57 protein-coding genes and 1 pseudogene (1 of these 58 running past the window's edge) are annotated in these 54,098 nt (G+C 66.9%); 30 read left to right on the top strand and 28 right to left on the bottom strand.

Annotated elements, in window-relative coordinates:
• The 4 genes from fabG to ACN6PJ_RS16255 all read left to right on the top strand — a co-directional run.
• Positions 1–9, top strand: partial view of a 3-oxoacyl-ACP reductase FabG gene (gene fabG, locus ACN6PJ_RS16270; protein WP_427996879.1) — the 3' portion only. The gene continues 723 nt to the left of window position 1, outside the view; only the last 9 of its 732 coding nucleotides appear in the window; its start codon lies off the left edge, out of view; the stop codon is at positions 7–9.
• The gene (locus ACN6PJ_RS16265) at positions 9–1,232 is read left to right on the top strand and encodes a beta-ketoacyl-ACP synthase (RefSeq protein WP_427996878.1); all 1,224 of its coding nucleotides are present in this window, start codon (positions 9–11) and stop codon (positions 1,230–1,232) included. Before fabG ends, ACN6PJ_RS16265 begins: the two co-directional genes overlap by 1 nt.
• Before the next feature lie 48 nt (positions 1,233–1,280).
• On the top strand, positions 1,281–1,721 hold the full coding sequence (locus ACN6PJ_RS16260) for an excinuclease (RefSeq protein WP_427996877.1): 441 nt from the start codon (positions 1,281–1,283) through the stop codon (positions 1,719–1,721).
• A gap of 95 nt (positions 1,722–1,816) precedes the next feature.
• Positions 1,817–2,278 (top strand): GatB/YqeY domain-containing protein, encoded by a 462-nt coding sequence (locus tag ACN6PJ_RS16255; RefSeq protein WP_427996876.1) that lies wholly within the window; start codon positions 1,817–1,819, stop codon positions 2,276–2,278.
• Between the two features lie 66 nt (positions 2,279–2,344).
• Here the strand turns inward: ACN6PJ_RS16255 and dinB are convergent, their stop codons facing one another.
• Positions 2,345–3,424 carry a DNA polymerase IV gene (gene dinB, locus ACN6PJ_RS16250; RefSeq protein ID WP_427996875.1) on the bottom strand — a complete coding sequence of 360 codons (1,080 nt, stop codon included), beginning with the start codon at positions 3,422–3,424 and terminating at the stop codon, positions 2,345–2,347.
• A 134-nt stretch (positions 3,425–3,558) separates the two neighbouring features.
• On the opposite strand from dinB, the gene ACN6PJ_RS16245 reads away from it, so the two are divergent.
• A complete protein-coding gene (locus ACN6PJ_RS16245) occupies positions 3,559–3,981 on the top strand; it encodes a PaaI family thioesterase (RefSeq protein ID WP_427996874.1) in 423 nt (140 codons plus the stop codon).
• A 27-nt stretch (positions 3,982–4,008) separates the two neighbouring features.
• On the opposite strand, the gene ACN6PJ_RS16240 is transcribed toward ACN6PJ_RS16245, so the two are convergent.
• The gene (locus ACN6PJ_RS16240; protein ID WP_427996873.1) at positions 4,009–4,464 is read right to left on the bottom strand and encodes a BPTD_2524 family lipoprotein; all 456 of its coding nucleotides are present in this window, start codon (positions 4,462–4,464) and stop codon (positions 4,009–4,011) included.
• Between the two features lie 188 nt (positions 4,465–4,652).
• Between ACN6PJ_RS16240 and ACN6PJ_RS16235 the strand changes: the two genes are divergently transcribed.
• Positions 4,653–6,569, top strand: coding sequence for an alpha/beta fold hydrolase (locus tag ACN6PJ_RS16235; protein ID WP_427996872.1), 1,917 nt, complete (start codon positions 4,653–4,655; stop codon positions 6,567–6,569).
• Here the strand turns inward: ACN6PJ_RS16235 and ACN6PJ_RS16230 are convergent.
• Complete coding sequence (locus ACN6PJ_RS16230; RefSeq protein WP_427996871.1) at positions 6,559–7,803, bottom strand: GGDEF domain-containing protein; 1,245 nt, start codon at positions 7,801–7,803, stop codon at positions 6,559–6,561. The two genes, ACN6PJ_RS16235 and ACN6PJ_RS16230, sit on opposite strands and share 11 nt — an antisense overlap.
• 512 nt (positions 7,804–8,315) lie before the next feature.
• Here ACN6PJ_RS16230 and pgaA point away from each other — a divergent pair.
• Genes pgaA through pgaD form a run of 4 tightly spaced genes read left to right on the top strand, consistent with a single transcriptional unit; the run spans position 8,316 to position 14,569 of the window.
• Positions 8,316–10,745: a poly-beta-1,6 N-acetyl-D-glucosamine export porin PgaA gene (pgaA, locus tag ACN6PJ_RS16225; protein ID WP_427996870.1), complete on the top strand. Its 2,430-nt coding sequence runs from the start codon at positions 8,316–8,318 to the stop codon at positions 10,743–10,745.
• 10 nt (positions 10,746–10,755) lie between these two features.
• Entirely contained in the window at positions 10,756–12,792 is a 2,037-nt protein-coding gene (gene pgaB, locus ACN6PJ_RS16220; RefSeq protein WP_427996869.1) for a poly-beta-1,6-N-acetyl-D-glucosamine N-deacetylase PgaB, read from the top strand.
• The gene (gene pgaC, locus ACN6PJ_RS16215; protein WP_427996868.1) at positions 12,789–14,126 is read left to right on the top strand and encodes a poly-beta-1,6-N-acetyl-D-glucosamine synthase; all 1,338 of its coding nucleotides are present in this window, start codon (positions 12,789–12,791) and stop codon (positions 14,124–14,126) included. The genes pgaB and pgaC overlap by 4 nt, the downstream gene beginning before the upstream one ends.
• Positions 14,123–14,569, top strand: a complete 447-nt coding sequence (pgaD, locus tag ACN6PJ_RS16210; protein ID WP_427996867.1) for a poly-beta-1,6-N-acetyl-D-glucosamine biosynthesis protein PgaD — start codon at positions 14,123–14,125, stop codon at positions 14,567–14,569. Before pgaC ends, pgaD begins: the two co-directional genes overlap by 4 nt.
• Positions 14,570–14,605: 36 nt before the next feature.
• Here pgaD and ACN6PJ_RS16205 read toward each other — a convergent pair whose 3' ends face one another.
• Positions 14,606–15,841, bottom strand: coding sequence for an MFS transporter (locus tag ACN6PJ_RS16205; protein ID WP_427996866.1), 1,236 nt, complete (start codon positions 15,839–15,841; stop codon positions 14,606–14,608).
• A gap of 166 nt (positions 15,842–16,007) precedes the next feature.
• Here ACN6PJ_RS16205 and ACN6PJ_RS16200 point away from each other — a divergent pair, with 166 nt between their 5' ends.
• Positions 16,008–16,817 carry an AraC family transcriptional regulator gene (locus ACN6PJ_RS16200; protein WP_427996865.1) on the top strand — a complete coding sequence of 270 codons (810 nt, stop codon included), beginning with the start codon at positions 16,008–16,010 and terminating at the stop codon, positions 16,815–16,817.
• Between the two features lie 221 nt (positions 16,818–17,038).
• Positions 17,039–19,633 carry a PBP1A family penicillin-binding protein gene (locus ACN6PJ_RS16195; protein WP_427996864.1) on the top strand — a complete coding sequence of 865 codons (2,595 nt, stop codon included), beginning with the start codon at positions 17,039–17,041 and terminating at the stop codon, positions 19,631–19,633.
• A 31-nt stretch (positions 19,634–19,664) separates the two neighbouring features.
• Here the strand turns inward: ACN6PJ_RS16195 and ACN6PJ_RS16190 are convergent, their stop codons facing one another.
• Complete coding sequence (locus tag ACN6PJ_RS16190) at positions 19,665–20,366, bottom strand: metallophosphoesterase (protein ID WP_427996863.1); 702 nt, start codon at positions 20,364–20,366, stop codon at positions 19,665–19,667.
• A 189-nt stretch (positions 20,367–20,555) separates the two neighbouring features.
• On the opposite strand from ACN6PJ_RS16190, the gene ACN6PJ_RS16185 reads away from it, so the two are divergent.
• Both ACN6PJ_RS16185 and ACN6PJ_RS16180 read left to right on the top strand, forming a co-directional pair.
• Positions 20,556–21,731 carry a PepSY-associated TM helix domain-containing protein gene (locus ACN6PJ_RS16185; protein WP_427996862.1) on the top strand — a complete coding sequence of 392 codons (1,176 nt, stop codon included), beginning with the start codon at positions 20,556–20,558 and terminating at the stop codon, positions 21,729–21,731.
• A complete protein-coding gene (locus ACN6PJ_RS16180) occupies positions 21,728–21,910 on the top strand; it encodes a hypothetical protein (protein WP_427996861.1) in 183 nt (60 codons plus the stop codon). Before ACN6PJ_RS16185 ends, ACN6PJ_RS16180 begins: the two co-directional genes overlap by 4 nt.
• 100 nt (positions 21,911–22,010) lie before the next feature.
• Here the strand turns inward: ACN6PJ_RS16180 and ACN6PJ_RS16175 are convergent, their stop codons facing one another.
• Positions 22,011–22,835 carry an aldo/keto reductase gene (locus tag ACN6PJ_RS16175; protein ID WP_427996860.1) on the bottom strand — a complete coding sequence of 275 codons (825 nt, stop codon included), beginning with the start codon at positions 22,833–22,835 and terminating at the stop codon, positions 22,011–22,013.
• A 320-nt stretch (positions 22,836–23,155) separates the two neighbouring features.
• Here ACN6PJ_RS16175 and ACN6PJ_RS16170 point away from each other — a divergent pair, with 320 nt between their 5' ends.
• A complete protein-coding gene (locus ACN6PJ_RS16170) occupies positions 23,156–24,961 on the top strand; it encodes an ABCB family ABC transporter ATP-binding protein/permease (protein ID WP_427996859.1) in 1,806 nt (601 codons plus the stop codon).
• A 51-nt stretch (positions 24,962–25,012) separates the two neighbouring features.
• Complete coding sequence (locus ACN6PJ_RS16165; RefSeq protein WP_427996858.1) at positions 25,013–25,402, top strand: Rieske (2Fe-2S) protein; 390 nt, start codon at positions 25,013–25,015, stop codon at positions 25,400–25,402.
• Here the strand turns inward: ACN6PJ_RS16165 and ACN6PJ_RS16160 are convergent.
• On the bottom strand, positions 25,351–26,361 hold the full coding sequence (locus tag ACN6PJ_RS16160; protein WP_427996857.1) for a bile acid:sodium symporter family protein: 1,011 nt from the start codon (positions 26,359–26,361) through the stop codon (positions 25,351–25,353). The genes ACN6PJ_RS16165 and ACN6PJ_RS16160 overlap by 52 nt on opposite strands.
• Before the next feature lie 106 nt (positions 26,362–26,467).
• Here ACN6PJ_RS16160 and ACN6PJ_RS16155 point away from each other — a divergent pair, with 106 nt between their 5' ends.
• On the top strand, positions 26,468–27,310 hold the full coding sequence (locus tag ACN6PJ_RS16155) for a LysR family transcriptional regulator (RefSeq protein WP_427996939.1): 843 nt from the start codon (positions 26,468–26,470) through the stop codon (positions 27,308–27,310).
• Between the two features lie 48 nt (positions 27,311–27,358).
• Here the strand turns inward: ACN6PJ_RS16155 and ACN6PJ_RS16150 are convergent, their stop codons facing one another.
• The 3 genes from ACN6PJ_RS16150 to ACN6PJ_RS16140 form a co-directional block, all read right to left on the bottom strand.
• Positions 27,359–27,646: a hypothetical protein gene (locus ACN6PJ_RS16150; RefSeq protein ID WP_427996856.1), complete on the bottom strand. Its 288-nt coding sequence runs from the start codon at positions 27,644–27,646 to the stop codon at positions 27,359–27,361.
• A gap of 71 nt (positions 27,647–27,717) precedes the next feature.
• On the bottom strand, positions 27,718–28,587 hold the full coding sequence (locus ACN6PJ_RS16145; RefSeq protein WP_427996855.1) for an N-formylglutamate amidohydrolase: 870 nt from the start codon (positions 28,585–28,587) through the stop codon (positions 27,718–27,720).
• 2 nt (positions 28,588–28,589) lie between these two features.
• Positions 28,590–29,579, bottom strand: a complete 990-nt coding sequence (locus ACN6PJ_RS16140) for a Bug family tripartite tricarboxylate transporter substrate binding protein (RefSeq protein WP_427996854.1) — start codon at positions 29,577–29,579, stop codon at positions 28,590–28,592.
• Between the two features lie 114 nt (positions 29,580–29,693).
• On the opposite strand from ACN6PJ_RS16140, the gene ACN6PJ_RS16135 reads away from it, so the two are divergent.
• A complete protein-coding gene (locus ACN6PJ_RS16135) occupies positions 29,694–30,629 on the top strand; it encodes a LysR substrate-binding domain-containing protein (RefSeq protein WP_427996938.1) in 936 nt (311 codons plus the stop codon).
• A gap of 112 nt (positions 30,630–30,741) precedes the next feature.
• Here ACN6PJ_RS16135 and ACN6PJ_RS16130 read toward each other — a convergent pair whose 3' ends face one another.
• The 6 genes and pseudogenes from ACN6PJ_RS16130 to ACN6PJ_RS16105 all read right to left on the bottom strand — a co-directional run bounded on the left by ACN6PJ_RS16130 (position 30,742) and on the right by ACN6PJ_RS16105 (position 34,577).
• Complete coding sequence (locus ACN6PJ_RS16130) at positions 30,742–30,957, bottom strand: hypothetical protein (protein ID WP_102771612.1); 216 nt, start codon at positions 30,955–30,957, stop codon at positions 30,742–30,744.
• Between the two features lie 103 nt (positions 30,958–31,060).
• Positions 31,061–32,167, bottom strand: a complete 1,107-nt coding sequence (locus ACN6PJ_RS16125) for an AGE family epimerase/isomerase (RefSeq protein ID WP_427996853.1) — start codon at positions 32,165–32,167, stop codon at positions 31,061–31,063.
• A gap of 148 nt (positions 32,168–32,315) precedes the next feature.
• Positions 32,316–32,528 carry a hypothetical protein gene (locus tag ACN6PJ_RS16120; RefSeq protein WP_006218759.1) on the bottom strand — a complete coding sequence of 71 codons (213 nt, stop codon included), beginning with the start codon at positions 32,526–32,528 and terminating at the stop codon, positions 32,316–32,318.
• A gap of 350 nt (positions 32,529–32,878) precedes the next feature.
• Positions 32,879–33,103 carry a hypothetical protein gene (locus tag ACN6PJ_RS16115; protein WP_427996852.1) on the bottom strand — a complete coding sequence of 75 codons (225 nt, stop codon included), beginning with the start codon at positions 33,101–33,103 and terminating at the stop codon, positions 32,879–32,881.
• 53 nt (positions 33,104–33,156) lie between these two features.
• A pseudogene (locus tag ACN6PJ_RS16110) lies at positions 33,157–33,568 on the bottom strand (sulfite exporter TauE/SafE family protein); the annotation flags it as partial.
• A 97-nt stretch (positions 33,569–33,665) separates the two neighbouring features.
• Positions 33,666–34,577: a DMT family transporter gene (locus ACN6PJ_RS16105; protein WP_427996851.1), complete on the bottom strand. Its 912-nt coding sequence runs from the start codon at positions 34,575–34,577 to the stop codon at positions 33,666–33,668.
• Between the two features lie 160 nt (positions 34,578–34,737).
• Here ACN6PJ_RS16105 and ACN6PJ_RS16100 point away from each other — a divergent pair, with 160 nt between their 5' ends.
• Both ACN6PJ_RS16100 and ACN6PJ_RS16095 read left to right on the top strand, forming a co-directional pair.
• Positions 34,738–35,208 (top strand): Lrp/AsnC family transcriptional regulator, encoded by a 471-nt coding sequence (locus ACN6PJ_RS16100; protein WP_043545250.1) that lies wholly within the window; start codon positions 34,738–34,740, stop codon positions 35,206–35,208.
• Positions 35,209–35,328: 120 nt separating this feature from the next.
• On the top strand, positions 35,329–35,562 hold the full coding sequence (locus tag ACN6PJ_RS16095; RefSeq protein ID WP_427996850.1) for a hypothetical protein: 234 nt from the start codon (positions 35,329–35,331) through the stop codon (positions 35,560–35,562).
• Between the two features lie 75 nt (positions 35,563–35,637).
• Here the strand turns inward: ACN6PJ_RS16095 and ACN6PJ_RS16090 are convergent, their stop codons facing one another.
• A complete protein-coding gene (locus tag ACN6PJ_RS16090) occupies positions 35,638–36,231 on the bottom strand; it encodes a BPSL1445 family SYLF domain-containing lipoprotein (protein ID WP_427996849.1) in 594 nt (197 codons plus the stop codon).
• 113 nt (positions 36,232–36,344) lie between these two features.
• A complete protein-coding gene (locus ACN6PJ_RS16085; protein ID WP_427996848.1) occupies positions 36,345–37,211 on the bottom strand; it encodes a MurR/RpiR family transcriptional regulator in 867 nt (288 codons plus the stop codon).
• Between the two features lie 137 nt (positions 37,212–37,348).
• Between ACN6PJ_RS16085 and ACN6PJ_RS16080 the strand changes: the two genes are divergently transcribed.
• Positions 37,349–38,347 (top strand): Bug family tripartite tricarboxylate transporter substrate binding protein, encoded by a 999-nt coding sequence (locus ACN6PJ_RS16080; RefSeq protein ID WP_427996847.1) that lies wholly within the window; start codon positions 37,349–37,351, stop codon positions 38,345–38,347.
• Between the two features lie 10 nt (positions 38,348–38,357).
• Positions 38,358–39,311: a succinylglutamate desuccinylase gene (locus ACN6PJ_RS16075; protein ID WP_427996846.1), complete on the top strand. Its 954-nt coding sequence runs from the start codon at positions 38,358–38,360 to the stop codon at positions 39,309–39,311.
• Between the two features lie 31 nt (positions 39,312–39,342).
• On the opposite strand, the gene ACN6PJ_RS16070 is transcribed toward ACN6PJ_RS16075, so the two are convergent.
• On the bottom strand, positions 39,343–39,777 hold the full coding sequence (locus tag ACN6PJ_RS16070) for a GNAT family acetyltransferase (RefSeq protein WP_427996845.1): 435 nt from the start codon (positions 39,775–39,777) through the stop codon (positions 39,343–39,345).
• A 263-nt stretch (positions 39,778–40,040) separates the two neighbouring features.
• A complete protein-coding gene (locus ACN6PJ_RS16065; RefSeq protein ID WP_427996844.1) occupies positions 40,041–40,943 on the bottom strand; it encodes a PhzF family phenazine biosynthesis protein in 903 nt (300 codons plus the stop codon).
• A gap of 251 nt (positions 40,944–41,194) precedes the next feature.
• Between ACN6PJ_RS16065 and ACN6PJ_RS16060 the strand changes: the two genes are divergently transcribed.
• Positions 41,195–42,187, top strand: a complete 993-nt coding sequence (locus ACN6PJ_RS16060; protein WP_427996843.1) for a Bug family tripartite tricarboxylate transporter substrate binding protein — start codon at positions 41,195–41,197, stop codon at positions 42,185–42,187.
• 63 nt (positions 42,188–42,250) lie between these two features.
• Here ACN6PJ_RS16060 and ACN6PJ_RS16055 read toward each other — a convergent pair whose 3' ends face one another.
• The 8 genes from ACN6PJ_RS16055 to ACN6PJ_RS16020 all read right to left on the bottom strand — a co-directional run bounded on the left by ACN6PJ_RS16055 (position 42,251) and on the right by ACN6PJ_RS16020 (position 48,814).
• Positions 42,251–43,228 (bottom strand): 2-hydroxyacid dehydrogenase, encoded by a 978-nt coding sequence (locus ACN6PJ_RS16055; RefSeq protein WP_427996842.1) that lies wholly within the window; start codon positions 43,226–43,228, stop codon positions 42,251–42,253.
• A 16-nt stretch (positions 43,229–43,244) separates the two neighbouring features.
• Positions 43,245–43,454, bottom strand: coding sequence for a hypothetical protein (locus tag ACN6PJ_RS16050; RefSeq protein WP_043545242.1), 210 nt, complete (start codon positions 43,452–43,454; stop codon positions 43,245–43,247).
• 27 nt (positions 43,455–43,481) lie between these two features.
• Complete coding sequence (locus tag ACN6PJ_RS16045; RefSeq protein ID WP_427996841.1) at positions 43,482–43,808, bottom strand: 2Fe-2S iron-sulfur cluster-binding protein; 327 nt, start codon at positions 43,806–43,808, stop codon at positions 43,482–43,484.
• A 14-nt stretch (positions 43,809–43,822) separates the two neighbouring features.
• Entirely contained in the window at positions 43,823–45,007 is a 1,185-nt protein-coding gene (locus tag ACN6PJ_RS16040) for an NAD(P)/FAD-dependent oxidoreductase (RefSeq protein ID WP_427996840.1), read from the bottom strand.
• Between the two features lie 5 nt (positions 45,008–45,012).
• A complete protein-coding gene (locus tag ACN6PJ_RS16035) occupies positions 45,013–46,005 on the bottom strand; it encodes a Bug family tripartite tricarboxylate transporter substrate binding protein (RefSeq protein WP_427996839.1) in 993 nt (330 codons plus the stop codon).
• Positions 46,006–46,111: 106 nt separating this feature from the next.
• The gene (locus ACN6PJ_RS16030) at positions 46,112–46,681 is read right to left on the bottom strand and encodes a 3-phenylpropionate/cinnamic acid dioxygenase subunit beta (RefSeq protein ID WP_427996838.1); all 570 of its coding nucleotides are present in this window, start codon (positions 46,679–46,681) and stop codon (positions 46,112–46,114) included.
• On the bottom strand, positions 46,678–48,039 hold the full coding sequence (locus ACN6PJ_RS16025) for an aromatic ring-hydroxylating oxygenase subunit alpha (RefSeq protein WP_427996837.1): 1,362 nt from the start codon (positions 48,037–48,039) through the stop codon (positions 46,678–46,680). Before ACN6PJ_RS16025 ends, ACN6PJ_RS16030 begins: the two co-directional genes overlap by 4 nt.
• A 37-nt stretch (positions 48,040–48,076) precedes the next feature.
• Positions 48,077–48,814 (bottom strand): FadR/GntR family transcriptional regulator, encoded by a 738-nt coding sequence (locus ACN6PJ_RS16020; protein ID WP_427996836.1) that lies wholly within the window; start codon positions 48,812–48,814, stop codon positions 48,077–48,079.
• 263 nt (positions 48,815–49,077) lie between these two features.
• Between ACN6PJ_RS16020 and ACN6PJ_RS16015 the strand changes: the two genes are divergently transcribed.
• The 7 genes from ACN6PJ_RS16015 (at position 49,078) to ACN6PJ_RS15985 (ending at position 53,895) form a co-directional block, all read left to right on the top strand.
• Positions 49,078–49,437, top strand: a complete 360-nt coding sequence (locus ACN6PJ_RS16015; RefSeq protein WP_427996835.1) for a hypothetical protein — start codon at positions 49,078–49,080, stop codon at positions 49,435–49,437.
• Positions 49,438–49,499: 62 nt separating this feature from the next.
• Positions 49,500–50,138 (top strand): hypothetical protein, encoded by a 639-nt coding sequence (locus ACN6PJ_RS16010; RefSeq protein WP_427996834.1) that lies wholly within the window; start codon positions 49,500–49,502, stop codon positions 50,136–50,138.
• A 381-nt stretch (positions 50,139–50,519) separates the two neighbouring features.
• Positions 50,520–52,001, top strand: coding sequence for a SulP family inorganic anion transporter (locus ACN6PJ_RS16005; RefSeq protein WP_427996833.1), 1,482 nt, complete (start codon positions 50,520–50,522; stop codon positions 51,999–52,001).
• Positions 52,002–52,400: 399 nt separating this feature from the next.
• The gene (locus ACN6PJ_RS16000; RefSeq protein ID WP_427996832.1) at positions 52,401–52,559 is read left to right on the top strand and encodes a hypothetical protein; all 159 of its coding nucleotides are present in this window, start codon (positions 52,401–52,403) and stop codon (positions 52,557–52,559) included.
• A 32-nt stretch (positions 52,560–52,591) separates the two neighbouring features.
• Entirely contained in the window at positions 52,592–53,266 is a 675-nt protein-coding gene (locus ACN6PJ_RS15995) for an SOS response-associated peptidase (RefSeq protein WP_427996831.1), read from the top strand.
• Positions 53,267–53,313: 47 nt separating this feature from the next.
• Entirely contained in the window at positions 53,314–53,634 is a 321-nt protein-coding gene (locus tag ACN6PJ_RS15990) for a hypothetical protein (RefSeq protein ID WP_427996830.1), read from the top strand.
• Positions 53,635–53,664: 30 nt separating this feature from the next.
• Positions 53,665–53,895, top strand: coding sequence for a hypothetical protein (locus ACN6PJ_RS15985; protein ID WP_427996829.1), 231 nt, complete (start codon positions 53,665–53,667; stop codon positions 53,893–53,895).
• The last annotated feature ends 203 nt before the right edge of the window (positions 53,896–54,098 follow it).

The raw sequence follows: 54,098 nt of genomic DNA, 5'->3' as shown, positions 1-54,098 counted from the left end.
CTGTGCTGATGAAGCGGGTCGTCGTTACCGGCATGGCCGGCATCAGCGCGCTCGGTTCCGACTGGGCCACCGTGCAGGACGCGCTGCAATCCGGCCGAAGCGCCATCCGGACCATGCCGGACTGGTCGCGCTACGCCGAACTGAATACCCGCCTGGCGGGCCCCATCGATGATTTCCACCCGCCCGCCCACTGGACCCGGAAACAGCTGCGCAGCATGGGACGCGTGTCGCAGCTGGCGGTGCGGGCCGCGGAGCTCGCCCTGGCAGACGCCGCGCTGCTGGGCGACCGCGCCATCACGGACGGGCGCATGGGCGTGGCCTGCGGATCGTCGGTGGGCAGCACCGCCGAAATCCGCGCCTTCGGCAACATGCTGCTCAATGGCGTCACGGACGACCTGAACGCCAACTCCTACGTCCGCATGATGCCGCACACCACGGCGGCCAATGTGGGCATTTTCTTCGAACTGAAGGGCCGCATCATCCCGACCTCCAGCGCCTGCACCTCGGGCAGCCAGGGCATCGGCTATGCCTACGAGGCCATCCGCTACGGGCGCCAGGACCTGATGCTGGCAGGCGGCTCGGAGGAACTGTGCGCGAGCGAAGCCCTGGTGTTCGACGCGCTCTACGCCACCAGCCAGAAGAACGACACGCCCGAGCTCACTCCCCGCCCCTACGACCGCGACCGCGACGGCCTCGTGATCGGCGAAGGCGCAGGCATGCTGGTGCTGGAATCGCTGGACCACGCGCTGGCCCGCGGCGCCCGCATCCATGCGGAAGTCGTGGGCTTCGGCAGCAATTCCGACGGCACGCACATTACGCGCCCGGAAGCCAGGACGATGCGCATCGCCATGGAAATGGCGCTGGCGGACGCCAACCTGCCGCCGCAGGCCATCGGCTACGTGAACGGCCACGGCACCGCGACCGAACAGGGCGACATCGCCGAAACGCAGGCGACCCATGGCCTCTTCGGCAGCAGCATGCCCATCAGCTCGCAGAAGAGCTATCTCGGCCATACCCTGGGCGCCTGCGGCGTGCTGGAATCGTGGTTCAGCATCGAAATGCTCAACCGCGACTGGTACGCCCCCACGCTGAACCTGCGCAATGTCGACCCGCGCTGCGGCGAGCTGGACTATCTGCGCGAAGGCCGCCGCATGAGCAACGAATATGTGATGAACAACAATTTCGCCTTCGGCGGAATCAATACGTCGCTGATTTTCCGCCGCTGGCGCTAGATCCGGCGGCTGCGTCGCCCTTTCCGTTTCACTCCCTTGGAACCCACCATGAACCTGTCTCGCAAGCTGTTTGGAACCCTGGCCCTGTCGCTCGTCTGCTCCGCCCCGGCCGTCGCCGCGGACCGCACCGTCCACCTGCCGCTCCAGCCGGCGATCGAAGCCGCGCAGGCCGCCGGCAAGATCGACGGCAGCGTCCGCTTCTACCTGGCGGGCACCGGCCCCAAGGGGCAGGTGCTGCAGGCCGATGTCGTCACCAATCGCAAGACCAACGCGTTCGCCAAGAAAGATGAAGAGGCGTGCCTGTGGGTGGCCCAGTCCGCCGTCATCGCGCTGCACGAGGCGGCGAAGAAGGCGGGCGCCAACGCGGTGACCAATATCGTCAGCTACTACCGCAAGAACGTGTACAGCAACAAGACCGACTACGAATGCCACGCCGGCGCCATGGTTGCGGGCGTCGCCCTGCGCGGCGACCTGGCCAAGGTCAAATAGGAACGGGGCCGGGCCGCCCCGCCGGACCGCGGGGCGGATCGCGGGCTGCCGGTTTACACTGTTTATTTGCCGCTACACCACCACAAAGGTTCACCATGAGCACAGCTACGCTCAAAACCCGCCTCTCCGATTCCGTCAAGGAAGCGATGCGCGCCAAGGCCACCGAGCGCCTTGCGACGCTGCGCTTCCTCCTGGCCGCCGTCAAGCAGAAGGAAGTGGACGAACGCCGCGACCTGACCGACGCGGAAATCACCGCCATCATCGAAAAACAGGTCAAGCAGCGCCGCGAATCCATCGCCGCGTTCGAACAGGCCGGCCGCACGGAAACCGCCGAGCAGGAAAAGGCCGAAGTGGTCGTGCTGCAGGAATTCCTGCCCCAGGCCGCCACGCCGGAGGAAGTGTCCGCCGCCATCGACGCCGCGCTGGCGGAAGTGGCCGCGCAAGGCGTGACGGGCGCGCCCGCCATGGGCAAGGTCATGGCCCTGCTCAAGCAGTCGCTGGCCGGCCGCGCCGACATGACGGCGCTGTCGCAGCAGGTGAAGGCCCGCCTGGCCTGATTCCGGACGGCCCGCCATGCGCGGGCCCCCATGCCCCGGCGCGCGGGGCCCGCCGCCCGCGCGGCCTCAGAACGCGCCGCCGAACAGGTCCGGCTGGCGCGACCGCTCCGCCGGATCGGCGAAATTGCTCATCCCCACCCCCGCCAGCCGGTATAGCGTCTCCGGCGGCAGTTCCACCCGTTCGCACAGCAGCCTCGCAACGGCGGCAAGCTCCGCCGCCGATCCGGGCGGATTCGGGCTGGTCTGGCTGCGCGTCAGGATGCGGAAGCGGTCGGTTTTCAGCTTGAGCACCACCGTGCGGCCCAGCGCCCCTTTCTTCAGCGACTGCTCCCACACCTTCTGCGCCATGCGGTCGATGGCCTCGCCCAGCCCGCCCAGCCGCACGTCCTGCTCGAACGTGGTTTCGGCCGACACCTGCTGCAACGGGGCGTCCGTCTGCACCTCGCGCTCGTCGATGCCGCGCGCCAATTCGTACAGGCGCCGCCCGTAGCGGCCAAAATAATGTTCGAGCTCCTGCACGCCGTGCGTGGCCAGGTCGCCCACCGTATGGATGCCCAGCTGTTCCAGCCGCGCCTGCGTGACCTTGCCCACGCCCGGGACCTTGCGCACGGGCAAGGGTTCCAGGAAGGCCAGCACCTTGCTGGGGCGGACCACGAACAGGCCGTCCGGCTTGTTCCAGTCCGACGCGATCTTGGCCAGGAATTTGTTGGGCGCCACCCCGGCCGACGCGGTCAGCCCGGTCTCCTCGCGGATCTGGTGACGGATGACCTGGGCGACCTCGGTGGCCGAGGGCAGCCCGTACTTGTTGACGGTAACGTCCAGGTAGGCTTCGTCCAGCGACAACGGCTCGATCAGGTCAGTGTGGCGCGCGAAAATCTGCCGGACCTGGCGCGACACCTCGCGATAGCGGTTGAAGTCCGGCGGCACATAGATGGCGTGCGGACAGAGCCGCTCCGCGCGCGCGGCGGACATGGCCGAATGGATGCCGAAGCGCCGCGCCTCGTAGGAAGCCGCGCAGACGACCGACCGCGGGCCCGTCCAGGCCACCACCACCGGCTTGCCGCGCAGTTCGGGGTTGTCGCGCTGCTCCACGGACGCATAGAACGCGTCCATGTCCACATGCACGATCTTGCGCGCCTCAGACACAGGCCCTCCGCGCCGCGCCTGCCCGCCGCCCCGCCCGGGGGCAACGGTTTCCATGGCCTTTCATCGCCTGAAATCCCGTGGCAAAAGCATATATTATGACCGGCGACACCTTACTTTCCGTCCATAACGGTTCCATGACTGCACCCGAAACTGCCCAGACCGATTACTTCGGCCTCACCATTCCCTTCATGCACTTCCTCGGCCTGGTTCCCGAGCACATCGAGCAAGGCTATGCCCGCACCACCCTGCCCTGGCGGCAGGACCTCACCAATAGCCGCGGCGACGTGCACGGCGGCACGCTGATGAGCGTGCTGGACTTCACGCTCAGCGCCGCCGCCCGCGGTTGCGCCGACGGCAAGGAAGGCATGGCCACCATCGACATGAACACCTCGTTCCTGTCGCCCGGCACGGGCGACCTGACCATCGAGGCCCGCTGCCTGCGCCGCGGCGCCTCGATCGCCTTCTGCGAGGGCGATGTGCGGCGCGCCGACGGCGAACTGGTCGCGCGCGCCACCGCCACCTTCAAGATCATCCGCCGCCGCCCGGGCAGCGACTGAGGTTCCGGGCGGCCTTGCGCCGCCGGCTCAGTCCGGCAGGTCGCGCGAGGGCTTGACCTGGGGACGCGGATCCAGCGGCATATAGCTGCTGCACGACACCAGGCTGTAATAGACCGCGTCCTGCATGGCGCGCATGGCGGCAGCGTCCCAGGTGCCCTTGCCCCACATGACGATGCGCACGTCGGTGCTCTTGGCGCCGGCCGCCTTCAGATCGACCCGCGACATTTCATTGTCGCTGAAGGGAGCCAGCACCCGCACCACGCCGGACTGCGCGCTTTCGTCCAGGTCGGCCAGCACGCGGTACGCGTTGTCCGTGCTACGCAGGCAATCCCTGGATTGCCGGATCGCCGTGGCATAGGCGTCCTTGAAAGCCACCGGCGCCTTGAACTCGCTGTGCGGCGATGCGCCGTTCTGCGAAATGCCTATCGAGCACCCCGCCAGGCCCAGGGCCAGCGCCGATGCCGCGACCAGTTTCCCGTACATGTCTATCTCCAAATCAGTGCCCGCGATTATCCCGCATATCGGCCCGCTGCGCGTGGGCCGGGCCGGTCCGCCCCCCGATAGCGCGCCGCGCCGCCGGCGGTTCGACACCGTCGGCGGCGCTATGGCATTATCGGTGGACCAGCCGGCAGCCGGCCCAGCCCGCGGCCGCAGCAACCTCGGAGGTCCCCTTGTTCTCATTCCTGAAGCGCACCGTCCTGGCCGCCAGCATCGTCGGCGCATCGCTGGGCGCCAGCGCCGCCCAGCCGCCGCGAGCCTATCCCCTGAAGGACTTCTTCCGCAATCCGGAACGCGGCTTCTTCCGGCTCGCCGATGACGGCAAGACGCTGGGCTTCATGCAGCCCACCAGCGTGGACGGCAATCCCGCCCGCATGAACATCTATGTGCAGCCGCTGCAAGGCAGCACGCCAGTGGGCGAGCCGCGCCAGCTGACCAGCGAAACCGCGCGCGACATCAGCAATTTCTTCTGGAAAGGCGCCGACGTGGTGCTCTACCAGAAGGATTTCGGCGGCGACGAGAACTTCCACGTCCTGGCCGTCAATGCCAAGACCGGCAAGATCACCGACCTGACGCCCTACGAGGGCGTGCGCGCCGGCATCGAGGACGACCTCGAAGACGATCCCGACCACGTCCTGATCAGCCACAACCAGCGCGACCCCGAAGTCTTCGACGTCTACCGCGTCAACGTCCACACCGGCGCGGGAGTCCTGGTGGCGCAGAATCCCGGCAACATCGTCGGCTGGCAGACCGACCATGCCGGCAAGGTGCGCGCGGCGGTCACCAGCGACGGGCTGAACACCACCCTGCTCTATCGCGACGACGAAGCGTCCGAATTCCGTCCGCTGATCACCACCGACTACCGGACCAGCGTCAGCCCGGCGTTCTTCACCTTCGACGACAGGAAGCTCTACGCGCTCTCCAACCGCGGGCGCGACAAACTGGCGCTGGTGATCGTGGACCCGGCCAAGCCCGAGGCCGAAGAAGAGATCTTCACCCCCGACACCGTGGACCTGGACGCCGCGGCGTACTCACGCAAGCGCCGCGTGCTGACGCTGGCCGCCTACCAGACCGACAAGCCGCAATACCGTTTTTTCGACGCGGAAACCGAAACCCTGTTCAAGAAGCTGTCGGCCAGGCTGGCTGGCTATGAATTCGCGATCCAGGGCTCCAACCGCGACGAGAACACATTCATCGTCGCCGCCTACAACGACCGCACCCCGGGGTCGCGCTACATCTACGACGCGGCCGCCGACACGCTGACCAAGCTGGCCGACATCAACCCGGCCATCCCGGAAGCGGACATGTCCCGCGTGCAGCCCATCAGCTACCAGGCGCGCGACGGCCTGACGATCCACGGCTACCTGACGCTGCCCGCCGGCCGCCCTTCCACCAACCTGCCCTGCATCGTGAACCCGCACGGCGGCCCCTGGGCGCGCGACGGCTGGGGCTACAACCCCGAGATACAGTTCCTGGCGAATCGCGGCTTTTGCGTGCTGCAAGTGAACTTCCGCGGATCGACCGGCTACGGCCGCGCCTTCTGGGAAGCCAGCTTCGGGCAGTGGGGCCTGAAGATGCAGGACGACATCACGGATGGCGTGCAATGGCTGGTGCAGCAGGGCATCGCCGACCCCAAGCGCATCGGGATCTACGGTGCCAGCTATGGCGGCTATGCCACGCTGGCCGGCGTTGCCTTCACGCCCGACCTCTATGCCGCGGCGGTCGATTACGTCGGGGTGTCGAACCTGTTCACGTTCATGAAATCCATCCCGCCGTACTGGAAGCCCATGCTGGACAAGATGTACGACATGGTGGGCGATCCCGAGCGCGACCGCGACCGCCTGGCCGCGACCTCGCCCGCCCTGCACGCGGACAAGATCAAGACACCGCTGTTCGTGGCGCAAGGCGCCAAGGATCCGCGCGTGAACAAGGACGAGAGCGACCAGATGGTCAAGGCGCTCCGCGCGCGCGGCGTCGACGTCGAATACATGGTCAAGGACAACGAAGGCCATGGCTTCCACAACGACGAAAACAAGTTCGAGTTCTACGAGGCGATGGAGAAGTTCCTGACGGAACACCTCAAACCGTAGATTCCGCCCCCTCCCGCGTGGCGGACCCGTCGTCCTCCGCCATCGCGTCCGCCAGGCCTTCCGGCAACGGGCGGCCGGCGGTCCGCCCGGCCCAGGCCATCTCCACGCGGTCGCGTCCCTGCTGCTTGGCCCGGTACAACGCGGCGTCGGCGCGGGCCAGTATGCCGTCTGCCGTGTCGCCCGCCTGATACACGGCCAGGCCGCCGCTCGTGGTCATCGGCACTTCCACGCCCTGCAGATGCAGCGGCGCGTCGCGCAAGGCGTCGCAGACGCGCTGGGCCTGCACCAGCGCGCGGGCCGGATCGCAGTCGTACATCAGCAGCACGAATTCCTCGCCGCCCAGCCGGCCGACGCGGTCGCTGGCCCTGACGGCCCGCTGGACCACTTGCGCATAGTGGCGCAGCGCGGTATCGCCTCCCGCGTGGCCGTAGCGGTCGTTGATGGACTTGAAGTGATCGATGTCCAGCACCAGCACCGCCAGCCTTCCGTCGACGCGCTTGCAGCGCCGCAGTTCGCGGTCGAGCTCGTCCAGGATGCTGCGCCGCGAATAGGCCCCGGTCAGGCTGTCGAAGGTCAGCGCCGCCTGCATCTGTTCGGACAGGCTGGTCTGGACCAGCAGGAGCAGCGCCAGGAACAGCGCCGGGACGGTGACCGCGCCGCAGACGATGAAGAACAGCCCCCAGGGCGTAGGGTCCAGCATGGACGCGGGCGCCTGTCCTCCCACGGTATAGACCGCCACGCGCAGCGCATGCAACGCCGCCAGCCCGAAAATGGCCACCATCAGGTACAGCATCACGCCGCGCGTCTGGAGCCGTCCGCGCTGCTGGAAAATCACCCGGCCCGTGGCCAGGGCGGCGGCGCAGGTGTAGGTGGAGAACAGCAGCATGCGTCCGCCCAGGTTATCCCTGGCATACAGCATCAGCGCGAACGCCAGCACGCAGAGCGCGCCCAGGCCGGCCGTGCGCCGGACATGCGCAGGCATGCCGAAGAATTGCCGCACGCCGATATGGACCAGGCTCAGCGAACAGACCCACGCCGCGTTCGACACGATCACGTAGACGCCCGGCGGAAACACGCCGGAAGCCGCGTACGCCAGCAGGGACAGCACGGCCAGCGCGTTGGCCGCCGTGAACGCCTTGACGCCTCCGATGCCGCGGGCGTGAAAAGGCACGAGCAATGGCAATGCCAGCGCCGTGGCCAGGCCCCACATCAGGAAGAATAAGGAAGTCGTCATATTTCTTGTCGGCCCACGCTTTCGGGAGCGCCGCCGCCGCTCGGAATTGCCGCTGCACAGGGTCCGCATCCCGGGACCGGTTACATCTCAGCATTACTGACGCGTTTTGTTACTAGGCAACGAAGAATACGCCAACGCCGCCCCGACGCGCGCTTCCTTTGCAGTAATTGACAGTTAAATTCCCCAAAAACACCTAAAGTTCAGCCTATTGACGGGGCCGCCAGAGCGCCGCAATCACGCCCCACGGGCGTGGCGCGTACTAGCCATGCACTCCCATTGCGCGAGTGCGAAGGTCCCCGAAGCGGGCGCCGCGCATCAATAACCCTAGTCTCCACCTCCGTCGCGGGCGCCTTGCGCCCGCGTTGCGTCCGGCTGCCGCGCTCGCGCGCGCCCGGCGGAGGTCGCGAACGCCCTTAGTTGCAACTGCGGAAGTACTACAGATGCCATGCAAAGGAAGACCCGCGGGGGTCGCCGCCGACAAGCGGCAAACGCCTCGCATTGACGCCGCAGGCTTGAGCCTGCTTGCCGCCTGCGTCGCCCTGACGCCCGTCCTGGCCCTCGCCAGCCCGGCCGATGACTACGACAGTCTGATCTCCCGGGCGCGTGCCGGCGAATACGAACCCGCGCTGATCATGCTGCGGCGGCAGGGCCCGGACGCCGGCTGGCGAGCCGTCCATGACCGCATCGTCATCGCGGGCTGGGCCGGCAGGCCGGCCGAAGTGGTCGAGGCCTACGAAACGCTGCCTGCTGGCGCCAGGCCGCCCGCCGAAGTCCGATTGGCCGCGGCGCGCGCCTACCGCGACCTGCAGCGCTGGCCCGAAGCGCTGGCCGCCTACCGCGCGGGCCTGCGCAGCCACCCTGGGCAAGCGGCCTTCCAGGCCGGCGAAATCATGACGCTGGCCGACTCGGGCCAGCCGCAAGCCGCGCGACAGGCCGGCGAACAATGGGTCCGCCGCCAGCCGCGGAACGTCGATGCCCGTCTGGCGCTCGCCTACGTGCACGCCCGCCAGCGCCGCCCCTTCGATGCCCTGCACCAGGCCGACCAGGCCCTGGCCATCGCCCCGGACACGCCCTACGTCCAGCGCGAATACATCCAGGCGCTGCAGCGCGCCCGCATGTCCGGCGCAGCCCTGGCCCGGGCCCGCGAACATCCCGGTCTGTTCGATGCCGCCGAAATGCGACGCTTCGAAGCGGACGCCGTGGCGCAGCAGGTGCGCCTGTCCTCCATGCCCACGCGCGGCGAAGCCGAGCGCTTCACCATCGCCGACCGCGCGCTGGCCCGCTATGACGAGCTGATTCCCGCCTGGCGCGAACTGGGCGAGGCCGCCCGCGACGACGTGCTGCGCGCGCGCATCGACCGCCTCCACGCCCTGCACGCCCGCGTGCGCATGGCCGATCTCGTGCGCGAGTACGAGGCGCTGCGCGCGGAAGGCGCCGACGTGCCGCGCTATGCTCTGAACGACGTCGCCTCCGCCTACCTGTACCTGCGCGAGCCCGAGAAGGCCCGCGACATCTACCGGCAGGTTGCCGCGGACGACGCCGCGCGCAACGACGATCCCGAGGACCGACTGAGCAACGAAACCGGCCTGTACTACTCCCTGGCCGAAGCCGAAGCATTCGGGGAAGCCTCGGAAAGCCTCGCAGCCACGCGGGACGCCTATCCGGAATGGGTCTACATCAAAGGCCAGCCCAGCCGCATCCCGAACGATCTGAACCTGGAACGCCTGCAGACCGAGGCGTCGGCCAGCCTGCTGGCCGATGACACCGAGACCGCCCAGCGCAGTCTGGAAGACATGGTGCGCAAGGCGCCCAACAACTCCACCCTGCTCGCCCAGCTCGCCGCGACGTACCGGGCGCGCTCGCTGCCGCGCGCCTCGGAACGCACGCTGAAGATGGCGGAAACGCTGACGCCCCGCAGCCTGGGCGTGGAGAACGGCCAGGGCTTTGGCGCGCTGGAGCTGCAGGAATGGCGCCAGGCCGAAGCCCTGAGTCAGGACACGCTTGCGCGCGCTCCCGAAGACCTGGTTTCGCGCCGGCTGGCACGGCAATGGGAAGTGCACAACAAGGCCGAACTCCAGATCAACGGCTATCGCGGCCTGGCATCCGACAGCCCGGTTTCCGGCAGCGGCGATTTCGGCATCGACGCGGTGCTGTATTCGAAGCCGCTGGACTACAACTGGCGCGTGTTCGGCGGAGGCGGATACGCCGCCGGGGACTTCGAAGAGGGCCGGGGCACCTACCGCTGGGTGCGCACCGGCGTGCAATGGCGCGGCCGCGACCTCACCGTCGAAGGCGAGGCCTCCACGCATGACTATGGCCACGGCGTCAAGCCGGGGCTGCGCCTGAGCGCCGCCTACGACGTGGACGACCACTGGCAGCTGGGCGGCTCGGCCGAGTTGATGTCGCGCGAGACGCCGCTGCGCGCGCTGGCAAGCGGAGTTTCGTCCAACAGCCTGTCGGGCTTCGTGCGCTGGCGCGCCAACGAGCGCCGCGAATGGACGCTGGCGCTGTCGCCCTCGCATTTCAGCGACGGCAACAACCGCTGGGCGCTGGGCCTGAACGGACGCGAGCGCGTCTACACCGCGCCGCACCTGAAGGCCGACCTGGAGTTCGACATTTCCACGCAACGCAACAGCGGCGGCAGCGACGTGCCCTATTTCAACCCGCGTTCCGACCTGATGCTGCTGCCGGGCTTGCGGCTGACCCACACCCTGTATCGCCGCTACGAAACCGCCTGGGAGCAGATCGGCACGATCGGCGCCGGCGCCTACGCCCAGCAGTACTACGGCACGGGCGGCGTGATCGCATTGGGCTACGGCCAGCGCTATCGCGCCAACGACGTCCTCGACATGGGCGCCATGATCACCGGCATCAGCCGCCCGTACGACGGCGACCGCGAGCGCGAACTGCGCATCGTCTTCGATCTCGCCTACCGCTTCTGAGACCGCTTCCATGCTTAGAACCCATACCCGCGTCCTGTTGGCCGGCCTGCTGTTGCTGCTCATCCTGGTCCTGACAGCCTGCGCCAAGGACATTCCCGTCTATACGCCCCCGTCCGAGCGGGCGGTCGCGCCCGTCGACCGTCCCTGGGTCTCCGGCCAATTCCTGGCCCTGGCCTATCACGATGTCGAAGACGAGGACCCCGACCAGGGCTTCCTCAGCGTGCGCACCGACCGCCTCGTCGACCAGTTGGCCTGGCTGCGCGAGAACGGCTACCAGGCCGTGTCCGTGGACCAGATCCTGGATGCGCGCAACGGCGGCCAGCCCCTGCCCGACCGGGCGGTGCTGCTGAGCTTCGACGACGGCTACCGCAGCTTCTACACCCGCGTCCTGCCCATCCTGAAAGCCTATCGCTGGCCGGCCCTGCTGGCGCCCGTGGGCATGTGGATGGACACCCCCGCGGCCAAGCAGGTGGACTTCGGCGGCAGCCCTCAGCCGCGCGACCGCTTCCTGAACTGGAACGAGATCCGCGAAATCTCGCGCTCCGGCCTGGTGGAGATCGCCGCGCACACGGATGCCTCGCACTACGGCGCGCTCGCCAATCCGCAGGGCAACACCGAGCCGGCGGCCGCCATCCGGGTCTACGACGGCCGCGCTCGCCAGTACGAAACCGAGCGGCAGTTCCAGGCCCGCATGGGCCGGGACGTCGCCGCCATCACCGAAAAAATCCGCCGCGCCACCGGCAAGGCCCCGCGCGTCTGGGTATGGCCCTACGGCGCGGAGGGCGGCTCGACGCTGAAGATCGCGGACGAGCACGGCTACCGCATGGCGCTCACGCTGGAGGACGGCCCGAGCCGGGTGTCGCGCCTCATGTCGACGCCGCGGCTGCTGCTGTCCAACGACCCGCAGCTCCGGTCCTTCGCCGACAGCGTCGCCGGCATCGAGGCCCTGCCGAAGATGCGCGTGGCGCACGTGGACCTGGACTACGTCTACGACCCCGATCCCGCGCAGGCCGAGCGCAATCTGGGCGACCTGGTGCAGCGCATCGTGGACATGCAGATCAACACGGTGTTCCTGCAGGCGTTCGCGGACCCGGAGGCCGACGGCCTGGTCCGGTCCGTGTACTTTCCCAACCGCTGGCTGCCGATGCGCGCCGATCTGTTCAACCGCGTCTCCTGGCAGTTGCAGAACCGGGCCCACGTAAGCGTCTACGCCTGGATGCCGGTGCTGGCTGTCGACCTCGACCCCTCCATCGCGCGCGTCACGCGCTGGGACCCCGAGCATCCCGACGCCACGCCCGCGCCGGACCCGGACCAGTACCGACGTCTCTCGCCTTTCGACCCGGTGGCGCGGCAACGCATCGGCGATCTGTACGAAGACCTTGCGCGCTACACGCTTTTCGACGGCGTGCTGTTCCACGACGACGCCCTGCTGAGCGACTTCGAGGACGCCAGCCCCGGCGCGCTGGCGGCCTATCGCAAGGCCGGCCTGCCCGGTTCGATCGCCGAGCTGCGCGCGGACCCGGACACGATGCAGCGCTGGACGCGCCTGAAAAGCCGCGCCCTGGTCGATTTCACGGCCGAGCTGGCCGAACGCGTGCGCGCCGTGCGCGGCCCGCAGATCAAGACCGCCCGCAATATCTACGCCGAACCTGTCCTGAACCCCGGCAGTGAAACCTGGTTCGCCCAGAACCTGGACGATTTCCTGGGCGCCTACGACTGGACCGCGCCTATGGCGATGCCGCGCATGGAAAACGTGCCCGAGGCGCGCGAAAACGCCTGGCTGGACCAACTGGTCGACGCGGTCGCGCGGCATCCCGGCGCGCTGGACAAGACCGTGTTCGAACTGCAGGCGCGCGACTGGCGCACCGGCCCCGGCCGCCCCGAAGCCACGCCCATCGACACGGACGTGCTCGCGGGCTGGATGGCGCGGCTTCAATTGCGCGGCGCCCGCAGCTTCGGCTACTACCCCGACGATTTCTCGCAAGACCAGCCCCGGCTGCAAGGCATCCGGCCCGCCATTTCCGACGCCTGGTACCCCATCCGATGATAGACCGTCTGATCGCCCTGCTTATTCTCTGCGCGATGCTCGGCGCGCCCTTCGGCTTCACCCTGATGCTGACGGGCGAAGCGCTCCTGGGCTTCGTGTTCTTCTACCCTCTGTTCATGTCCGGCATGTGGATGACGGGCGGCCTCTACTTCTGGTGGCACTGGGAACGGCACTGGAAATGGGGCAAGGACCGCGAGCCCCCTGCGCTCGCGGGCAATCCGCTCGTTTCCATCCTGGTCCCCTGCTTCAACGAAGCGGACCACGGCGAAGACACCCTGCTGGCCGCCCTGGGCCAGAACTATCCGCACATCGAAGTCATCGCCATCAACGACGGCTCCACCGACGGCACGGCGGAAATGCTGGACCGCCTTGCGGCCAGCCATGACCGGCTGCGCGTGGTGCATCTCGCGCAGAATCAGGGCAAGGCCATGGCGCTGCGCATGGGCGCGCTGGCGGCGCGCAGCGAATACCTGGTCTGCATCGACGGCGACGCCTGGCTGGATCCGGACGCGGCCGCCTACCTGGTCGCGCCGCTGATCGACAATCCGCGCGTGGGCGCCGTCACCGGCAACCCGCGCATCCGCACCCGCTCGACGATGATCGGCCGGATCCAGGTAGGGGAATTCTCCTCGATCATCGGCCTGATCAAGCGCACGCAGCGTGTCTATGGACAGGTGTTCACGGTGTCCGGCGTGGTCGCCGCCTTCCGGCGCGCGGCGCTGGACCGCGTGGGGTACTGGAGCCTGGACATGATCACCGAGGACATCGACATCAGCTGGAAGCTGCAGCGCGACCACTGGTCGATCTTCTACGAGCCGCGCGGCCTGTGCTGGATCCTGATGCCCGAAACCCTGCGCGGGCTGTGGAAGCAGCGGCTGCGCTGGGCGCAGGGCGGCGCCGAAGTTTTCCTGAAGAATCTGCGCTCCATCTGGACGTGGCGCCACCGCCGGCTGTGGCCCCTGGTGGCGGAGTTCTGCCTCTCCACCGCCTGGTCCTTCGCCTTCGGCATATCGGTGCTGCTGTGGGCCATCAGCCAGGTGGCCACGCTGCCCAACAACATGCACATCGCAAGCCTGATGCCTCCCGCCTTCACCGGCATGATGCTGGCTGTCGTGTGCCTGCTTCAATTCGCCGTCAGCATCCTGATCGACCGCCGCTACGAGCCCGGCCTGCCGCGCGCCCTGTACTGGGTCATCTGGTATCCGCTGGCCTTCTGGATGGTGAGCCTGTTCACCACCCTGGTCAGCTTTCCCAAAGTCATGCTCCGCAAGCAGGCCCAGCGCGCGCGCTGGACCAGCCCGGACCGAGGCATCAAATCACCGGACGCATCATGATCATCACTACGCAACGTTCCCGCGCGGGCTACGTGTTCGACTTCATCCTGACCGCCGTCGGCTGGTTCGCTTTCGTCTATCTCTTCGGCGCGGGCATCCTGGCCATTCTGCGGGACGCGGCGCAAGGCCCCGGGCTGTCGCCTTGGCCCGCCTTCGTGCCCACGGTGCGCACGCTCTCGGGATATGCCCTGCTCGCGGCCGCGAACGCGGCCGTGCTGGTGGCGTGGGCGGTCTACAACCATCGCCGCTTCGCCGGCAAGGACCGCCGCAAGCCGATCAAGCCCCTGGGCGATCGCCGGCTGGCGGCGAGCTTCGCGCTCACGCCCGCGCAGCTGTCCCACTTGCGGTCCGCCCGCTCGGCGGTCATCCACCATGGGGCGGAAGGCGAAATCACCGACATCGAGACCCGCAGCCCGCTGCTGAGCGCCCTGCGCACGGGCTGAGCGGGCCGATCCGGAGGGCGCGGCGCGCCCTCCCGCTCAGGCGCGCGCCTTCTCCACGTTCGGCAGCAGGATCGCCACCACGCCCAGCAAAGGCAGATAGGCGCAGACCTGATACACGTAGCCGATGCTCGTGGCATCCGCCAACTTGCCCAGCGCCGCCGCGCCCACGCCGCCCATGCCGAAGGCAAAGCCGAAGAACAGGCCGGCGATCATGCCCACCTTGCCCGGCACCAGTTCCTGCGCATAGACCACGATCGCCGAAAAGGCCGAGGCAAGCACCATGCCGATGATCACGACCAGCGCGCCGGTCCAGAACAGATTGGCATGGGGCAGCAGCAGCGTGAACGGCGCCACCCCCAGGATCGACACCCAGATCACGATCTTGCGGCCGATGCGGTCGCCGACCGGGCCGCCCACCACCGTGCCCACCGCCACCGCGGCCAGGAACAAGAACAGATAGAGCTGCGCCTCGCGCACCGACAAGGCGAACTTGTCGATCAAATAGAAAGTGAAGTAGCTGTTCAGGCTGGCCAGGTAGAAATACTTCGAAAACACCAGAACGCCGAGCACGGCCAGGGCGCCCAGCACCTGCCTGCGCGACAGCCCGTTGCCGGCCCCTTCGCGCCGCGCCTTCGGCTTGAGCCTCACGCGGTTGGCGCTGTACCAGCGCCCGATGCCCGTCAACACCACGATACCGAACAGCGCCGCCAGCGAGAACCACGCCACGCTGCGCTGCCCGTGCGGAATGATGAACAGCGCGGCCAGCAGCGGCCCCAGCGCGGACCCCACGTTGCCGCCCACCTGGAACAGGGATTGCGCCAGCCCGTGGCGCCCGCCCGAGGCCATCCGCGCCACGCGCGACGACTCCGGATGGAACACCGACGAGCCGGTGCCCACCAGCACCGCCGCCGCCAGCAGCCAGCCGAACGACGGCGCGACCGACAGCATCACCAGCCCCACCAGGGTGAAGCCCATGCCCACCGGCAGCGAATACGGCTTGGGATTGCGGTCGGTGTAGAAGCCGATGAAAGGCTGCAACAGCGAGGCGGCCAGCTGGTACACCAGCGTGATCAGTCCGATCTGCGCGAATGACAGGCTGAACGAATCCTTCAACATCGGGTAGATGGCCAACAGGATCGACTGGATCATGTCGTTCATCAGATGCGCCACGCTGATCGCGCCCAGGACCTTGAAGGCGGTGGACGGATCCGAGGCGGCGGGCGGGGCGGGATTGCCGTCGGCTACGGCGGCGGGGTTCTGGGCGGAAGTCATGGTCTCGGGCGATAAGGGGATGGCCTGCCCGGCAAGCACGCCGGGACCTGGGGACAGTGTAGGAATCCGGCGCCTGCCCGATCTGCCATTTTTCGTCGTATAAGTGACAAGATACGGAAATTGCCCTTTTATTTCCCTTCTCATCCTTATGTCGGAAGTGACATCCATGCCCGCACGCCTTACCCTGCCCGACCCCGCCCGCAGCGTCAACGCGCAGGATTACCAGGACCGGCCGCGCGTGGTGACGGCCATGGCCAAGGAGTTTCCGGCCGGCGCGCGGACGGGCACCCATTCCCATCCCCGCGCCCAGCTGATCTATGCCGTCGAGGGAATCATGCGCGTCACCACCCCCAGCGGCTTCTGGGCCCTGCCGCCGCTGCGCGCGCTGTGGGTGCCGGCCGGCGTGCCGCACGGCGTGGACATGGTGGGCGCGGTGTCCATGCGTTCTCTCTATCTCCAGGCCGAGGCCGCCAGCCGCTACTGGCCGCAATGCCAGGTGATTGAGGTCAGCGGGCTGCTTCGCGAACTGATTCTGGCGCTCACGGCCGAGCCCATCGACTATCCGCTGGGGGGCCGGGCCGAGCAGATCGCCGCCCTGGCCCTGGCCGAACTGTCCGCCGCCCGGGTGGCGCCCATCCAGATTCCCTGGCCGCGCGACCGCCGCCTGCAGATCGTCTGCGCCGCCATCCTGGACCGGCCGGGGCTGCAGCGCGGCATCGAGGACTGGGGCAGCGAGGTCGGCGCCAGCGCGCGCACCCTGATCCGGCTGTTCCAGGCAGAGCTGGGCCTGAACTACCGCCAGTGGGTGCAGCAGGTGCGGCTGGCGGACGCCGTGTGCCGGCTGGCCCTGGGCGAGCCCATCGCGCGGATCGCCTCCGATCTGGGCTATCGCAGCCCCAGCGCCTTTTCGGCGATGTTCCACCGCGCGCTGGGCGCGCCGCCCCAGCGCTACCTCAGGGCCGCCCCCACAGGCTGACCGGGCGCCGCGGGCCGCCTTGCCGTTTGTCACCGCGCGCAATACATTTCACTCCGCGCGCGGGCGGATCCGGCGCGGCAGAGGCGCGCCGCGCCTATGCCAGGCCCCGTCCCTGATTTCTATCGCCTCCCCGCGCCCCTCCGTCCCCCGGGCAAGTTTGGTTACCGAAACCTTCTCGCGCGCTGGGCGGTCTATACCGTTCTGTCCTAGAATCGCCTGCAATGAGCACCCCCCAGCAATCTCCCGCCACCCCGGGCGGCAAATCGGGTTTCCCCTGGAAACGACTTCTCGTCAGAGCGGGCATCGCCGCCGCCGGCGTCGGCGTGTGCGGCGCCGTGCTGCTCGGGCTGGCGCTGGCCCTCGCCTGGCCCAGCCTGCCCGACCTGCACGCCATGACGGACTACCGCCCCCGGGTGCCGCTGCGCATCTATACCGCGGACAAGGTGCTGATCGGCGAATACGGCGAAGAGCACCGCAACGTGCTGCGCTTCGACGAAATCCCGCCCGTGATGCGCCAGGCGGTGCTGGCCGCCGAGGACGACCGTTTCTACAGCCACGGCGGCGTGGACTGGATGGGCGTGGCCCGCGCGGTGCTGACCAACATCATCAAGCAATCCAAGACGCAGGGCGGCAGCACCATCACGATGCAGGTGGCGCGCAACTTCTACCTGTCGTCGGAAAAGACCTATTCGCGCAAGTTCTACGAACTGCTGCTGACCTTCAAGATCGAATCGGAGCTCACCAAGGACCAGATCCTCGAGCTCTACATGAACCAGATCTACCTGGGCCATCGCGCCTATGGCTTCGCCGCTGCGTCGCGCACCTATTTCGGCAAGCCCCTGTCCGAGGTCACCCCCGCGGAAGCCGCCATGCTGGCCGGCATCCCCAAGGCCCCCTCGCGCTTCAACCCCATCACCAACTTCCCGCGCGCCGAGATCCGCCAGCACTATGTGCTGGGCCGCATGAAGACGCTCGGCTACCTGACGCCCGAACAAACGGACGAAGCCCTGAAGCAGCACCTGACCATCCGCGGCGCTGACGGCACGAGCGCTCGCGGCTTTGCCATACATGGCGAGTATCCCGCCGAACTGGCCCGCCAGCTGATGTACGGCGTGTTCCAGGAAGACACCTATTCCAAGGGCATCGACGTCTACACCACCATCGACTCCAAGGATCAGGAAGCCGCCTACCGCGCCGTGCGCGACGGCGTGCTGGACTACACGCGCCGCGCGGCCTATCCCGGCCCGGAAGACCAGATCGACCTTCCGGCCGACGTGGAGAAGGACTCGGTCGCGCTGGACGAGATCCTGGACGGCGTGCAGGAAAAGACCCCCGACAGCGAAGACATGCTCACGGCCGTGGTGCTGTCCGCCAGCCCCACGGAGGTGACGCTGGCCCGCAGCGCCCGCGAGATCATCACCATCTCCGACAAAAAGGCCCTGGCCGTGGTCGCCCGCGCGCTCAATCCCAAGGCCAACGACAGCCTGCGCCTGCGCCGCGGCTCGGTGGTGTACCTCCACAAGAACGGCGACAACTGGGAAATCATCAATATGCCGGCGCTGCAGGCCGCGCTGGTGTCCGTGGTGCCCCAGGACGGGGCCATCCGAGCCATGATCGGCGGCTTCGACTACAACCGCGGCGGCTTCAACCGTGTCACCCAGGCCTGGCGCCAACCCGGCTCCAACATCAAGCCCTTCGTCTACGCGGCGGCCCTGGAACGCGGCCTGACGCCGGCCACCCAGATCTCGGACCAGCCTTTCATGCTCACCGCCGAGCAGACCGGGTCCAAGGCCTGGCAGCCCAAGAACGACGGCAACAAATACGAACCCATGCTGACGCTGCGCCAGGGCCTGGTGCGCTCCAAGAACATGGTGTCGATCCGCATCCTGCAGGCCATCACGCCGCAGTATGCGCAGGACTACCTCACCCGCTTCGGCTTCGAGAAATCGCGCTGGCCCGCCGTGCTGCCGCTGGCGCTGGGCGCGGGCGGCGCCACGCCCCTGCAGGTCGTCAATGCCTACAGCGTGTTCGCCAACGGCGGATACCGCGTCACCCCCTATCTGGTGGACCGCGTCACCGACCGCTCCGGCAATGTGCTGATGCAGGCGCAGCCGGTCGTCGCCGGCGACGAGCAGGCGCGCGCCATCGACCCGCGCACCGCCTGGGTCATGGACGACATCCTGCGCGGCGTCACGGTCAACGGCACGGCCGCCCGGGCGCACCAGGTGCTCAAGCGCAACGACGTGGGCGGCAAGACCGGCACCACGAACGAAGCCGTGGACGTCTGGTTCTCCGGCTTCACGCCCAAGCTGGCCACCACCGTCTGGATGGGTTTCGACCAGCCGCGCTCGCTGGGCACCAACGAGTTCGGCAGCGGCCTGGCGCTGACCACCTGGCTGGACTACATGCAGCCCGTGCTCAAGGGCGTTCCGGAAAGCAAGCCCGCGCCGCGTCCCGACGGGCTGCTGGTGGACAACGGCGAATACTATTTCTCCGAATTCCCGCCGGGCCAGGCCGTCGCCTCGCTGGACCTGTCGTCCGGCGACGAATTGACGGATTTCCTCAACAACAACCGGTCGACGGACGGCGTCGACACCTCGGTCAAGCCCCTGCCTCCCAACGGCGGAGCGGCGCCGCTCGCCCCTCCCGTCCAGACGCCGCAGGCGCTGCCGATCCCGGTGCCCCGCGCCGACGGCGCGCCGGCAGGCAGCGCGCCGGCCTTCCCGCCCATCCCGGTGCCGAGCGTCGACGCCAACACCCCGGCCCAGGCCGGCACCGTCAACAGCCCCGGCGTCGTCACCGCGCGGCCGCTCTAGCGCGAGCCGCCGGCGCCTGGCGCACCGGAAATCAGACCTCCGTCACGACTTCCCTGGGCCAGGCCCGCAGCGATTCCAGTTCCAGGAATGTGAAGTAACCCGACTTCCACCCCTCGGTATCGATGTGATAGACGTTGCCCAGCGCCAGCGGCGCCGCAACCGGCGTGTGCCCTGCCACCACCGCCCGCACGCCCTGGATGCCGGTCCGGTTCATCTGCTGGAGGCGTTCGCGCGACCACTGGCAGGCTGCGCTGGTGCGCCGGTAGCGGTCCTGCAGCGCGGATTCCAGGCGCGGCCAGAACAGCACCGGGCAGTCGGCGTGCAACAGGCCCACCGCCCCGGCGGAGGTCTCGACCTCGATGGCGATGGGCAGTTGCGCAAAAGCCTCGGCAAAGACTGCCTGCCGCTCCTCGGGTAGATCCAGAAACCAGCCGCCGCCGTAGTCGCGCCAGTTCGCCACGTCCACCTGCCCCGTGCGCACGTGGCGGATGGCGTAGTCCTCGTGGTTGCCCTGCACGGCGTAAAACCAGGGACGGGCCAGCCAATCCAGCACGGCCTCGTTTTCGGGGCCGCGGTCGACCAGGTCGCCCACGGAAAAGAGGCGGTCCCGGGACGGATCGAAACCCAGCCGGTCCAGGCCGTCCTCCAGACGGGAAAAATGCCCGTGCAGGTCGCCCACCGCGAAATCGCGCCCGTGCTCGTTGCGCGGGACTTTGAGAAAGCGCTGCTCCATGATGCGGAACTACCACCGTGTCGATACTTGACCCTTCTTTTTAACCCGCTTTCGACCCGTCCCCGCAAACGCCCGCGTCCCGTCCCGGAAAAATTCCGTGACGAGAATCGATATTATTCGTGATAATGTTCCGACTTTCCCTACTCGCGCCTTAAAGAGGCTGCGCAACCCGCTGCCCCAGCCCTGCCCATGACAGCCGCGTCCACCATCAAAACCTGGTATCTGGTCCATAAATGGACCAGCCTGGTCTGCACGATCTTCCTCCTCATCATCTGTCTGACGGGCCTGCCGCTGGTGTTCCATCACGAGATCGAACACTGGCTGGACGACGCCAAGCCGCTTTCGGACGTGCCCGCCTCGACCCCGCCCGCCAACCTGGACAAGCTGGTCGGCACCGCCCTCTCCATGTATCCGGGCGAAGTCGTCGATTACCTGTTCTTCGACCCCGACGAGCCGCAGGTCTACGTCGGCATGGCGAAAAAGCCCGGCGACGGCCAGGTGTCCGGCCACGCGGTGCGCATGGACGGCCGCACGGGCGACGTGCTGCTGGACGGGCCGCCCTATGCCCAGGACCGCTTTTCGTTCATGGGCATCATGCTGGCCCTGCACGTGGACCTGTTCGCCGGCCTGCCGGGCGAGCTGTTCCTGGGTTTCATGGGCCTGCTGTTCTGCGTGGCCATCGTCTCGGGCGTCGTGCTCTACGGCCCCTTCATGAAAAAACTGGAATTCGGCACGGTGCGCGCCACCCGCTCCACGCGCCTGAAGTGGCTGGACCTGCACAACCTGCTGGGCATCGTGACGCTGGTCTGGGCCTTCGTGGTTGGCGTCACGGGCGTCATCAACGAACTCTCGACGCCGCTGTTCCGCCTGTGGCAGGGCACCGAGCTGGTGCGCATCCTGGAGCCCTACAAGGGCGAAAGCGTGCCCACCGAACTGGCCTCGGCGCAGGTCGCCGCCGACACGGCCCGGAAGGCCATGCCGGGCAACGAAGTGTCGTTCATCGCCTTCCCCGGCAACGCCTTCGGCAGCCCCCACCACTACATCGCATGGATGCGCGGCGATTCGCCGCTGACCTCGCGCCTGAACACGCCCGTCCTGGTCGACGGCAGGACGGGCGACCTGACGACCGTGGCCCGCATGCCCTGGTACCTGACCGCGCTCGAGCTCTCCCGTCCCCTGCACTTCGGCGACTACGCCGGCATGCCCCTGAAGATCATCTGGGCGCTGCTGGACATCGTCACCATCATCGTCCTGGTCAGCGGGCTATACCTCTGGCTGGCGCGCCGCCGCGCCACCGAAGCGCGCATCGCCGAACTCGTGCGCAAGCACCAGGCCGCCGCCATCCCCGACAGGACTCCCGCATGACGAAAGCAACCCGTGGTTTCATGTTTGTATGGGGCGCGCCGATCGCGCTGGGCGTGCTCAGCGTGTTCGGCCTGATGGCCGCCCTGCTCGGCACGGGCGCCTGGCACTGGGCCTCCTGGGTCGCCCTGGCCATCCTGCTCGCGGTGATCGTCCGCTACTGGGCCTGCCCCCTGAAATAGGATGGGCGCAGCGCGAGCGTTCAAGCGCCACAACGCGATTGCTCGACGCGCGCGCCGCGGGCCGGCGCCCTAGCCCAAGAAGCCTCGCGCCTCGCCCCTCCTACGAGAACGTTTCCGGATCGGGCCCCAGGCGCTTGCCGTCCGGGATGCCGTCGATGGCGGCCATGTCCGCCGCCGACAGCTCGAAGTCGAAAACATCGATGTTCTCGCGGATGCGGGCCGGGGTGACCGACTTCGGAATCACGATCAGATCGCTCTGCAAGTGCCAGCGCAGCGTCACCTGGGCTGGCGACTTGCCATACTTCTTCGCCAGCTCCAGGAGGGTTTGTTCCTTGGCGACCCCGCCTTGGGCCAGGGGGCTCCAGGATTCCGTCGCGATGCCGTGCCTGGCGTGAAAGGCACGCAGGTCCCGCTGCGCGAAGCCCGGGTGCAATTCGATCTGGTTCACCGCCGGGACGACGCCGGAAGCCTCGATCAGCCGCTCCAGGTTGGCCTGCGTGAAATTGGACACGCCGATCGAGCGCGCCCGCCCATCTTCCTTCATCTCGATCATGGCCCGCCAGGCGTCCAGGAACTTGTCGCTGCCAGCCACCGGCCAGTGGATCAGGTACAGGTCCACGTACGCCAGGCCCAGCTTCCCGAGGCTCTCGTCCATGGCCTTGTGGGCGTCGTCGTAGCCGTGCCTGTCGTTCCAGAGCTTGGTCGTGATGAACAGATCCTTGCGCGCCACGCCGGATGCGCGCAAGCCCGCGCCTACCCCGGCCTCGTTCCCGTAGATGGCCGCCGTGTCCACCGAGCGGTAGCCTGCCGCCAGCGCCTCTTTCACGCTGGCGGCCGCCTGATCGTCGGGCACCTGCCAGACGCCCAGGCCCAGCTGAGGAATCTTGCCGCCGTCGTTCAATTTCACTGCGGGTACCTTCGCCATAAGACCCTCCGTAGCTTGCAACGCGACGCAAGCGCGGCGAATACGCGCCAGATCGCGCAACCAAGGGGCAGCCAGGCTCAATCCTTGGTTGGAACAGTAAAAAAGCGGGCCCGTCAGGCTGCGCCCGTGTCGCGATACCGGATTGAAGGCCGCCGGAAGGGCCTTGCCATGCCCGGGGCCATGATCCCGATGATACCCCCATGCCCGCCTCCGCCCCGCCAGCCCGCCGCCGGGCAGGATTGCGGCCAGTGCCCGATAATGCGGTTCACCCGGCCCGCCGCGCCTGCGGCGGGCCAAGCGCAACCTATTCCGTCCGCCCCATGAATCCTGCAGAAACGCGGCCCAAGAACCGCGGCAATCTCCACACGCTGCGCACGCTCTTCCCCTATCTGTGGCCGCCCGGCAAGACCGGCCTGAAGGCCCGGGTGGTCGCCGCGCTGCTGTGCCTGTTCGCGGCCAAGGCGGCCACCGTCTACGTTCCCCTGCTGTACAAGCAGGCCGTGGACGAACTGGGCAAGGGCGCGCCCGGCACCGTCACGGTGCCGCTGGGGCTGATCCTCGCCTACGGCACCGCGCGGGTGTTCTCCCTGCTGTTTTCCGAACTGCGCGACGCCATATTCGCCCGTGTCGGCCAGCACGCCATTCGCGCGGTGGGCCTGCAGATATTCCGCCACCTGCACGCCCTGGCGCTGCGCTTCCACCTGGCGCGCCAGACCGGCGGCCTGAACCGCGCCATCGAACGCGGCACCAAAGGCATCCAGACACTGCTGTCGTTCCTGCTCTTCAACATCCTGCCCACCTTCTTCGAAATCGGGCTGGTCTGCATCGTGCTGTGGAAGATGTTCGACGCCTGGCTGGCGCTGGCCACCGGCACGACCGTCATCCTGTACATGGCGTACACCCTCATCGTCACGGAATGGCGATCCCAGTTCCGCCGCCAGATGAACGAGACCGATTCGGAGGCCAACACCAAGGCCATCGAAAGCCTGCTGAACTACGAAACGGTCAAGTATTTCGGCAACGAGGAACACGAAGCCCGCCGCTACGACGCGTCGCTGACACGATACGAGCGCGCGGCGGTGCGCAGCCAGGTGAGCCTGTCGATACTCAACATCGGCCAGGCCGCCATCATTTCCGCCGGGCTGACGCTCGTCATGTGGATGGCCGCCACGGGGATCGCCGAGGGCCGCTACACGCTGGGCGATTTCGTCCTGGTCAACACCTATCTGCTGCAGCTGTATTCCCCGCTGAGTTTCTTCGGCTTCATCTACCGCGAGATCAAGCAGGCCATGGTCGACATGGAGCGCATGTTCGAGCTGCTGGGCCAGGACCGCGAAGTCGCCGACCGGGCGGATGCCCGCCCCCTGCGCGTGACGGGCGGCCAGGTGGAGTTCCGCGACGTGCGTTTCGGCTATGACGCCCGCCGGCCTATCCTCAAGGGGGTGAGCTTCACCATCCCCGCCGGCAAGACAGTGGCCGTGGTGGGCACCTCGGGCGCCGGCAAATCCACCATCGCGCGCCTGCTGTTCCGCTTCTACGATGCCGACGGCGGCGCCATACTCGTCGACGGGCAGGACGTGCGCGACGTCACCCAGGCCAGCCTGCGCGCGGCGATCGGCGTGGTGCCGCAGGACACGGTGCTGTTCAACGACACCATCCGCTACAACATCGGCTATGGCCGCCCGGACGCCGGCGACGCGGAAATCGAGGCGGCCGCCCGCCTGGCGCACATCCACGACCTGATCATGGCCATGCCGGACGGCTACCAGACCATGGTGGGCGAACGCGGCCTGAAGCTGTCCGGCGGCGAAAAACAACGCGTGGCGATCGCGCGCACGCTGCTCAAGAACCCCGCCATCTTCCTGTTCGACGAAGCCACCAGCGCCCTGGACACGCATACGGAACGCGAGATCCAGGCCAACCTGCGCGAAGTCAGCCAGGGCCGCAGCACGCTGATCATCGCCCACCGGCTGTCCACCGTGGCCGACGCCGACGAGATCATCGTGCTGGCGGAAGGCCGCATCATCGAACGCGGCCGCCACGTCGAGCTGCTCGCGCAGCGCGGCGTCTACGCCGGCATGTGGGCCCGCCAGCAGGAACGCGCCCAGGCCGAGCCGGCGGATTGACAAGGCCGCCGCCTTGCACGACTATCGCACCCTTTGATTTCCAGGCCTCCCATGCAGGACTCCGCCCCCACCCCTGAAGTCCGCGTCTGCGCCGCCCACGATCTCGTCAATGGCGGCCTGGGCGTGAAAGTCCCCGTCTCCGACGGCTCGGGGCGCACCACCGCCTTCTTCGTGCGCTACCAGGACCGCGTGCATGGATACCTGAACCGCTGCGCCCACGTCGGCGTGGAACTGGACTGGGAAGGCAGCTTCTTCACCCGGGCCGGCGATCTGATCATGTGCGCGCGCCACGGCGCCACCTACGAGCCGGACACCGGGCTGTGCGTGGGCGGCCCCTGCAGGAACGCCCGCCTGACCGCGCTGTCGGTCGAAGAGCGCGACGGCGCCGTCTACTGGCGGCCCGCCGGCAAGATCCGCCCGCTGGAAGACGCGGCGGCCTGATCCCCGGCCGGGCGCTCCGCATAGCGGCGCGCCAGCACCGCGCACACCATCAGCTGCATCTGGTGGAAGATCATCAGGGGCAGCACCACCACGCCCATCTGCGACGTGCCGAACAGGACGGTGGCCAGCGGAATGCCCGATGCCAGCGACTTCTTGGATCCGCAGAAGACGAGGGTGATCTCGTTTTCCTTGGACAAGCCGAGCTTGCGCGCGCCCCACGTCGTGATCAGCAGGACCGAACCCAGCAGCAATGCGTTCACCAGCACCATGCAAGCCATGTCGATCGCCGGGAAAGCGCGCCAGATTCCTTGCGTCACGGCCTCGCTGAACGCGGTATAGACCGCCAGCAGGATGGAACTGCGGTCGACCTTCGCCAGCGCGCGGCTATTGCGCTGAGCCCAGGCGCCGATCCATGGCCGCAACAGGCTGCCCAACGCGAACGGCAGCAGCAGCTGCAACAGAATGCGGCCGGCATCGGCCAGCCCGTGGCCCCCGCCCTGGCGGTTCAACAGCACCGCAACCAGCAGCGGCGTCAGCACGGTGCCCAGCAGATTCGACGCGGTGGCCGCGCAGATCGCGCCCGGGATATTGCCGCGCGCCATGGAAGTCAGGGCGATGGAGGACTGCACCGTCGATGACAGGGTGCAGACGAACAGCACGCCCAGCCATAGCGACGGCGCCAGCAGGCCCGGGAACAGCGCCCGCAGGCCCAGCCCCAGCGCGGGGAACAGCAGGAAGGTGCAGGCCAGGATCAGCGCGTGCAGGCGCACGTCCTTCACGCCAGCCACGATGGCATCCGTAGACAGGCGCGCGCCGTGCAGGAAGAACAGCAACGAAATCGCCACGTTGCTGGCCACCATCATGAACGACGCCCCCTTTCCCTCGGCCGGGAAAAAACTGGCGAACACCACGGTGGCGATCAGGATGAGCGTGAATTGGTCGGGCAGAAAGCGGCGCATGGCAGGGATTTCCGAGAAGCTTGCGGAAAACTATAGGCGCCCGGGTTGTCATCGTGAAGGCCACTGGTTACTTTAACTGTCATCGGAATATCCTATGGCTAACCTCATGCTGAATCCCTTGTGGCTCAAGACCTTCGCGGCCGCGGCCGCCGCCCCCAGCTTCACCGAAGCCGCCCGGCGCCTGGGCCTGACGCAGCCCACCGTCAGCGAGCACATACGCCAACTGGAATCGGCGCTGAACCGCCGCCTGTTCCTGCGCGACACGCACTCCCTCTCCCTGACCAGCGACGGCCGCAGCCTGCGGGTGCATGCCGAGATCATCCTGGACGCCCACGAACGCGCCGAACGCCTGTTCGACGCGCCCCGTCTGCGCGGGCGCGTGCGCCTGGGCACCTCGGACGACCTGGCGATGGGCCCCCTGCCCGACGTGCTCGCCGCCTTCCGGCTGGCCCACCCCGAAGTCGAGCTGGACCTGACCATCGGCGTCACCAGCGAACTCTACAAGCTGCTGGACGACAACGGGCTGGACGTCATGATCGGCAAGCGCCGCCGCGGCGACCGCCGCGGCCAGACCCTGCACAAGGAAGCGCTGCTGTGGCAGGCAAAGGAAGGGCTGCGCGTGGCGCCCGACGTGCCCCTGCCCCTGATCCTGCTGCGCGAGCCCAGCGTCACGCGCACCCTGGCCCTGGACGCCCTGGCGCGCGCGGGGCGCAGCTGGCAGATCGTATGCACCAGCACCAGCTATGCCGGCTGCCAGGCGGCCGCCCGCGCGGGCCTGGGCATCACCGTGCAACCGTCGCACCTGTCCACCGCGGGGCTGGCCGCGCCCGCGGGCGCCGCGCATCTGCCGGTGCTGCCGCAAGTGGAATTCATCGTTATTTCGGCGCCCGCGCCCAACCGGCCCACCCGCGCGCTGACGGACATCCTGATGCGCAGCACGCTGACCTGAGTCCGGCGCGTCCCGCGGGCGGCGGGATGCGGGCCGGTCGCAAGCGCCCTATGCGGGCAGATGGTCTGGCACGCCGTCGGCGTCCACGGCGCCAACACGGTCCAGCGCATTGCGCGCGGCCGACATGGCTTCGACGGTGCTGCGAAAACGGCGGCTCGCGAAGATCTCGAATACCTGGTTGTCCGGCGCGGACTCGTCGTCCTGGGCATCGTCCGCAGGCGCGGCGCCCCGTTGGCCCAGCTTTCGCGTTTCCAGGAAGGCGCGCGGCGGAACGCGCCCCTCGGGCTGGGTCGCATACGCGACCACCGAGAATCCGTTGATGATCTTCTCAGCCATGGCGGCTCCGGTTGGCCGTTCCCGAAAGCGGCGCGGCGTCTGTTACCGACTACGGCCCGCCGCCTGGAAACTTAAGCCTGCGCGGCCTGGCGCGCCCGCACGTATGCCGCCACTTGCGCAAGCACATCCGACAGATCGGCCTTCAGCGAAGCGAAGCCCGAATTGCGCTCCCGCGTGGCCTCGTCCATGTATAGCGGACGGCGGATCTCGACCTGCAGGCTATGGCGGTTCAATGCTGGCTGGCCGATCTGCGCGATCAGTTGCACGCCCTTGTAGGGATCGTTGCGCGCTACCGTATAGCCCTTGTCGCGCAGCGCGGTTTCGATCAGGGCGATGAACTCCGGCTCGCACGTCGTGCCGTCGCGGTCGCCCAGCACGAAGTCCGCCAGCGGATGCTCGCTTTGGCGGCCCAGCCGTTCGTAGGCGTCGTTGGGCATGGAATGCAGGTTGAGGTGCCACACCGCGCCGAAGCGTTGGGTCACCCGCTGGATCGCCTCCGACAGGGCGGCATGGTACGGCTGGTAGTACGCCTGGATGCGGTGCCGCACTTCGGCCAGCGTCAGCTTGCGGTCGTAGATCGGCGTCGCCTTGTCCATCCTGCGCCAGATCAGGCCCTTGCCCAGGCGGGTTTTTTCGCCCGGATCCAGCGCTTCCGGCCAAGGTTCCGCCAACAGCTCCGGATCCAGGTCCTGCAAGGTCCGGTTGGGGTCGATGTAGACGCGCGGGAAATTCGCGGCGATCAGCGTGGCGCCCAGCGCGGGCGCCGCCGACCACAACTCGTCCACGTGCGTATCCTCGCCCTGGCGCAGTTGCGCCAGGGTTGCCGCCGCCCCGAAATCCTCGGGATAGCGCTCGCCGCTATGCGGCGAATCACAGACCAGCGGCACTGCCTGGCCTGCTGGTTCATGCACGGAAACTGCGTCGAAGTCGGCGTGTGTCATCGTCAATCAGCCTGAATGTTGGCGGTCTTGGCCACTTTGGCGTAGCGGGCCAGGGCCTGTTCGATCTGCGCCTGGAACTCCTGGGGCGTGGTGGGCATCAGCGTACCACCCACGTCCTCGGCCTTCTTGCGGAACTCCGGATCCTGCTGCGCGGCGCGCACGGCCTGGTTCAGGCGATCGACGACAGCTTGCGGCGTGCCGGCGGGCGCCACCAGGCCGAACCAACCGCCCGTGCCCATGTCGGGGTAGCCCAGTTCGATATAGGTCGGCACGTCCGGCAGCAGGGGCGAACGCTCCATGCCCAGCACGGCCAGCGGCCGCAGCTTTCCGCCCTGCACTTGCGGCAGGGTCGAGGACAGGTTGTCGGTGATCGCGTCCACCTGCCCGCCCATCACGTCGTTCAAGGCCGGCCCCGCGCCGCGGTACGGCACGTGCAGCAGCTTGATGCCCGACAGCATCATGAAGTTCTCGATGTTCACATGGCCCAGCGAACCCACGCCGGGCGAGGCGAAGCTGTAGCGGTCCGGCTCGGCCTTGGCCAGGGCCACGAATTCCGCCATGTTCTTGGCGGGAACCTGCGGATTGATCGCGAAGATGCTGGGCACGGCCACCACATTGGCCACCGGCACGAAGTCCTTGACGGGGTCGTAGTTCATCTTCCGGAAGACGGCCGGGTTCGAGCCGTGCGTGCTCATCGTGGCCATGCCTATCGTGTAGCCGTCGGGCGTCGCGCGCGCCACCTGTTCCATGCCCAGGGAGCCGCCCGCGCCAGCCTTGTTCTCGACCACGATGGTCTGCTTCAGGTCGCGGCCTGCGTACTCGGCGACCAGGCGGGCCACGATATCCGTCGATCCGCCGGCCGCGAACGGCACCACCAGCTTGATCGGGCGGGAGGGATAGTCGGCGGCCTGGGCGGCGCCGGCGAAAGTCAGGGTGGCGAACAGGCCGGCGAGCGCGAAGCGCGCGGACCGGCCGAAAGGACGGCGGGACATGGGGATGGCTCCGAAAGTTGAAGGTCAATCGACAAGGCCGCCAGTGTCCGAACTTTACCGTCCCCTTTCAAACGACTATATTGCACTCTTTCATTACCAAAGGTCATGCTAGAGATGCGCCTGCAGTCGCCATCCATGTCCGAACTGCATGCTTTCGTAACAGCGGCGCGTCTGGGCAGCTTCACGCTGGCCGCGGAAGCCCTGTGCGTCACGCAGGGCGCGGTCAGCCGGGCCATCTCCAGGCTGGAGGCCCATTTCGGGCAACCCTTGATGCACCGGAACGCCCATGGCCTGACCCTCACCGATACGGGCCGCCGCCTCTACGACGGGGCGCTCGCTCCCTTGCAGGCAATCGAAACGCTCAGCGCCGAATTGCGGGCGGACGACCGCCGGCTGCGCCTGACGCTTTCCACGGTTCCCACGCTGGCCAGCGCCTGGCTGGTGCCGCGCCTGCCGGATTTCCACCGGCGCCATCCCGATATCCAGCTCGGCTTCGCGGCCTACCGCCGCAACGAGGATTTCTCCGGCGCCACGCCCGACGCCAGCATCCTGTCCGGCACACCGGAACAATGGCCCGGCTGGCAGGCCGACTATGTAATCGGCCGCGAAATGGTCGTGATCTGCCATCCTGGCCGCCTGGCCGCGCGCCGGGCCCAGGGCCTCTGGAGCACGCCCGCCGGCCTGCTCGGGGAAGAACTGCTGTATCACTCGAACGGCGTGGACAACTGGGCGCAATGGTTCGCCGCCGCCGGCGTGCCGCGCGGCTCGGTCAAGCTGTCCAATGGATTCGACCAGGTATCCATCCTGGTGCGCGCCGTCATGGCCGACATGGGCATCGCCGTCCTGCAGCGCTGCCTGGTGCGCGACGACCTGCTTGCCGGACGGGTGGCGGCCCCTTTTCCCGAATTGCCCATACGCATTGCGCGCGGCTATCACCTGTGCGCCCCGGCCCAGCGCCGCGACCACTATGCGCTGGCCTGTTTCCGCCAATGGCTCCTGGAAACCGCCGGCCGGGACCCCGACGTGCTGGCCGCGGGATCCGCCGCCTGAGCGGACCCGGGCGTCGGCGCGAAGCAACACGCTGTTTCCCGATATGCGGGAAAATGCGTCAAAATAAAACAGGCTCCTTCCGGAGCCCGTTTTCATTGATGCCGCGCAACGCTCAAGGTGCGAGCTTGAATCCCAGGTCGACGCCCCACTTGTCGGTCTCACGCAGCCACTTGGCGCCGCAATTCAAGCAGCGGAAATGGTCTTCGCGGCTTTCTTCCCGCCCTTTCTGCGTAGGATTGGTGAATCCCTGATGTCCGAGTTGAGCGTGCGGCGCAACGCCAGCAAGTCCCGGGTTAATGCGTTGGCAAGCCAAGCACATAACGCTCATTGATGCTTCCCCACAAACATAGTTACTAAATTGTAAGGGATTTCACCAATGCTTTTCTATCAATTTATGTCTATAACGCCACAAAAAATTGTTAACGCCGCAATTAAACAACGGCCGGCAGCGCGGAAATGCAGGTAGCGAGGTGATACGGCGAGGTGGAAGGCATGTCCGCGCGCACGATGGTCCCGTCCGCGTCCAGACATTCGTGCCACCCTCCCGGGTGCAGGAAGCGGTCCCGGAAAACGGCCAGGCCCTCCTCCAGCGCGGGCAGGTCTCCCAGCACCGCAAGCACGCGCAGGTATTCGGTCTGCGCCCAGATCCGGCGCGTATCGTCAATGACGGCGCCCGATTCGTCCAGGGCCGCCACCACGCCGCCGGCGTCCACCCCGCGGCTGCGGGACCATTGCACCGCGCGCGGCAGAGACTCCGCCAGGTCCAGGCCTTCGAACACGGGGGCCGCCCCCTGCACCAGCGATAGCCACTCGAATTGATGTCCGGGCTCGAGTCTGTTGCCGGCAGTGCCCTGCCGCTCTTCCGAAATGCACTGCGTGGGCGCATGCACGAAACGGTGGCTGATGCCTTGCGCCAGGCCGCGCAGATGCTGCGCGAACAACGCCGGCTCCGCCACTTGCGCGGCCGCCAGGTACGCTTCGGTGAGGTGCATCATGGGATTCTGCGCTGGCGGGCGCAATGCCTGGCTCATGTCGGGGCTCAGCGCGGCGTGATACAGGGAGTCGGCGGTCTTGAAACGCGCTTCGATGATCGACGCGGTGGCCAGCATGAGCTTGCGCGCGTCGGCATTGCGGCTGCGGCGGAAATAGGCCGCGCAAGCCAGCACGATGAATGCATGGGTGTACAGGTCCTGCGTGTCGTCGAGCGGGCGCGCCCCGGCGTCGACGCTATAGCGCCAGCCGCCATGCGCTTCATTGCGGAACACGCGGCGCAGCGACTCGAAGAGCACATCGGCATGCTTGCCTGCCGCGGCGCCCTGCGCCTCGGAAAAAACGTACAACTGGCGCGCGCAGGCCATGGCGCGATAGCGCTCCACCGGCAGCGGCGCCCCGGTGGCCGAATCCAGCGATTCGAAAGGAAGACCCAATGCGGCATTGAAGCCCCGCCCCAGCCATAGGGGCAGGACGACGGAATCGAAATGCTCGCGCAATGCGCGTATATGCGCCGCGAGAGTGGTGGTGGTCTGTGCGGCAGTCATCTTGGAACGGCGCATGCCCGGCCGGAACCCCAGGTTTTGGAGCAGCAACGATAACCGAAATTTTCGCCGCAAACCGCTGAGCATTCTCCGTAGCATCATGCACGCACAGACCGGCCCTGCTGATCAACTCCGTCGAGGGCAGGAAGCCCTATCGGAAGATATTTTCCTCTACCCAATTCTGCGCGAAGATTTCCGCGCGGTCGCGAGCTTCGTCCAGCGAAGCGCAGTTGCCCAAGTGGGAAAACGCGGCATCCACTTCGGTGCCGCCCTCGGCCGTTACCGTCAGCAAAACGCCATATCCGCCGGTATCCATGGCCGCCGTGGAAACGTCGATCAGTACTTCCTGGTCACGATGCTGCATGTGCTACCTCCCAGTCGGTTACCTAAACGCGTGAACCACGCGTGACGTTGCGGGACCAGCTTTCCCGCGCAAATGAATAGACCAGCAAACGTCACGCAAGTTCATCTTACTGGCGGCGCGGCGCCGGCGATATGCAGAAAGCGACCAAATCGCGCATTCCGTCTCAGGAGATTCCCGTAGCCTGTCGCGAATCGTCGCGAATACGCGAAATACTGCGAAAACATTCGCAAATCTTGCAGGATCCGGATTTCCAAACGGTCAAGACGCAACAAAACGCGGCACGAGTGCCGGAATACGCGTGGATGATCGTGCGCCGGATGCCGGCTGCCGGACTCGCGGGGTTGCGCGGGCTATCTCAGGTGGATGGCGCCCGGCTCTTCCATGCGCAGGGCAAGCCTGCCCTTGTCCGTGATGAGCCAACGCCCGTCGGCGCCGGCTCCGATGCAACGCAGGGTTTCCAGCGCCTTCGCGACGTGCTCGGGAACTTCGGTCTGCTCGGCGCCCGGTTCGCCGTTGTCGGAGACGATCCGCAACCAGTGCCCCAACTCGCCCTTCTGGAAACGATGCAATGCCATGCTTGACTCTCTATAGAACCCATTAACGATAGCACGCGCGCCGCGCGGGCATCGCCTGGCGGCGCGCCCACCACGCCGTCGGCCAGCCTGCCCCCCACGACGATACGCGGCAGCCGGGCCGCGAACAGCATGATCGGGCACCAGATGGCCAGCAGCCCGCCGATGAAGGTCTTGAACACCAACGGATCCAGGTGCGGCAGCAGCTTGACGCCCAGGGGTATGCCGAGCAGCCCGCCCGCGACGAAGGGCAGCAGGTGGCCCACGGCGAAACCCGCGGCGCACGGTGAACGCGGCCAGCAATTGCCCGGTCAGGGCGCCGAACACCACCATGGCGGCCGCAAGCTTCGGGTCCACCGTCCATGCCCAGAACGACATGGCCACCATGCCGAAGCCAAAGCCCGAAAGGCCTTGCACGAAACCCGCGGCCATGGCGCCCGCCACGACCAGCACGTAAAGAGAATCCATTTCCGCCGCACGCCCGCATGAAGCCGGGCCCTCCCGGCGCATGCCATTCTAGGGCCTGTTTGCGCCAATTGGCGTGGCGCGCGGTCCCTGGCGCGTTCTACGAGGGGCGCAGCATGAGCGGGCGCTTATGGCGCGCCGCGGCGGCCGAAGCCGCGACGCTCGCGCCGATCAAGGCCAGGCCCAGGGCCAGATCGGCCGAAATGCGCTCGGCGAATACCAGCGAGGAAACCAGCAGCCCGATCACCGGCACGCAGAGCATCGCGATCGAGGTCGCCACCGGCGGCATCTTCTGCGTCATGCCCAGCACCACGATGAAGGTCAGCGCCGTGGCCAGCGGCCCCGTATACAGGATCACGGGCCAGGCTTGCGGTGCGGCGAGGAACGCCGGCGCGCCGTCGCGCATCCACGCAAGCGCCGCAAGCGGCGCCGCCGCGATGGCGGTTTGCCACGGGATCATGTCGGCGCCCAGGCGGACGTGCCGGTTGCCGCGCAACTGGATGATGTTGCAGGCCCAGGCGAAGGACGCGCCCAGCAGCATTGCCAGGCCGATCACGGCGTGCGCCTGCCATGGGCTGAAGGCGGGGGCCACAATCACGGCGATGCCCGCATAGCTCAGCGCCGTCGCGAGCCATTGGCCCATCGACAGGCGCTCCTTGAGAACCAGCGACGACAGCGGGATCACCCAGATGGAAGTGGCGTACGCGATCACGGACGCGCGCCCGGGCGCCACATATTGCATCGCCCACAACGCCAGCGCGGTAAAGGCGCCCATCTGCAGCAGCGCCACGCCCGCCACCAGCGGCAGTTCCTGCCTCGTGGGCAGGCGCAGGCGCCCCAGCAAGCCCAGCACCAGCACGCTGATCGCGGCGGCGGATCCGAAGCGGCTGGCGGCCAGCCATAGCGGGCTCATGTGCGCCAGCCCCAATTTCATGACGGGCCAATTGCCCCCCCAGATCGCCACCGCGCCCATCAACGGCAATAACCTGCCCCACGCACCCTGCTGACTCATTACTGCTCAACTTACCGCATGAATATTCCGCGTTTTGGCCGATTGACCAAACGATGGAATAGTCTATAGGGTAAACCCCAGCATATTTCACCTCAATTTGCCGGAATAACCGGCATACTCAGCACATCTGAACTGCGTATTGACGATACCTTGGTGACTTATGCCGGAAATCAACCTCGACGCCACTGACATCCGCATCCTGAACGAGCTCCAGCGCGATGCCCGCCTGACCAATGTCGAGCTGGCGGCACGCGTGAACCTGTCGGCCTCGCCTTGCCTGGCCCGGGTGCGCCGGCTGGAGGCCGAAGGATTGATCGACCGCCGCGTCACGCTGCTCAACGCGCGCAAGCTGGGCCTGAAGGTCAATGTGTTCATCCAGATATCCCTGGACAAGCAGCGCAAGGCCGCCCTGGACGTGTTCGAGCGCGAAATCGCCGTCCTGCCCGAGATCATGGAGTGCTACCTGATGTCGGGCGACGCCGATTACCTGATCCGCGCCCTGGTGCCCGACGTCGACGCGCTGGAGCGCCTCATCGTCGAACACATCACCCGTATACCGGGGGTGGCCAGCATCCGGTCCAGCTTCGCGCTGAAGCAGGTGCTCTACACCACCGCGGTGCCGCTCTCCTGAGGGCCTCCGGCCGGCCCGCCGCGCCCTTGCGGGATCGTCCGGCCCAGACCACAATGAAAGCGCCGCGCGGGCCGCCCCGGCCCCGCCGGTCCCCTCCCATCGTCTAGCAAGGAGCAAACCATGCCTGAAACCGACTGGTTCCCTGGCGGCACGCTACCCGATCGTCAGGGCTACTTCGAAGTGGAATTCGATACGGGTGAAACCGAAATCACGCGCTACGGCTTATTGGGCTGGGAACCCGGGCAGGATCGCGGCCGGATCAAGCGCTGGCGCGGCCTCGACCCGAACATAGAAGCAGCCGAGATGCAGCGCGAAAGCGCGGTGCGCGGCAGCGGCGATTCGCTGATCGGCTGAGCCGCCGGCGGCGCGCCGGCAAAGCAAAACGCCGCGGATACCCTCCGCGGCGTTTTGCTTTGCCGATAGTCGCGATCAGAGATTCAGCTTGGAGATCTTCGTGCCGGCCAGCGACACGCCCGCCATCAGGCCGCCGTTGTTCATCACGAACCCCACGATGGGCTGCTGCGCCGTATTGGTGTCGATGCGGCCGTTGGCGCCGATATTGACGACCGCGACCGTGGCGTCGGCGCCGACGGTCCAGCCGCTGCTGTTGCGGAATTTGTTAAGCGCCTCGTCAGTCATGAACAGCAACACCATCGCCTTGGACTGCGCGCCGGCCTGGAAGCCGATCGAACCCGCCGTCGTGCTGTAGTAGCCGGCGTTGGCGCCACCCACCCGCAGGACGCCCTTGCCGTGCTCCGCGCCCACGATGAAGCTGCCGCTCAGCACGTCAGGAAAGATCAGCACGCCCTTGGCGCGCGCGACCAGGTCCTTGGATTGGGGCGAGGCCTCGTAGAGCTTGCCCAGCGTGGCATCCGCCGCGCTGCTGAGCGATTGCCGTTGCTCGGACGCCGTCGCGGCGGACTTGGGACTGGTGGTGGTGCAGCCGGCGAACAGCAAGCCAGCCGCGCCGATCGTCACGGCGGCCACGCCGGCGCGACGCAAGACAGGAAAAGAATCGAACATGGAATTCTCCTTGTTGATGGCACCAGCTACCAATGTACCGGGCAAATCCGTTAACGCAAGGCACACGATTGTGCCAAACGCAACAAAACCTGCCGGATAGCGTTGTCGCCCGATTACGCGGCGCCCGGCGGCCTTATCCATTGCGCGTCCCACAGCGCTTCGCCACGTTCGAGCGCGGCGCCCAGCGCCTGTTTGCGGCGCTGCGCAACCGCCGCGAGCAGCGCATTGCAGACGGAGAACGCGGCCGTGTAGGAATCGAAGGGCGAGGCGCTGGCGCTGCGCGCGACCAGGACGTGGTGCGCGGAAGCGGCGGCCGGCGCGGATGCCGAATCGGTGATCAGGACCACTTTGCCGCCACGCTGGCGAAAGTACTGCACTGCGCCGGCCGCCGCGACTGAGTAGCGCCTGAACGTGAATGCCAGCAGCACGTCGGCCTCGTCGACCCAGAGCAGTTGGTCTTCGAGCGACAGCGGGCCGGCGGCCACCATTGGCTTCACGGCGGGCAGGCACATGTTCAGGTACAGCGCCACGTGGCTCGCCAGCGGCGCAGCCTGCCGCAGCCCCAGCACGTGCACGCGCGCCTTGCGCTGCGTCAGCAGGCGCACCGCCGCCTCGAAAGCCGTCACGTCGATCGATGCGAACGTTTCCTTCAGGTTGTGCTGGTCATGCAGCAAGGCGTTGTTCAGGCATGCGCGCGCCGACGGGCTGTCGGCGTTGACGACATCGGCGCGCTCGCCGGGCGATGCAAGCCGCGCCGTCACTTCCGACCTCGCCTCCATCTGCGCCTGCGCATAGCTTTCATAGCCCAGCTTGGCCAGCAGGCGCACCACGGTGGACGCGCTGGTGCCCACTTTCCGGGCCAGCGCCGTCGCCGACTCCAGCAGGCCTTGCGGGTAACGCGCCTGCATTTCCTCGACCAGCAGGCGTTCGGTCTTGCTGAGCTTCCTGCCGTAGCCGGCGATGCGTTGATTCAGATTCATAGGAAGTCGGATTTCCGGTAGCGGCTGGGGCCCTAGGTAATAACCCCAAATTTCACAAACAGCATTGCATCTTATATTTCGTTCTGCAATTTTCGTTGCAAATTAGACCAAACACGCAGTCACCACAAGAGACGTTCATGAAGCATCACCCCCAGGGGCCGTCCCTCACGCGCCGCAGCCTGATCGCCGCCGGCCTGGGCGCCGCCCTGCTGCCGCTGGCCGCGCGCGCAACCCCCTATCCGTCGCGCCCCATCACGCTGGTCGTGCCCTTTCCCGCCGGCGGCTCGGTCGACCTGATCGGCCGCATCTACGCGGAATCGCTGGGCAAGGCCCTGGGCACCGCCATCGTCATCGAGAACCGCGACGGCGCGGGCGGCGCCATCGGAAGCAAGCGCGTCGCGCGCGCCAATCCGGACGGCTATACCCTGGTTGCGTCCTCGCAGAGCTCGCATCTCGCCAATCCCCTGATGCGCAACGACCTGGGTTACGACCCGATCAAGGATTTCGCCTCGATCTCGCAGTTGTCCCGCACGCCCAATGTGCTGGTGACCAATGCCGATGTGCCCGCCGCCACCTTCGCGGCGTTCGTCGCGCTGCTGAAGGCCCGGCCGGACGAGCTGCACTTCGCCACCGCGGGCATCGGCAGCATGGGCCAGCTCAACGCCGAACTGTTCAAGAACACCTTGCAGCTGCAGGCCGTGCACGTGCCCTACCGCGGCGGCTCCCCCCTCATCAATGCGCTGCTCTCCAATCAGGCCCAATTCGCGCTGGACAACCTCGCGCCGTTCCTGCCCCACATCCAGGTCGGCAAAATGCGCGCCCTGGCCGTGGCGGCGCCCAAGCGGCTCGCGGCCCTGCCCGACGTGCCCACCTTCGCCGAACTGGGATACCCGGTACTCAATTCCATGTCATGGATCGGCCTGGCGGCGCCCGCGGGCACGCCCGCCGACATCATCGAAACACTGCTGGCCGCCGTGCGCGCCGTCGCCGGGCAGGACGGCATGGCGCAATCCCTGGAAAAGGCCGGCGCCCTGCCCCCCGAAGAGCAGACGCCCCAACAGTTCACCGCCATGATGTCCGAGCGCCTGGCGTTGTACAAAGACCTGATCGACCGCGCCGGCATCCGTCCTGAATAGGCCTACTCCCATGAACAATCCCGCTTTCGAACCCGACACCGCCCCGCTGGAAGTCCTGCCCCGCGACCTCTCGGCCTACCGGGAGGGCAACGTGGGCATTCCCTACGTCCACCGTTTCGAGTCGGGCCGGCCAGGCCCGCACGTGCTGATCAACGCCATCACTCACGGCAACGAAATCTGCGGCATGGTGGCCGCCGCCCACCTGCTGGATACCGGGGTGCGGCCCAGGATAGGCACGCTGACGGTCAGCTTCGCGCACGTCGAGGCCTACGAGGCCTTCGATATCGAGCAGCCCTACGAAAACCGCCAGTTGGTGCACAACCTGAACCGCATCTGGTCGGCCGACATGCTGGATGGGCCGCAAGACAGCCCCGAACTGCGGCGCGCCCGGGAACTGCGTCCCGTGCTGGACGCCGCCGACTATGTGCTGGACATTCACTCCACGCGCGCGCCGGTGCAACCGTTCTGGGTCTACACGGAAATGGACCGCAACACCGCGCTCGCCAGCGCCGTCGGCGCGCCGCAGGTCCATCTCGTCATGCCCCCGGGCATATTCCCAGGCACGGGCGTCATGGGCTATGGCCGCCATGGCGATCCGGATTCCGACAGCGGCGGCTCGCTGGTGGTCGAATGCGGCCAGCACTTTTCGCAATCCGCCGCCACGCTCGCCACCGATGTCACGCTGCGATTCCTGGCGCATCTGGGCCTGATCGACACGCCCGCCGGCACGCCGCCGCCCCCGGCGCCGCGGCGCTACCGGCTGCTCGAAGTGCACATGGTGAAGTCGGCAGACTTCTCCTTCACGCGGCCGGTCCTCGGCTTCGAGACCTACGCCAAGGACGAACTCATCGCCATGAACGGCACCGAGGAAATCCGCTCGCCCTGCGACGACTGCACGATCTTCATGCCCACGCGCATGCCCATCGTGGGCCGCGAGGCGGTATACCTGACCGTAGAGGTCTGACGGCCCCGGCAGGCGCCCGGGCCTCGGTCCTTCAGAGGTCCGGGATCAGGCGCTTGCCCAGGCTGATGACTTCGTCCTGCTGGAATCCCAGCGTTTCATAGAAATCCTTCACCGCGACGTTGCTGGAGCGGATCAGCAGATTGATCTTGGGACATCCCATTTCCAGCAGCTTACGCTCCACGGCCCGCATCAGCGCCGTCGCGTAGCCGCGGCGCTGATGCGCCGGAGACACCGCCAGATAGTTGATCCAGGCGCGGTGCCCGTCATAGCCGCCCATCAGCGTCCCGACGATCCCGCCTTCCGCTTCGCCCACCAGGAACAGCTCGGATTGCACGGTCAGCTTGCGGGCGATGTCCTTGCGCGGATCGTTCCATGGACGGGTCAGGCCGCAGTCCTGCCACAGCTGGATGATCGCGGCCTCGTCCGACGAATGGTAGGGCCGGATGACGATGGGTTGAGAGCTCATGCTTCGTTCCTTCGGTAGGGGAAACGAAAGCCTTGCGATACGCCTCGACAGCGGGAAGAGCGGGCCAAAAGCACAAAAGCCACGAGGAGTATCGTGGCTTTCGGGAAAAGCGCTGAAGGGTCAGCGCCCGGATGCGACCAGCCACTCAACGCAGGCGTCGAGTGATTCGTCGATTGAAGACGCCGGCGAGCGGCGCGAAATGCGGTGCTTCCATGCGCGCAAGCATACAGGAAGCGCGCGCGGACGCCAACAGATTGGCGCGCTCAGGCCTGCGCAGGCGCGGGCAGGGTCCCTTCCATGACCACCACGGCCTCGCCGGCCACGCCCGCCCATACGCCATCCGCGCGGGGTTCGGCATGCGCGAACAGCAGGCTGGCGCGGCCCATGTCCACCCCCTGGCCCACGCGCAGGCGCAGCATGCCGCCGCGCAAGGCAGCGCGCAGCGCCGTGGCGGCAGCCGTCGCGCTGCCGGTGGCCGGGTCCTCCGTCATGCGGCCGGTGAACATGCGGGCCTGGACGTCGGTCCCTGGCTCCGCCGCCGTGTCCGTGGTGTAGGCATAGATGGACTTGGCGCCATCCAGCGGCAGCAAGGCCGCGTAGCCCTGCGCATCGGGCGCGGCGCGCCGCAGCGCGTCGCGGCTTGCCAGTTGCACGACCAGGAACGTCAGCCCGACCGACACGACCTGCGGCGGATGCGTGGACGCATCGATATCCGCGGGGTCGAGCGTCAAGGCCCGCGCCACCGCATCGACCGCCGCCACGCCCGCTCTTTCAAGCGGCCGAGGGGCGGTCAATTCCGCCCTTTGCACCGCCGGCTCGCCGGTCTTCAGCGCGATGCGGACCAGGCCCGCCTCTTCTTCGAACACCAGGGTTTCGGGCACGGGCCTGCCCGCCGCCCGCCACTCGCGAGCGAGCACGATCGCGGTGCCCACGTTCGGATGCCCGGCAAAGGGAACCTCCCGGTCCGGCGTGAAGATGCGCACCCATGCCGTGTGCGCGGGGTCGCGGGCAGGCAGGACGAAGCTGGTTTCCGAGTAGTTGAACTCTCGCGCGATGCGCTGCATCTGCGCGGCGGTGAGCCCCTGGGCGTCGAGCACGACCGCCAGCGGATTGCCGCCATACGCGCGGTTGGTGAAGACATCGGCGGTGACATAACGGTAGCGCATGGAACCTCCTTTTCCAGCCGCGCGTAGCAGGCGGCGACGGCAAAAGTGTGCCCGCGCGGCCGGCCTGCGCGCCAGACACAGAGCGGCGGAATCGGAGCCGTAACAGGAGACGGCCCATCCTAGGGTAAGCCGCAATTTCCACGCCCAGGCGCTCCACGTACCGTTCCGATAAATATGTTTATCGTACAAAGTCGCAACCAGGAATCGGAGCAGCACGTGGTGTAGCAAAACCAACCCAAGGGGAAGTCGTCATGGAACGTCGCAGTGCGTTGAAACTGATGGGAGCCGCGGCCGGCCTGGCCGTGACAGGCAGAGGCTGGGCTCTTGACGGGCCCTACCCGTCCCGAACGATCAAGATCATTGTCTCTTCCACCCCCGGAAGCGCGACCGATCTTGCCGGCAGGCTGGTCGGCGACCTGCTGTTCGCCAAGTACGGCCAGAGCGTGGTGATTGAGAATCGCGCCGGCGCGGGCGGCGTGATCGGCATGCAGGCCGCCGCCGCGTCCAAGCCGGATGGCTACACCCTCACGACAGGCGGCCTGGGCCACAACGTGCTGCCACCCGCGACCTTGCGGGGGCTGCCGTTGGACATCCCCACGGCATTGCTGCCCATCGCCCAGGTTGCGGAATTCGTCAATGCGCTGGTGGTGCGGACCGACCACCCCGCCAACTCGGTGCCCGAGCTCGTCGAATACCTGCGCGCGAGCAAGCGCAAGCCGCTGTACGGCAGCAATGGCGTCGGCAGCTCGTCGCAGATGACCGCGGAGCTGTTTGCCATGCGCACCGGCCTGAAATTCGACCACGTTCCCTACAAGGGCGCGGCCGACGCCCTGGTGGGCACGGCCAACGGCGACCTGGACATCTGTTTCATGAATCTTCCGCCGACGCTGGCCATGGTGGAAGGCAAACGCCTCAAGGCCCTGGCCGTCACCAGCGCCTACCGGGCGCGGCAGTTGCCCGACGTGCCCACCATGCAGCAGCAAGGCATGAAGGATTTCGACGTGACCAGCTGGCTGGGCATGTATGCCCCCGCCAAGGTCGATCCCGCCATCATCGCCCAGCTCTCGCAGACCATTGTCAGCGGCCTTTCCACCCCCGAATTCCAGGCCCGCATCGTCGGCGCGGGGTTCGAGCCCAAGCTGCGCAATGCCGCGGAGTTCCAGGCGTTTTCGGCGGCGGAGTTCAAGCGCTGGAGCGAAGTCGCCCAGCAAGCCGGCATCGTGGTCGCCTACGGCGGGAAATAAGCCAGCCGAAAATGGCGGGGACGCCCCGAAGGGCGCCCCCGCCATTCCCTTTTCTGCCCGCGCTCAGGCCCGCGCCTGCCACACCTGCGGGTTGACCATGGCCTGCGGCGTCCGCCCGGCCAGCGCGTCCAGCAGGTTGGCCACGGCCAGGTCGATCATGGCCCGCCGCGTTTCATGGGTAGCGCTGCCCACGTGCGCCTGCAGCACCACGTTCGGCAGTTCGCACAGCGGGCTGGATGGCGGCAGCGGTTCCTGCTCCATGACGTCCAGGCCGGCGCCGGCGATCGTGCCGGCGCGCAGCGCCTCCACCAGCGCCGCCTCGTCCAGCACCGGCCCCCGCGCCGTATTGATGATGTAGGCCGTCGGCTTCATCAGGCCGAACTCCCGCTTGCCCACGGAATGGCGCGTTTCGGCGGACAGCGGGATATGGACGCTGAGCACGTCCGAAGACTTGAACAGCTCGTCGCGCGCGACGTACGTGGCCAGGCTCCCCACCGACGGATCTTCGCGGCGGTTGTGATAGATCACTTTCATATCGAACGCCTGCGCGGTGCGCGCCACCACCTTGCCGATGCGGCCCATGCCCAGCAGCCCCAGCGTCTTGCCGCGGATATCGGTGGTAAGGGGGAAGGCGCCCTGGGTCCAGGCGCCGCTGCGCACGAACGCATCGCCGGCCACCAGATTGCGGGCCAGACACAGCATCAGGCCGATCGTAACGTCCGCGACCGCGCCATCCAGCACGCCCGGCGTATTGCAGATAAGCACCCGGCGGCCCGTGGCGGCCTCCAGGTCGACGTTGTCGAAACCGACCGCGAAGTTGGAACTGACGGCAAGCGCGGGAAAGGCGTCGAGCAAAGCCTGGTCGACCCGGGTGCGCACCGTGCAGACCATGCCTGCGACCTGGGGACGAACCTCCGCCGGCACGGCTTCGGCGGGGTTCTGTCCCACCGGCACGTCGATGATCTCGCAGACGGCGGCGACGCGCTCGCGCAAGTCGGCCGGCAGCGGCGCGGAAACGATGATTTTGGGCTTTTGATTCATTGCGGCTCCATGAAGGTCAGGGTTCGATCGATTCGACGTCGGTGGCGAACACTTGCTGCTCACCGGCATCGACCAGGGAGGAATCCGTGGGATGGTCCAGGTAGCGGACGATCAGCCAGAATCCGTCCTGAGGGTTTTCGACGATCTCGGCGACGGCGCCATCGGCCATGCGCACGCGCACGCCGGGCTGCAGATCGACGAGGTTGATGGACTTGTTGTCGGCCATGTCGGCGGCTCCTTGCGATAGCCGCGGCTACAGCTCGAGTTGCGCGGACGGCACGCGCAGGCGGATGCCGTCCAGCTCGGGCTTCATGATCACCTGGCAGGACAGGCGGCTGGTGGCGCAGCGTTCCGGCACCACCTCCAGCAACGCCTCTTCGGCCATGCCTGGCGGATCGAGCCGGTCGAACCAGGCCGCGTCGACCTGGACGTGACAGGTGCCGCAGATGGCGCCGCCGCCACACTCGGCGACGATGCCTTCCAGCCCGTCGCGCCGCGCCGCTTCCATCAGCGACCAATCATCGGGAACGTCCAGCACCTGCTCGGCGCCGTCGGGCAATTCGAATACTGCTGAGGGCATGTCCACCACCTTTTTCAAGCAACGGTTTCCGGCGTGCCGATGCGCGGCACGCCCTTGATGAATTCGACCGGACTGTCCACCGCTTCGATCGCGGCCAGGCGTCCTTCCTGATAGCGTTCCACCAGCCATCCCTTGGCCGTGGGCAAAAGCACGTCGCGGCTGGGTTGCGCCGGATTCACGAGGCCCGCCATCTGCAGGCGCCGCCCATGCTGCTCGGACCAGAAGGTGGGCGGCCGTGGCGCCGGCGGGCTCTTGCCGGCGATGGCGGCGGCCGCGATGCGCGCCTGCGCCAGCGCGTTCTGCACGCTTTCTATCCGCGCGTGGCGCTGCAGTTCGCCGCGGAAGGCGCTGGCGCAATCGCCGATGGCGTACACGTCCGGCGCGGAAGTCCGGCAGCATTCGTCCACCACGACGCCATCCAGGCAGATCAGGCCTGACGCCTCGGCCACGGCAGTCTCTGCGATGGCGCCGATCGACACCAGGATCAGGTCCGCGTCCTCCGAGGAGCCATCGGCCAGGTGCGCGCGCCAGCCCGCCCCCGTGCGCTCCCAGTTCGCTACCGCCGCGCCGTGCCGTATCTCGATGCCGGCGTCGCGGTGTATGGAACCCATGCGCTCGGCGGTCGGTTCGGACACCTTCCCGCCCATGACGCTGCCGCCCTGCTCAAGCACCAGGACCTCTGCGCCCAGCTTGCGCGCCGAACACGCGGCCTCCAGGCCCAGGTATCCGGCCCCCAGCACCAGCAGACGGCAGCCGGGCCGCAACGCCACGCGCAGGCGGCGCGCGTCCTCCAGGCCGCGCACCGCGTAAACGCCCTCGCCCTCCACGCCGGCGATGCCGCGCGCCCGCGCGCCGGTGGCGAGCACGCAATGCTCATAGCTCACGCGGCGCCCGGATCGGGTGTGCACGATGCGCCCTGCCGTGTCCAACCGTTCCACGGGGTCGCCGGCCACGATGGTCACGCGCAACTTCTCATACGCGCCATCGGCCCGCAGGGCGATGCGCTCTTCGCTGGTGGCGCCCGTCAGCAAGGCCTTGGAGAGCGGCGGCCGCTCGTAGGGCGCATGCCGCTCGGCGCCGAACAGCGCCACGTCGCCTTCGATGCCTGCCGCGCGCAGCGCCCAGGCACATTCGACGCCCGCATGTCCCGCGCCGATGATGGCCGTATGCACGTGGCTCAGGCGAGAAAGATCTTCCATACCGCTCAGGCTCCAAACTTCAGGGATACGTTGGCGCGTCCCGCCACCTGTTTCCAGCGCGCCAGCTCGACGCGATTCAATTCGGCGAAAGCGTCGGCCGACGAGGACTTGGGCTCGAAGCCCGCCGCGCTCAAGGTCTCGCGCGACGAGGCCTGGGCCATGCCTTCCTGCAGCGCCGCGCTCAGGGCCTGGACCACGGCCGGCGGCATGCCGGCAGGCCCGTACAGGCCCAGCCAGCTGGTCACGTCGAAATCCGCCACGCCCTGCTCGGCCATGGTGGGCACGTCCGGCAACTGCTTGCTGCGATAGCTGCTGGTGACCGCGATCGCCCGGATGGAACCCTTGCGGATCAGCCCCATCACGGGCGGCAGGTTGCTGAAGCTGAAATCCAGGTTGCCGTTCACCACATCGATCAGCATTTCGCCGCTGCCCTTGTAGGGCACGTGCAGCAGGTTCGCGCCCGTGCGCTGCGCGAAGAACGCGGTGGTCAGGTGCACCGACGTGCCTATGCCGTTGGACCCGTAATTCAATCCCTCCTTGCTGCGGGCGCGGGCCGCGGCGATCAGATCGTCGACGCTGCGGATCGGGGAGTCCGCGCGCACGATCAGCACGTTGATGAACTCTGCCATCTGGCCGATCGGCGCGAATGCCCGGGACATATCCAGCGGCAGACCGGTGACGGTGGCCATGGGCAGCACCATGCCGCCCAGCCCGTTGAGCAACAGCGTGTAGCCATCCGGCGGCGCCGCGGCCACGTGCTGGCTGCCTATCATGCCGTTGGCGCCCGGGCGGTTTTCCACGACCACGGGCTGCCCGAATTTCTTGCTGATGATCTCGCCCGCCAGGCGCCCGGCCACATCGGTGACGCCCCCGGGCGGGTACGGCACGATCAGGCGCATCGGCTTGGAGGGAAATGCCGCCTCGGCGGATCGCGCCGCCGGGGCCGAGCCCATCGCGGCCGCGGCGGCGATGGCTTTCAGTACAGTACGTCTATGCATGCTGCGACTCCAGGTATGGGCGCGCCCCGCCCTCAGCGGACGCGCCCTGATCGGAAGGAAAACCATCGAACTCCGGCTGGCGGGCCGGCGCCGAAAAAGCCGTGCGCTAGAAGAAGATCGTGAGCGCCTTGGAAAGCAGGACGTTCTGGTCCAGGTGGATCTCCCGCGAGAGCACCTTCCAGCGCCCGTCGCGGCGGCGCAGCACGTCTTCGCGCTTGCCGACGAACAGGCTGACCTCCGCCTGCAGGCGGTTCTGGTAGATCAGGAAGCGCGAGCGCACACGGACGCGCTCTCCCCCGCCCTCGTCGGGCGCCACCTCCAGCACGCGGATATTGGTCACCAGGTGGGACACCCGCGAGGCCGGCTCCTCGGCCCAGTGAATGCCCGTCCTGATCTGCGCCACCCGTTGCCGCAGCGTGTCGATGCCTTCGTCGAACCAGGCTGCGTCACGCGTGCCCGAATACTCCTGAGCCATGGCGTCGCGACGCACGTTGCGCGTGAGCGGCATGCGGTAGCTGATGTCCTCGTCCAGCAACTCCAGCCAGGCGTCGAACTCGCGATGATCCAGCAGGTCCGCCTCGTAGTGCATGAAACGCTGCACCTGCCACCAGATCTGCATATCGTCGATGCTGGAATCCTGCGCGGCGATGGGCGCGTTGTCGGTGGGCGCGTTCATGCCGCCTTCTCCTGGGCGCGCGCGGCGCCGGCCATCAGCTCGTCCCAGGACAAGCCGTTCATGAATTGCGCCCATCGGCGGTAATAGATCCGGGCATTCTCTTCCGTGTACTCGCCGTTGACCGCGCAACCCGGAATCTCCGGCACCGGCTCGGCATGCCCCACGCCCATCTGGTAGTTGAAAAAGAGTTCGCGCGACATGGTGCCCATGCTGGCCTCGGTGGCGCCCGTCCAGTTCTCCATATCGTCCGACTCGGTCATGCCGCCGGGGCCCGAATAGCGCAGGAAGTAATGGCGCGCCGCTTCCTTGACCGCCTCGGGGGCATCCTTGTCCACCAGGTACATGCGCCACATTTCCATTTCGGTCGGGCTGATCGGGTGGAACACCGCCAGCGTGCGGGGCTGGCGCCCGTGGAAGGACATGTTCGGGAAAATCGTGCCGACGCTGGTCTGCACGCGCATGGCCGAACCCAGCGTGCGTTCGCGGCGCTCATGCACCTCGCGGTAATAGGCCTCGACTTCCGGGTAGCGCGCGTACTGCGGCGCGTATGGCCCTTCCTCGTAGAAGGGCAGCCGCCCCAGCAGCCCATGCCCCAGTTCGGGGAAACAGATGGCCGAGCGCGTCGCCGAGGGATCGCGCCGCCCCCTTCCGCCGCCCGGGCCGATGCCGACGATATCCACGGAACGATGGCTGATGTCGTGGTACAGATCGCCGATGAAATTTTCCGGCGCGAATTTCCAGTTGCACTTGACCCGCCACTTCTGCACGCCGCCGATGACCTCCGAGCCCCCGGCGCTGCCGTCGCGATGGTCCAGGGCAGCATCGAGATACAGCCGCATGTTGCCCAGATAATCGAGGAAAGGCGGCGCATCCGGATCCCATGTCGCCCACACCGCGCCCTTGTAGTTGACCACCTGTGCAACCGTCTTCAGGCCCCACTGCTTCTTGTCCAGCTCGCCCTTGTAATGCGTGGCGTGCCCCGGCACCCCAACGAGCTCTCCCGGCCGTTCCACCAGCTTGCCATCGGTGGAAAAGCTCCACCCGTGGTACGGACAGGTGAAGGTCCTGTTGTTGCCGTGATCGTAGCGGCACAGCTTCATGCCACGGTGCGCACAGCTATTGAGCATGACCTGGATCTGGCCCTGCCTGTCGCGGGTCAGGATCACGGACTCCGTTCCCATCCGGGAGACGAAATAGTCGTCCGGATTGGGCACCAGGCTTTCGTGTCCCACGAACAGCCAGGCCCGCGAAAACACCTGCCGCAGTTCCTGCTGGAAGATCTCGTCGTCGACGAAGATGGAGCGGCTGATCAATCCTTCGTCCGCCCGCACCAGTTCGTCTATCGCTTTACGCCCCATCGCCACTTCCCCTTGGAGATTGCCCGCAATCGGAGGGCTACGGCTTTTCCGCCGTGGCTGCCGCCGTGCGCAGTCGTGCTTCAGTGTTGTCGACGTGCGTGCGCGCCTGCTGACGCGCAAGCTCCACATCGCCCTTCTCTATGGCGGCGAACAGCGCTTCGTGTTCCTTTTGCGCCTGGGCGCCGCGGCCGGCTATCTTGGCCGACCGTGAACGCGAAACGCGCAGGTTCTTCTTGAGCAGCACCGCCAGGAAATCGAAGAAATTCAGGTAGTGTTCATTGCGGGTCGCCCGCGCCACGCAACGGTGGAACTCCATGTCGGCATCCACGCCGACCGCCACGTCCCCCGTGGCGATCGCATCGGCCATCTTGCGCAGGGCCCGGCGCATGGCGGCCAGGTCTTCCTCGCTGCGCCGCTGCGCCGCGAGCTGCGCGGCCTCGATCTCGAAGCCCCGGCGCAGCTCGACGATGCGCAGCACCTGATCGGCGTCGCCGATATCCGCAGCCTGCATGCGCAGCACGGAGGGCCGCGCCGTCTGCATGACGGTCAGGCCTCGGCCTTGCTTGCTCTGCACGATGCCATCGCCCTTCAGGCGCGAAACCGCTTCACGCAGCACAGTGCGCGAGACGCCCATGCGGGTGGCGATGATCTGTTCCGGCGGCAGCACTTCGCCGACCTGGTAATCTCCGCTGGTAATCTCTTCCAGCAGCATTTCGGTGACGCGGTCGGTCAGATTCGGCTCCGACTGCACGGGCGCGACCGAGTCTCTTTTCAACAGTGATCGAGAAGCTGAAGTAGGCATAAGGAAGTTTCTGTCCGAAAACGTTCATCATTGCCAGCCCGCGTTGCCTCGGCTGTGTGCGCCGGACGCAGGGCGTCGGCGTTGAAAATATGATAATCGTATAAAAAATCGGACGGATACTAGGGAAAGCGCGGATGCCCGCAGCCCAACCCACGCCGCAAGCCGCTAGACTATGACGGCCCGCCGCAATCCCATCCCTCAATCGCACCACGGGTTGCGCACCACAGGAATCCGCCATGGCCAGCAGCCCACGCACCTATTTCCTGAACCGCCTGCCGTCCGGCGAGCTCGGGCGCATCCTGCTCGGCCGCGAACGGTTCTTCCTGGAAAACGTCGGCGACATGAACGCAACCGTGGCGATGATCGAAGCGCATTGCCGGGAACATGGCCTGACCACCCGGATACGCAAGCAGCCCTACAACCCCGGCCTGTCGGGCTGGGACGCACTTCTCCTCGTTCCCACCTGGATCGGTTTGCTCGCAGCCACGGCCCTGGCTGCCCTCGGCCTGCGCGGGCCACGCACGGATCTGGTCATCACCCAGCGCAGCAACAGCCTGCTCGACATCCGCTATTGCGCGCCGCGCGCGCGCACTTGACGCAGCGCATCCCGCGGCCTGCGTCCGGCCGCTACACTATCCCATATATGGGGATGACCGACATGAAAGACAGTGCCGCGCACTCGGGTGAACTCACCATCGACGACGCATTGCGCCTGGCGCAAACCTGGGCCGCCGCCCATCACGCGGATGCCGACCGAAGCCGGAAATTCGCCGTCCAGTGGCATCAGGACACCCCGGCCTCCGACAGGCGCGGCGACGCCCTGCTCCGGGATCTGGCGTTCTTTTTCCAGGCCGCCTCGAAGGATGCCGCCTACTGGCAATCGGTCGGCGACTTTTCCGAAGAAGCCACGGGCGTCTGGGGCGTGCAGGCGCTCAAGGCGCTGGCCGGCCTGAATGCCGTGGGCCTGCTGGCCGCGGCGATTCTCCTGGCGGCGCACGGAGGCTCGGCCTACACCGCCGGCGCCATCGGCGCCTGCGTCCTGTTCCTGGCGGGCGTGCTGCTGGCCTATCCCGCGCTGCGGCTCATCCGGATATCCCGCAGCCGCGCCAACGCCGCCGCCGCGTCCCAAAGCCGTGAGGCCGGCAGCGCGTCGACCTGGGAGCAACTCCGGTCCGCCAACGACGCCAATCCCAACGTAGGGCGCCAGGAGCGCAAGCTGGCCGTCCGGCTGGCGGCGGTCATGGCCATCACCGCCACGATAGGCTGCGCCGTGCTGGTGACGACGGTCTGGCTCTAGCAACCACTTGGCCCATGCGCTGCCGCCCGGTAACAAGACCTTCGGCGGCGCCTGGCGGCAGCGCATCGGCAGGCAGGCCCTGGTTTGCTGCGGCCCGCCGTCTCAGGATAGAATTGCGGCCTTCCCGGATTCCTCCCGCCTTCCGCCTACCCATGTAACTCTGCGACACCCGACCTCTCAGCCTTTTTTCAAGGCCCTCTCCGCCAGAGGTCTGTCGCGCGCGGCTACTTTTTCTTCGAAAGCAGCCTGCATCGGGTCCCCCCAGGTACCGCCAATCAGCCACCTCGTCGTGTCGACGCGGGCGCGAGCCTACCGTGCGCATCCGGCCTCTCGATCCACTGCACGGTCCATCAGGATCGAACACGCAACCCTGCATACTTCATGATATCCCGCTCCCCACGCCAAGAATGGCTGTCCAATATCCGAGGAGACCTCCTCGCCGGCCTGGTCGTCGCGCTTGCCCTCATCCCTGAAGCGCTCGCCTTTTCCATCATCGCGGGCGTCGATCCGCAAGTCGGCCTGTACGCGGCATTCAGCATCGCGGTCGTGACCGCCATCGCCGGTGGACGACCAGGCATGATCTCCGCAGCGACGGGCGCGGTCGCCCTGCTGATCACATCCCTGGTCAAGGACCACGGCGTCCAGTACGTATTCGCTGCGGCGATCGGGGCGGGAATCCTGCAGATCGTCGCGGGATTCTTGAAACTGGGCGGGCTGATGCGTTTTGTTTCACGTTCGGTCATCACCGGCTTCATCAACGCCCTGGCCATCCTGATTTTCCTGGCGCAGCTTCCCGAGCTGACGAACGCGCCCACGGCCGTCTATATCCTCGTCGCGGCGGGCCTGGCCATCATCTACACGCTTCCCCGAATCACGAAGGCGGTTCCTTCGCCGCTGGTATGCATAATCATCCTCACGGCGATCACGATGTTCATGGGCCTCGACGTGCGGACCGTCGGGGACATGGGCTGCTTCCCGAACGCGCTGCCGTCCTTCCTGTTGCCCGCCGTCCCCCTGTCCTGGGAGACAGTGCAGATCCTCTTTCCCTACTCGCTCGCCATCGCGCTCGTCGGCCTGCTCGAGTCCCTGATGACTGCCTCCATCATCGACGACTTCACAGATACCCCCAGCGACAAAAACCGCGAATGCAAAGGCCAGGGCATCGCGAACATCGTCGCGGGGCTGCTTGGCGGCATGCCGGGCTGCGCCATGATCGGCCAATCCGTTATCAACGTGAAGTCCGGCGGGCGCGGGCGGCTATCGTCACTCACCGCCGGCGTGCTGCTCCTCATCATGGTCGTGTTCCTTGGGCCGTGGGTAAAGCAGATCCCCATGGCCGCGCTGGTGGCCGTCATGATCATGGTGTCGATCAGCACCTTCAGTTGGCGCTCCATCAAGGACCTCTTCACACACCCCAAGAGTTCGTCCTTCGTCATGTTGACGACGGTCGTCGTGGTCGTCGCCACGCACAACCTCGCCATGGGCGTTCTCGCCGGCGTGCTGCTCAGCGCAGTCTTCTTCGCATCTAAGGTGCAACGCGTGCTCAGCGTCGGGTCCGCCCTGGAGGCCGGCGGAGCGACGCGGAAGTACATCGTCCGCGGACAGGTGTTCTTCGCGTCGTCGGAGGCGCTGGTTTCCGAGTTCGACTTCAAGGAAGACGTCAAGAACGTATTGCTCGACCTTTCGCACGCGCACTTCTGGGACATCACCGCGATCGACACGCTGGATCGCATCGTGCACAAATTCCGCAGGAACGGCGTGGAGGTCACGCTGCATGGCCTGAACCGCGCAAGCACGACCATGGTGGAAAAATACGCCACGCACGACAAGCCCCAGGCTTGCGCCGCGCCGCTCTCTCATTGATCCTCGAGACCCTCGCCCGGCCGTTCGTCGTTGCTGCGAACGGCTGGAGAAACCGCTGCTCCTCGCAAGGCCCGCGGCTGAGTTTTTGCCTCAGTATCCGAGCAGCGACTCGCGGCCAGAGACTTATGGCCAAAGACTTCGAGTAAAGCTCCGTGGCAGAGCAAATGAAAAAGGCCGTCAGTGATTTCTCACTGACGGCCTTTTGAACTACTGGTCGGGACGGCGGGATTCGAACTCGCGACCCCTTGCACCCCATGCAGAGGAGCGATTTTCAATCCCTTATATTTCAACAACTTACGGCTGCGCTCGCTGCTAACCGTGTGCAACGATGCCCCTCTGGGAGCAACGAAGTCCCCACGAAAGTCCCCATGTCCGCCCCGATCGGGTAGAGTGCGGAGCATGGAACCCTGGCCCTTTGACACCATCACCCCCGAGGAAATCGACGCCCTGACCGACGAGGAGAAGCAAGGCCTCGATGCAGCCGTCGCGGCCTACATCGGCGAATGCCTGCGCCGGCGAGGGGTGGATCCGGCACCGCCCACCAGCACACCAGCCTGATCCTATACTGACCCTTCGACCGGGAGGGCACCATGTGCAGCCATTACACCGCGCTCAAGAAGCAGGAGCAGCTTGAAAAGTACTTCCGCGCGCGCGGGATTCCGCTGCCGCCGAAGTCTGACATGTGGCCGCGCTACGCCGGCCCGTTCATCCGACGGCCACCGGAGCATGACAGCGGCGACGAGGCTGTACCAGAGCGTGAGGCTGTGATTGGGCGCTGGGGCATGATCGCGCCCGGCACCCCGCCCGAGAAGCTGGCGCAGGCCGAGAAGATCGCGACTTTCAACGCCAAAAGCGAGACAGCCCATAAACTCTGGACTTTCCGCCTAGCCTGGCAGCATGGCCGGCGCTGCATCGTTCCGGCCGAGGCCATATTCGAACCGGATTGGCGCTCGGGCAAAGCCGTGGCCACCCGATTCTCCCGCGCCGATGGTGGGCCGCTGGGAATCGCCGGACTGTGGGATCGCTACCGGGACGCCGCCGGCCAGTGGCAGGAGAGCTACACCATGCTCACAATCAACGCCGACCAGGACCCGCTGTTCAAGGACTACCATCAGGCCGGCAAGGAAAAACGCATGGTCGTCATCCTGCCAGAAGGGGCCTACGAAGACTGGCTGACCGCGCCAGTGGCCGACACCCGGGATTTCCTGCTGCCCTACCCGGCTGACCAGCTGGTCGCCGAGCCCATGGAAAAGACCGAAAGCTGACCCCATTTAAGGCGGAATATACTGTATTTTTATACAGTATTTCTAGCATGCCTGTGGATCTCCAATGCGCAGTACAGCGCACACATCACCGCGGCGAGCGGCGTCGTGACAACGACCCCGGTCTGATCGTGGTCGGCTCGGTGCATATGTATTCGATCATGCATCCCGAGCTAAAGCGTTATGTCTCCGTAATGACGATGAAGCCGCTCCACGGATACGACAGCGGGCCAAAGGTGGCAATCCCGGACCTCTTGGAGCCAAAACTCCTGACGTTCGGCTCCGACCGCGGAATGATGGTCGGCGGCTTCGAAGAAATCGACGGCCGCCGCTACTACCAGGGATGGTGGATGCAGTGGATTCGGGAGTAACGGGCAACCGCACAAGGGAATAACACGACGATGTTCGACTACGACGACACCTATACCAATAGCCCGCCCGTCCGTGACATTTGGGTTCGCGCTCTTCCCGCTTTGGCTGGCGTCAAGAACGGAGACTATCTTGCGATTGAACGGCTGCACGCGGCATTCGGAGTTGACAGCGGGCAAAAGCTTCGCGACGTGCTAGCCGCCGGCGAACGCGACGAGCTGCTGGAGATTGACCGCGGCGCCGAGCCCCCCCTACCTACCTAGCGACGTCCATCCTGGAGCGGGGCTTGCGCTCGTATGTGCCGAGTGGGTTGGCTGACTAGGGAATCCGCCCTTCGCATGGTTCCTTTGCTACGCAGTCAGTTCCTAAATTCTGCACTTCTGAAAGCGTCCGCGCAGCGATCGCACTCAGTGCCAGCATGACAGACAGCGGATGCAGTTATATTTATCACAATGCCGTCTATAAT

Source organism: Achromobacter sp., assembly GCF_050285585.1.
Lineage (GTDB): Bacteria > Pseudomonadota > Gammaproteobacteria > Burkholderiales > Burkholderiaceae_B > Achromobacter.
Note: the sequence above shows the minus strand (reverse complement) of the source record. Positions and strands in the feature narration are given on the sequence as shown.

What these genes read in the sequence shown, in the direction of transcription:
- ACN6PJ_RS16265 (WP_427996878.1), top strand. Translation starts at nt 9, where the DNA reads ATGAAGCGGGTCGTCGTTACCGGCATGGCCGGCATCAGCGCGCTCGGT.
- ACN6PJ_RS16260 (WP_427996877.1), top strand. Translation starts at nt 1,281, where the DNA reads ATGAACCTGTCTCGCAAGCTGTTTGGAACCCTGGCCCTGTCGCTCGTC.
- ACN6PJ_RS16255 (WP_427996876.1), top strand. Translation starts at nt 1,817, where the DNA reads ATGAGCACAGCTACGCTCAAAACCCGCCTCTCCGATTCCGTCAAGGAA.
- ACN6PJ_RS16245 (WP_427996874.1), top strand. Translation starts at nt 3,559, where the DNA reads ATGACTGCACCCGAAACTGCCCAGACCGATTACTTCGGCCTCACCATT.
- ACN6PJ_RS16240 (WP_427996873.1), bottom strand. Translation starts at nt 4,464, where the DNA reads ATGTACGGGAAACTGGTCGCGGCATCGGCGCTGGCCCTGGGCCTGGCG.
- ACN6PJ_RS16230 (WP_427996871.1), bottom strand. Translation starts at nt 7,803, where the DNA reads ATGACGACTTCCTTATTCTTCCTGATGTGGGGCCTGGCCACGGCGCTG.
- pgaB (WP_427996869.1), top strand. Translation starts at nt 10,756, where the DNA reads ATGCTTAGAACCCATACCCGCGTCCTGTTGGCCGGCCTGCTGTTGCTG.
- pgaC (WP_427996868.1), top strand. Translation starts at nt 12,789, where the DNA reads ATGATAGACCGTCTGATCGCCCTGCTTATTCTCTGCGCGATGCTCGGC.
- pgaD (WP_427996867.1), top strand. Translation starts at nt 14,123, where the DNA reads ATGATCATCACTACGCAACGTTCCCGCGCGGGCTACGTGTTCGACTTC.
- ACN6PJ_RS16205 (WP_427996866.1), bottom strand. Translation starts at nt 15,841, where the DNA reads ATGACTTCCGCCCAGAACCCCGCCGCCGTAGCCGACGGCAATCCCGCC.
- ACN6PJ_RS16200 (WP_427996865.1), top strand. Translation starts at nt 16,008, where the DNA reads ATGCCCGCACGCCTTACCCTGCCCGACCCCGCCCGCAGCGTCAACGCG.
- ACN6PJ_RS16195 (WP_427996864.1), top strand. Translation starts at nt 17,039, where the DNA reads ATGAGCACCCCCCAGCAATCTCCCGCCACCCCGGGCGGCAAATCGGGT.
- ACN6PJ_RS16190 (WP_427996863.1), bottom strand. Translation starts at nt 20,366, where the DNA reads ATGGAGCAGCGCTTTCTCAAAGTCCCGCGCAACGAGCACGGGCGCGAT.
- ACN6PJ_RS16185 (WP_427996862.1), top strand. Translation starts at nt 20,556, where the DNA reads ATGACAGCCGCGTCCACCATCAAAACCTGGTATCTGGTCCATAAATGG.
- ACN6PJ_RS16180 (WP_427996861.1), top strand. Translation starts at nt 21,728, where the DNA reads ATGACGAAAGCAACCCGTGGTTTCATGTTTGTATGGGGCGCGCCGATC.
- ACN6PJ_RS16175 (WP_427996860.1), bottom strand. Translation starts at nt 22,835, where the DNA reads ATGGCGAAGGTACCCGCAGTGAAATTGAACGACGGCGGCAAGATTCCT.
- ACN6PJ_RS16170 (WP_427996859.1), top strand. Translation starts at nt 23,156, where the DNA reads ATGAATCCTGCAGAAACGCGGCCCAAGAACCGCGGCAATCTCCACACG.
- ACN6PJ_RS16165 (WP_427996858.1), top strand. Translation starts at nt 25,013, where the DNA reads ATGCAGGACTCCGCCCCCACCCCTGAAGTCCGCGTCTGCGCCGCCCAC.
- ACN6PJ_RS16160 (WP_427996857.1), bottom strand. Translation starts at nt 26,361, where the DNA reads ATGCGCCGCTTTCTGCCCGACCAATTCACGCTCATCCTGATCGCCACC.
- ACN6PJ_RS16155 (WP_427996939.1), top strand. Translation starts at nt 26,468, where the DNA reads ATGCTGAATCCCTTGTGGCTCAAGACCTTCGCGGCCGCGGCCGCCGCC.
- ACN6PJ_RS16150 (WP_427996856.1), bottom strand. Translation starts at nt 27,646, where the DNA reads ATGGCTGAGAAGATCATCAACGGATTCTCGGTGGTCGCGTATGCGACC.
- ACN6PJ_RS16145 (WP_427996855.1), bottom strand. Translation starts at nt 28,587, where the DNA reads ATGACACACGCCGACTTCGACGCAGTTTCCGTGCATGAACCAGCAGGC.
- ACN6PJ_RS16140 (WP_427996854.1), bottom strand. Translation starts at nt 29,579, where the DNA reads ATGTCCCGCCGTCCTTTCGGCCGGTCCGCGCGCTTCGCGCTCGCCGGC.
- ACN6PJ_RS16135 (WP_427996938.1), top strand. Translation starts at nt 29,694, where the DNA reads ATGCGCCTGCAGTCGCCATCCATGTCCGAACTGCATGCTTTCGTAACA.
- ACN6PJ_RS16130 (WP_102771612.1), bottom strand. Translation starts at nt 30,957, where the DNA reads ATGAGCGTTATGTGCTTGGCTTGCCAACGCATTAACCCGGGACTTGCT.
- ACN6PJ_RS16125 (WP_427996853.1), bottom strand. Translation starts at nt 32,167, where the DNA reads ATGACTGCCGCACAGACCACCACCACTCTCGCGGCGCATATACGCGCA.
- ACN6PJ_RS16120 (WP_006218759.1), bottom strand. Translation starts at nt 32,528, where the DNA reads ATGCAGCATCGTGACCAGGAAGTACTGATCGACGTTTCCACGGCGGCC.
- ACN6PJ_RS16115 (WP_427996852.1), bottom strand. Translation starts at nt 33,103, where the DNA reads ATGGCATTGCATCGTTTCCAGAAGGGCGAGTTGGGGCACTGGTTGCGG.
- ACN6PJ_RS16105 (WP_427996851.1), bottom strand. Translation starts at nt 34,577, where the DNA reads ATGAGTCAGCAGGGTGCGTGGGGCAGGTTATTGCCGTTGATGGGCGCG.
- ACN6PJ_RS16100 (WP_043545250.1), top strand. Translation starts at nt 34,738, where the DNA reads ATGCCGGAAATCAACCTCGACGCCACTGACATCCGCATCCTGAACGAG.
- ACN6PJ_RS16095 (WP_427996850.1), top strand. Translation starts at nt 35,329, where the DNA reads ATGCCTGAAACCGACTGGTTCCCTGGCGGCACGCTACCCGATCGTCAG.
- ACN6PJ_RS16090 (WP_427996849.1), bottom strand. Translation starts at nt 36,231, where the DNA reads ATGTTCGATTCTTTTCCTGTCTTGCGTCGCGCCGGCGTGGCCGCCGTG.
- ACN6PJ_RS16085 (WP_427996848.1), bottom strand. Translation starts at nt 37,211, where the DNA reads ATGAATCTGAATCAACGCATCGCCGGCTACGGCAGGAAGCTCAGCAAG.
- ACN6PJ_RS16080 (WP_427996847.1), top strand. Translation starts at nt 37,349, where the DNA reads ATGAAGCATCACCCCCAGGGGCCGTCCCTCACGCGCCGCAGCCTGATC.
- ACN6PJ_RS16075 (WP_427996846.1), top strand. Translation starts at nt 38,358, where the DNA reads ATGAACAATCCCGCTTTCGAACCCGACACCGCCCCGCTGGAAGTCCTG.
- ACN6PJ_RS16070 (WP_427996845.1), bottom strand. Translation starts at nt 39,777, where the DNA reads ATGAGCTCTCAACCCATCGTCATCCGGCCCTACCATTCGTCGGACGAG.
- ACN6PJ_RS16065 (WP_427996844.1), bottom strand. Translation starts at nt 40,943, where the DNA reads ATGCGCTACCGTTATGTCACCGCCGATGTCTTCACCAACCGCGCGTAT.
- ACN6PJ_RS16060 (WP_427996843.1), top strand. Translation starts at nt 41,195, where the DNA reads ATGGAACGTCGCAGTGCGTTGAAACTGATGGGAGCCGCGGCCGGCCTG.
- ACN6PJ_RS16055 (WP_427996842.1), bottom strand. Translation starts at nt 43,228, where the DNA reads ATGAATCAAAAGCCCAAAATCATCGTTTCCGCGCCGCTGCCGGCCGAC.
- ACN6PJ_RS16050 (WP_043545242.1), bottom strand. Translation starts at nt 43,454, where the DNA reads ATGGCCGACAACAAGTCCATCAACCTCGTCGATCTGCAGCCCGGCGTG.
- ACN6PJ_RS16045 (WP_427996841.1), bottom strand. Translation starts at nt 43,808, where the DNA reads ATGCCCTCAGCAGTATTCGAATTGCCCGACGGCGCCGAGCAGGTGCTG.
- ACN6PJ_RS16040 (WP_427996840.1), bottom strand. Translation starts at nt 45,007, where the DNA reads ATGGAAGATCTTTCTCGCCTGAGCCACGTGCATACGGCCATCATCGGC.
- ACN6PJ_RS16035 (WP_427996839.1), bottom strand. Translation starts at nt 46,005, where the DNA reads ATGCATAGACGTACTGTACTGAAAGCCATCGCCGCCGCGGCCGCGATG.
- ACN6PJ_RS16030 (WP_427996838.1), bottom strand. Translation starts at nt 46,681, where the DNA reads ATGAACGCGCCCACCGACAACGCGCCCATCGCCGCGCAGGATTCCAGC.
- ACN6PJ_RS16025 (WP_427996837.1), bottom strand. Translation starts at nt 48,039, where the DNA reads ATGGGGCGTAAAGCGATAGACGAACTGGTGCGGGCGGACGAAGGATTG.
- ACN6PJ_RS16015 (WP_427996835.1), top strand. Translation starts at nt 49,078, where the DNA reads ATGGCCAGCAGCCCACGCACCTATTTCCTGAACCGCCTGCCGTCCGGC.
- ACN6PJ_RS16010 (WP_427996834.1), top strand. Translation starts at nt 49,500, where the DNA reads ATGAAAGACAGTGCCGCGCACTCGGGTGAACTCACCATCGACGACGCA.
- ACN6PJ_RS16005 (WP_427996833.1), top strand. Translation starts at nt 50,520, where the DNA reads ATGATATCCCGCTCCCCACGCCAAGAATGGCTGTCCAATATCCGAGGA.
- ACN6PJ_RS16000 (WP_427996832.1), top strand. Translation starts at nt 52,401, where the DNA reads ATGGAACCCTGGCCCTTTGACACCATCACCCCCGAGGAAATCGACGCC.
- ACN6PJ_RS15995 (WP_427996831.1), top strand. Translation starts at nt 52,592, where the DNA reads ATGTGCAGCCATTACACCGCGCTCAAGAAGCAGGAGCAGCTTGAAAAG.
- ACN6PJ_RS15990 (WP_427996830.1), top strand. Translation starts at nt 53,314, where the DNA reads ATGCCTGTGGATCTCCAATGCGCAGTACAGCGCACACATCACCGCGGC.
- ACN6PJ_RS15985 (WP_427996829.1), top strand. Translation starts at nt 53,665, where the DNA reads ATGTTCGACTACGACGACACCTATACCAATAGCCCGCCCGTCCGTGAC.